General features: G+C 59.8%; 64 protein-coding genes (2 of these 64 running past the window's edge). 9 read left to right on the forward strand and 55 right to left on the reverse strand.

Translation table 11 applies throughout. The annotated features are described in order from the left end of the window. The 5 genes from RF819_RS06125 to RF819_RS06145 form a co-directional block, all read right to left on the reverse strand. Window positions 1-1,298 carry the 5' portion of a cytochrome b gene (locus RF819_RS06125; protein ID WP_078364157.1) on the reverse strand. Its footprint begins 103 nt before the window's first position, so 1,298 of the gene's 1,401 nt are visible here — the first part of the coding sequence; its start codon is at window positions 1,296-1,298; the stop codon falls past the left edge of the window. Window positions 1,299-1,309: 11 nt separating this feature from the next. Next, on the reverse strand, window positions 1,310-1,924 hold the full coding sequence (gene petA / locus RF819_RS06130) for a ubiquinol-cytochrome c reductase iron-sulfur subunit (protein WP_078364158.1): 615 nt from the start codon (window positions 1,922-1,924) through the stop codon (window positions 1,310-1,312). A gap of 96 nt (window positions 1,925-2,020) precedes the next feature. Continuing rightward, the gene (gene pdxA / locus RF819_RS06135) at window positions 2,021-3,097 is read right to left on the reverse strand and encodes a 4-hydroxythreonine-4-phosphate dehydrogenase PdxA (protein ID WP_242472898.1); all 1,077 of its coding nucleotides are present in this window, start codon (window positions 3,095-3,097) and stop codon (window positions 2,021-2,023) included. A 9-nt stretch (window positions 3,098-3,106) separates the two neighbouring features. Continuing rightward, window positions 3,107-3,865: a Nif3-like dinuclear metal center hexameric protein gene (locus tag RF819_RS06140; RefSeq protein ID WP_078364159.1), complete on the reverse strand. Its 759-nt coding sequence runs from the start codon at window positions 3,863-3,865 to the stop codon at window positions 3,107-3,109. A gap of 51 nt (window positions 3,866-3,916) precedes the next feature. After that, a complete protein-coding gene (locus RF819_RS06145) occupies window positions 3,917-4,288 on the reverse strand; it encodes a hypothetical protein (RefSeq protein ID WP_078364160.1) in 372 nt (123 codons plus the stop codon). Between the two features lie 66 nt (window positions 4,289-4,354). Here RF819_RS06145 and RF819_RS06150 point away from each other — a divergent pair, with 66 nt between their 5' ends. Further along, complete coding sequence (locus RF819_RS06150; protein ID WP_078364161.1) at window positions 4,355-5,494, forward strand: S1C family serine protease; 1,140 nt, start codon at window positions 4,355-4,357, stop codon at window positions 5,492-5,494. Window positions 5,495-5,516: 22 nt separating this feature from the next. On the opposite strand, the gene tatC is transcribed toward RF819_RS06150, so the two are convergent. From tatC to RF819_RS21655, 14 genes are all read right to left on the reverse strand, one after another. Beyond that, window positions 5,517-6,314 (reverse strand): twin-arginine translocase subunit TatC, encoded by a 798-nt coding sequence (gene tatC, locus RF819_RS06155; protein ID WP_078364162.1) that lies wholly within the window; start codon window positions 6,312-6,314, stop codon window positions 5,517-5,519. Then, window positions 6,314-6,769: a Sec-independent protein translocase protein TatB gene (gene tatB / locus RF819_RS06160; protein ID WP_078364163.1), complete on the reverse strand. Its 456-nt coding sequence runs from the start codon at window positions 6,767-6,769 to the stop codon at window positions 6,314-6,316. The genes tatC and tatB overlap by 1 nt, the downstream gene beginning before the upstream one ends. A 30-nt stretch (window positions 6,770-6,799) precedes the next feature. Continuing rightward, window positions 6,800-7,033 (reverse strand): Sec-independent protein translocase subunit TatA, encoded by a 234-nt coding sequence (gene tatA / locus RF819_RS06165; RefSeq protein WP_078364164.1) that lies wholly within the window; start codon window positions 7,031-7,033, stop codon window positions 6,800-6,802. A 68-nt stretch (window positions 7,034-7,101) separates the two neighbouring features. Then, entirely contained in the window at window positions 7,102-7,476 is a 375-nt protein-coding gene (locus tag RF819_RS06170; protein ID WP_078364165.1) for a histidine triad nucleotide-binding protein, read from the reverse strand. Then, the gene (locus RF819_RS06175) at window positions 7,473-7,886 is read right to left on the reverse strand and encodes a DUF4870 family protein (RefSeq protein ID WP_078364166.1); all 414 of its coding nucleotides are present in this window, start codon (window positions 7,884-7,886) and stop codon (window positions 7,473-7,475) included. The genes RF819_RS06170 and RF819_RS06175 overlap by 4 nt, the downstream gene beginning before the upstream one ends. Continuing rightward, entirely contained in the window at window positions 7,883-8,275 is a 393-nt protein-coding gene (locus tag RF819_RS06180) for a phosphoribosyl-ATP diphosphatase (RefSeq protein WP_078366801.1), read from the reverse strand. The genes RF819_RS06175 and RF819_RS06180 overlap by 4 nt, the downstream gene beginning before the upstream one ends. 5 nt (window positions 8,276-8,280) lie before the next feature. Next, the gene (hisI, locus tag RF819_RS06185; RefSeq protein WP_078364167.1) at window positions 8,281-8,670 is read right to left on the reverse strand and encodes a phosphoribosyl-AMP cyclohydrolase; all 390 of its coding nucleotides are present in this window, start codon (window positions 8,668-8,670) and stop codon (window positions 8,281-8,283) included. 83 nt (window positions 8,671-8,753) lie between these two features. Beyond that, the gene (hisF, locus tag RF819_RS06190) at window positions 8,754-9,554 is read right to left on the reverse strand and encodes an imidazole glycerol phosphate synthase subunit HisF (RefSeq protein WP_078364168.1); all 801 of its coding nucleotides are present in this window, start codon (window positions 9,552-9,554) and stop codon (window positions 8,754-8,756) included. Next, on the reverse strand, window positions 9,554-10,294 hold the full coding sequence (gene hisA, locus RF819_RS06195) for a 1-(5-phosphoribosyl)-5-[(5-phosphoribosylamino)methylideneamino]imidazole-4-carboxamide isomerase (RefSeq protein WP_078364170.1): 741 nt from the start codon (window positions 10,292-10,294) through the stop codon (window positions 9,554-9,556). Before hisA ends, hisF begins: the two co-directional genes overlap by 1 nt. A 137-nt stretch (window positions 10,295-10,431) precedes the next feature. Continuing rightward, window positions 10,432-11,139, reverse strand: a complete 708-nt coding sequence (gene hisH / locus RF819_RS06200) for an imidazole glycerol phosphate synthase subunit HisH (RefSeq protein ID WP_078364171.1) — start codon at window positions 11,137-11,139, stop codon at window positions 10,432-10,434. Between the two features lie 50 nt (window positions 11,140-11,189). Continuing rightward, complete coding sequence (gene hisB, locus RF819_RS06205) at window positions 11,190-11,828, reverse strand: imidazoleglycerol-phosphate dehydratase HisB (protein ID WP_078364172.1); 639 nt, start codon at window positions 11,826-11,828, stop codon at window positions 11,190-11,192. Next, complete coding sequence (gene hisC, locus RF819_RS06210; protein ID WP_078364174.1) at window positions 11,825-12,958, reverse strand: histidinol-phosphate transaminase; 1,134 nt, start codon at window positions 12,956-12,958, stop codon at window positions 11,825-11,827. The genes hisB and hisC overlap by 4 nt, the downstream gene beginning before the upstream one ends. 22 nt (window positions 12,959-12,980) lie before the next feature. After that, window positions 12,981-13,445 carry a PIN domain-containing protein gene (locus RF819_RS06215; RefSeq protein WP_242472908.1) on the reverse strand — a complete coding sequence of 155 codons (465 nt, stop codon included), beginning with the start codon at window positions 13,443-13,445 and terminating at the stop codon, window positions 12,981-12,983. Beyond that, window positions 13,438-13,662 (reverse strand): CopG family transcriptional regulator, encoded by a 225-nt coding sequence (locus RF819_RS21655; RefSeq protein WP_227330555.1) that lies wholly within the window; start codon window positions 13,660-13,662, stop codon window positions 13,438-13,440. The genes RF819_RS06215 and RF819_RS21655 overlap by 8 nt, the downstream gene beginning before the upstream one ends. Before the next feature lie 363 nt (window positions 13,663-14,025). Between RF819_RS21655 and RF819_RS06220 the strand changes: the two genes are divergently transcribed. The 4 genes from RF819_RS06220 to RF819_RS06235 all read left to right on the forward strand — a co-directional run bounded on the left by RF819_RS06220 (window position 14,026) and on the right by RF819_RS06235 (window position 16,626). Beyond that, window positions 14,026-14,787 (forward strand): DUF1883 domain-containing protein, encoded by a 762-nt coding sequence (locus tag RF819_RS06220; RefSeq protein ID WP_078366802.1) that lies wholly within the window; start codon window positions 14,026-14,028, stop codon window positions 14,785-14,787. A gap of 79 nt (window positions 14,788-14,866) precedes the next feature. Then, entirely contained in the window at window positions 14,867-15,346 is a 480-nt protein-coding gene (locus RF819_RS06225) for a hypothetical protein (RefSeq protein ID WP_143541617.1), read from the forward strand. Next, window positions 15,343-15,969, forward strand: coding sequence for a hypothetical protein (locus RF819_RS06230; protein WP_078366803.1), 627 nt, complete (start codon window positions 15,343-15,345; stop codon window positions 15,967-15,969). Before RF819_RS06225 ends, RF819_RS06230 begins: the two co-directional genes overlap by 4 nt. Window positions 15,970-16,035: 66 nt before the next feature. Beyond that, on the forward strand, window positions 16,036-16,626 hold the full coding sequence (locus RF819_RS06235; RefSeq protein ID WP_078364176.1) for a hypothetical protein: 591 nt from the start codon (window positions 16,036-16,038) through the stop codon (window positions 16,624-16,626). A gap of 238 nt (window positions 16,627-16,864) precedes the next feature. Here the strand turns inward: RF819_RS06235 and hisD are convergent, their stop codons facing one another. The 30 genes from hisD to RF819_RS21660 all read right to left on the reverse strand — a co-directional run bounded on the left by hisD (window position 16,865) and on the right by RF819_RS21660 (window position 46,064). After that, a complete protein-coding gene (gene hisD / locus RF819_RS06240; protein ID WP_078364177.1) occupies window positions 16,865-18,190 on the reverse strand; it encodes a histidinol dehydrogenase in 1,326 nt (441 codons plus the stop codon). Window positions 18,191-18,386: 196 nt separating this feature from the next. Next, a complete protein-coding gene (locus RF819_RS06245) occupies window positions 18,387-18,866 on the reverse strand; it encodes a GNAT family N-acetyltransferase (RefSeq protein ID WP_158081238.1) in 480 nt (159 codons plus the stop codon). A 97-nt stretch (window positions 18,867-18,963) separates the two neighbouring features. Then, window positions 18,964-19,701: a metallophosphoesterase family protein gene (locus tag RF819_RS06250; RefSeq protein ID WP_078364179.1), complete on the reverse strand. Its 738-nt coding sequence runs from the start codon at window positions 19,699-19,701 to the stop codon at window positions 18,964-18,966. A gap of 41 nt (window positions 19,702-19,742) precedes the next feature. After that, window positions 19,743-20,189, reverse strand: coding sequence for an SRPBCC domain-containing protein (locus RF819_RS06255; RefSeq protein ID WP_078364180.1), 447 nt, complete (start codon window positions 20,187-20,189; stop codon window positions 19,743-19,745). 227 nt (window positions 20,190-20,416) lie between these two features. Next, window positions 20,417-21,052 (reverse strand): ATP phosphoribosyltransferase, encoded by a 636-nt coding sequence (hisG, locus tag RF819_RS06260; RefSeq protein ID WP_078364181.1) that lies wholly within the window; start codon window positions 21,050-21,052, stop codon window positions 20,417-20,419. Between the two features lie 62 nt (window positions 21,053-21,114). After that, a complete protein-coding gene (gene murA, locus RF819_RS06265; RefSeq protein WP_078364182.1) occupies window positions 21,115-22,389 on the reverse strand; it encodes a UDP-N-acetylglucosamine 1-carboxyvinyltransferase in 1,275 nt (424 codons plus the stop codon). A 13-nt stretch (window positions 22,390-22,402) separates the two neighbouring features. Continuing rightward, window positions 22,403-22,645: a BolA family protein gene (locus RF819_RS06270; protein ID WP_078366804.1), complete on the reverse strand. Its 243-nt coding sequence runs from the start codon at window positions 22,643-22,645 to the stop codon at window positions 22,403-22,405. A gap of 58 nt (window positions 22,646-22,703) precedes the next feature. Then, window positions 22,704-23,459, reverse strand: coding sequence for an ABC transporter permease (locus RF819_RS06275; protein ID WP_078364183.1), 756 nt, complete (start codon window positions 23,457-23,459; stop codon window positions 22,704-22,706). Next, window positions 23,456-24,406 carry an ABC transporter ATP-binding protein gene (locus RF819_RS06280; RefSeq protein ID WP_078364185.1) on the reverse strand — a complete coding sequence of 317 codons (951 nt, stop codon included), beginning with the start codon at window positions 24,404-24,406 and terminating at the stop codon, window positions 23,456-23,458. The genes RF819_RS06275 and RF819_RS06280 overlap by 4 nt, the downstream gene beginning before the upstream one ends. Before the next feature lie 12 nt (window positions 24,407-24,418). Further along, entirely contained in the window at window positions 24,419-24,700 is a 282-nt protein-coding gene (locus RF819_RS06285; protein WP_078364186.1) for an STAS domain-containing protein, read from the reverse strand. A 2-nt stretch (window positions 24,701-24,702) separates the two neighbouring features. Beyond that, the gene (locus RF819_RS06290; protein WP_078364187.1) at window positions 24,703-25,359 is read right to left on the reverse strand and encodes an MlaC/ttg2D family ABC transporter substrate-binding protein; all 657 of its coding nucleotides are present in this window, start codon (window positions 25,357-25,359) and stop codon (window positions 24,703-24,705) included. 18 nt (window positions 25,360-25,377) lie between these two features. Beyond that, on the reverse strand, window positions 25,378-26,136 hold the full coding sequence (locus tag RF819_RS06295) for an MlaA family lipoprotein (RefSeq protein ID WP_078364188.1): 759 nt from the start codon (window positions 26,134-26,136) through the stop codon (window positions 25,378-25,380). Between the two features lie 20 nt (window positions 26,137-26,156). Further along, a complete protein-coding gene (gene mlaD / locus RF819_RS06300; protein WP_078364189.1) occupies window positions 26,157-26,636 on the reverse strand; it encodes an outer membrane lipid asymmetry maintenance protein MlaD in 480 nt (159 codons plus the stop codon). An 84-nt stretch (window positions 26,637-26,720) separates the two neighbouring features. Next, entirely contained in the window at window positions 26,721-27,503 is a 783-nt protein-coding gene (gene mlaE, locus RF819_RS06305) for a lipid asymmetry maintenance ABC transporter permease subunit MlaE (RefSeq protein ID WP_078364190.1), read from the reverse strand. Continuing rightward, window positions 27,500-28,318 carry an ABC transporter ATP-binding protein gene (locus RF819_RS06310; protein WP_078364191.1) on the reverse strand — a complete coding sequence of 273 codons (819 nt, stop codon included), beginning with the start codon at window positions 28,316-28,318 and terminating at the stop codon, window positions 27,500-27,502. Before RF819_RS06310 ends, mlaE begins: the two co-directional genes overlap by 4 nt. An 88-nt stretch (window positions 28,319-28,406) precedes the next feature. Then, entirely contained in the window at window positions 28,407-29,873 is a 1,467-nt protein-coding gene (locus RF819_RS06315) for a glutamate synthase subunit beta (RefSeq protein ID WP_078364192.1), read from the reverse strand. A gap of 27 nt (window positions 29,874-29,900) precedes the next feature. Next, entirely contained in the window at window positions 29,901-34,631 is a 4,731-nt protein-coding gene (locus RF819_RS06320) for a glutamate synthase-related protein (RefSeq protein WP_078364193.1), read from the reverse strand. Between the two features lie 176 nt (window positions 34,632-34,807). Further along, the gene (locus RF819_RS06325; protein WP_078364194.1) at window positions 34,808-35,512 is read right to left on the reverse strand and encodes a transposase; all 705 of its coding nucleotides are present in this window, start codon (window positions 35,510-35,512) and stop codon (window positions 34,808-34,810) included. 25 nt (window positions 35,513-35,537) lie between these two features. Then, the gene (locus RF819_RS06330) at window positions 35,538-36,005 is read right to left on the reverse strand and encodes an outer membrane lipoprotein (protein WP_242472910.1); all 468 of its coding nucleotides are present in this window, start codon (window positions 36,003-36,005) and stop codon (window positions 35,538-35,540) included. Window positions 36,006-36,033: 28 nt separating this feature from the next. After that, window positions 36,034-37,041: a class I SAM-dependent methyltransferase gene (locus RF819_RS06335; protein ID WP_078364195.1), complete on the reverse strand. Its 1,008-nt coding sequence runs from the start codon at window positions 37,039-37,041 to the stop codon at window positions 36,034-36,036. Beyond that, a complete protein-coding gene (locus tag RF819_RS06340; RefSeq protein ID WP_078364196.1) occupies window positions 37,022-37,627 on the reverse strand; it encodes a DUF1415 domain-containing protein in 606 nt (201 codons plus the stop codon). Before RF819_RS06340 ends, RF819_RS06335 begins: the two co-directional genes overlap by 20 nt. 93 nt (window positions 37,628-37,720) lie before the next feature. Further along, window positions 37,721-38,929, reverse strand: a complete 1,209-nt coding sequence (locus RF819_RS06345; protein ID WP_242472912.1) for a deoxyguanosinetriphosphate triphosphohydrolase — start codon at window positions 38,927-38,929, stop codon at window positions 37,721-37,723. 49 nt (window positions 38,930-38,978) lie between these two features. Then, on the reverse strand, window positions 38,979-40,085 hold the full coding sequence (gene aroB / locus RF819_RS06350; protein ID WP_078364198.1) for a 3-dehydroquinate synthase: 1,107 nt from the start codon (window positions 40,083-40,085) through the stop codon (window positions 38,979-38,981). 20 nt (window positions 40,086-40,105) lie between these two features. Beyond that, the gene (locus tag RF819_RS06355; protein ID WP_078364199.1) at window positions 40,106-40,630 is read right to left on the reverse strand and encodes a shikimate kinase; all 525 of its coding nucleotides are present in this window, start codon (window positions 40,628-40,630) and stop codon (window positions 40,106-40,108) included. A 29-nt stretch (window positions 40,631-40,659) separates the two neighbouring features. Further along, window positions 40,660-42,711, reverse strand: a complete 2,052-nt coding sequence (locus tag RF819_RS06360; protein WP_078364200.1) for a type IV pilus secretin PilQ — start codon at window positions 42,709-42,711, stop codon at window positions 40,660-40,662. Further along, window positions 42,708-43,253, reverse strand: a complete 546-nt coding sequence (locus RF819_RS06365; protein WP_078364201.1) for a pilus assembly protein PilP — start codon at window positions 43,251-43,253, stop codon at window positions 42,708-42,710. The genes RF819_RS06360 and RF819_RS06365 overlap by 4 nt, the downstream gene beginning before the upstream one ends. Beyond that, window positions 43,250-43,918, reverse strand: coding sequence for a type IV pilus inner membrane component PilO (locus RF819_RS06370; protein ID WP_078364202.1), 669 nt, complete (start codon window positions 43,916-43,918; stop codon window positions 43,250-43,252). Before RF819_RS06370 ends, RF819_RS06365 begins: the two co-directional genes overlap by 4 nt. A gap of 11 nt (window positions 43,919-43,929) precedes the next feature. After that, window positions 43,930-44,565 (reverse strand): PilN domain-containing protein, encoded by a 636-nt coding sequence (locus tag RF819_RS06375; protein ID WP_078364203.1) that lies wholly within the window; start codon window positions 44,563-44,565, stop codon window positions 43,930-43,932. Next, a complete protein-coding gene (locus RF819_RS06380; protein ID WP_078364204.1) occupies window positions 44,562-45,641 on the reverse strand; it encodes a pilus assembly protein PilM in 1,080 nt (359 codons plus the stop codon). The genes RF819_RS06375 and RF819_RS06380 overlap by 4 nt, the downstream gene beginning before the upstream one ends. A gap of 9 nt (window positions 45,642-45,650) precedes the next feature. Next, the gene (locus tag RF819_RS21660; protein ID WP_244899950.1) at window positions 45,651-46,064 is read right to left on the reverse strand and encodes a hypothetical protein; all 414 of its coding nucleotides are present in this window, start codon (window positions 46,062-46,064) and stop codon (window positions 45,651-45,653) included. Here RF819_RS21660 and RF819_RS06390 point away from each other — a divergent pair. After that, the gene (locus RF819_RS06390; protein WP_242472716.1) at window positions 46,003-48,303 is read left to right on the forward strand and encodes a penicillin-binding protein 1A; all 2,301 of its coding nucleotides are present in this window, start codon (window positions 46,003-46,005) and stop codon (window positions 48,301-48,303) included. The genes RF819_RS21660 and RF819_RS06390 overlap by 62 nt on opposite strands. A 26-nt stretch (window positions 48,304-48,329) precedes the next feature. On the opposite strand, the gene cyaY is transcribed toward RF819_RS06390, so the two are convergent. Continuing rightward, window positions 48,330-48,662 (reverse strand): iron donor protein CyaY, encoded by a 333-nt coding sequence (cyaY, locus tag RF819_RS06395; protein WP_078364207.1) that lies wholly within the window; start codon window positions 48,660-48,662, stop codon window positions 48,330-48,332. Between the two features lie 14 nt (window positions 48,663-48,676). On the opposite strand from cyaY, the gene lptM reads away from it, so the two are divergent. After that, entirely contained in the window at window positions 48,677-48,913 is a 237-nt protein-coding gene (gene lptM, locus RF819_RS06400; protein WP_207160716.1) for an LPS translocon maturation chaperone LptM, read from the forward strand. Between the two features lie 65 nt (window positions 48,914-48,978). Here the strand turns inward: lptM and RF819_RS06405 are convergent, their stop codons facing one another. The 3 genes from RF819_RS06405 to RF819_RS06415 all read right to left on the reverse strand — a co-directional run bounded on the left by RF819_RS06405 (window position 48,979) and on the right by RF819_RS06415 (window position 51,472). Continuing rightward, window positions 48,979-49,638, reverse strand: coding sequence for a protein-methionine-sulfoxide reductase heme-binding subunit MsrQ (locus RF819_RS06405; RefSeq protein ID WP_078364209.1), 660 nt, complete (start codon window positions 49,636-49,638; stop codon window positions 48,979-48,981). Then, on the reverse strand, window positions 49,638-50,636 hold the full coding sequence (gene msrP, locus RF819_RS06410; protein WP_078364210.1) for a protein-methionine-sulfoxide reductase catalytic subunit MsrP: 999 nt from the start codon (window positions 50,634-50,636) through the stop codon (window positions 49,638-49,640). The genes RF819_RS06405 and msrP overlap by 1 nt, the downstream gene beginning before the upstream one ends. A gap of 209 nt (window positions 50,637-50,845) precedes the next feature. Beyond that, complete coding sequence (locus tag RF819_RS06415; RefSeq protein WP_078364211.1) at window positions 50,846-51,472, reverse strand: c-type cytochrome; 627 nt, start codon at window positions 51,470-51,472, stop codon at window positions 50,846-50,848. Between the two features lie 156 nt (window positions 51,473-51,628). Here RF819_RS06415 and yihA point away from each other — a divergent pair, with 156 nt between their 5' ends. Next, a complete protein-coding gene (yihA, locus tag RF819_RS06420; RefSeq protein WP_200224040.1) occupies window positions 51,629-52,279 on the forward strand; it encodes a ribosome biogenesis GTP-binding protein YihA/YsxC in 651 nt (216 codons plus the stop codon). Between the two features lie 50 nt (window positions 52,280-52,329). On the opposite strand, the gene RF819_RS06425 is transcribed toward yihA, so the two are convergent. Together RF819_RS06425 and RF819_RS06430 are read right to left on the reverse strand one after the other, a co-directional pair. Continuing rightward, on the reverse strand, window positions 52,330-53,199 hold the full coding sequence (locus RF819_RS06425; RefSeq protein WP_078364213.1) for an LpxL/LpxP family acyltransferase: 870 nt from the start codon (window positions 53,197-53,199) through the stop codon (window positions 52,330-52,332). A 55-nt stretch (window positions 53,200-53,254) separates the two neighbouring features. Continuing rightward, on the reverse strand, window positions 53,255-54,094 hold the full coding sequence (locus RF819_RS06430) for a lysophospholipid acyltransferase family protein (RefSeq protein WP_078364214.1): 840 nt from the start codon (window positions 54,092-54,094) through the stop codon (window positions 53,255-53,257). 195 nt (window positions 54,095-54,289) lie between these two features. Here RF819_RS06430 and metK point away from each other — a divergent pair, with 195 nt between their 5' ends. Continuing rightward, on the forward strand, window positions 54,290-54,466 hold the 5' portion of the coding sequence (metK, locus tag RF819_RS06435) for a methionine adenosyltransferase (protein ID WP_078364215.1). 1,005 nt of this gene lie beyond the right edge of the window; 177 of the gene's 1,182 nt are visible here — the first part of the coding sequence; it begins with the start codon at window positions 54,290-54,292; its stop codon lies off the right edge, out of view.

Here is a 54,466-nt window from a genome sequence, read left to right on the forward strand (position 1 = left end):
GCTTGTGACACACGGTTAGCGATGTCAGACGGCGGCTGGATACCCAGGTAGCCCAGCACCAGGAAGTCGATCACAAACACGGCGTACAGGTACTTGTGCCAAGTGGGGCGATAGCGAATGGACTTGACCTGACTGTTGTCCAACCAGGGCAGGAAGAACAGGATCACGACACCGCCACCCATGGCGACCACACCCCAGAACTTGGCTTCGATCAACAGCATCAAGGCCACGATCACCACGGCACCCACCGCAATCACGCCCTTGAACAGGGTCGGCATCTTGACCTTGACCACGGCCAATACAGCGGCCAACACGGTCACAGCCATCAGCACGTACATCAACTCGGATGTCACGGCGCGCAGCATCGAGTAAAACGGTGTGAAGTACCAGACTGGCGCAATGTGAGCCGGTGTCACATAAGGATTGGCCGGGATGAAGTTGTTGTACTCCAGGAAGTACCCACCCATTTCAGGCGCAAAGAAAATGATGGCCGAGAACACGAACAGGAACACACTGACACCAAAAATGTCATGCACCGTGTAGTACGGATGAAACGGGATGCCATCGCGCGGGATACCGTTTTCGTCTTTGTTGGCCTTGATTTCCACACCATCGGGGTTGTTCGAGCCGACTTCATGCAGCGCAATGATGTGCGCCACCACCAGGCCCAGCAGCACTAGGGGCACCGCGATGACGTGGAAACTGAAGAAGCGGTTCAGCGTGGCATCTCCCACCACAAAATCACCACGGATCAGCAACGCCAGATCAGGACCAATGAAGGGAATGGCAGAGAACAAGTTCACGATCACCTGCGCACCCCAGTAGCTCATCTGTCCCCAGGGCAGCAGGTAGCCCATGAAAGCTTCGGCCATCAGCGCCAGGAAAATGCCGCAGCCGAACAGCCAGACCAATTCACGCGGTTTGCGGTAACTGCCGTACAGCAAACCACGGAACATGTGCAAATAGACCATCAGGAAGAAGGCCGAAGCACCGGTGGAGTGCATGTAACGGATCAGCCAGCCCCAGGGCACATCACGCATGATGTACTCCACCGAGGCAAATGCCAGCGCAGCGTCCGGCTTGTAGTGCATCACCAGGAAAATGCCGGTGACGATCTGAATCACCAACACCAGCAGCGACAGGGAACCAAAGATGTACCAGACGTTGAAGTTCTTCGGCGCGTAGTACTCACTCATGTGCTCTTTGAAGAGCTTGGACAAGGGGAACCGGTTGTCCACCCAGTTCAGCGCCTTGGCGGACAAGGGCGCGTTCGGGGAAATTTCGTGGAATTCTGCCATGTCAATAGTCCTCAAGCTTTCTTGTCGTCACCGATCAGCAACTTGCTGTCTGACAGGTACATGTGGGGAGGAATCTCAAGATTGTCGGGTGCCGGCTTGTTCTTGAACACCCGCCCCGCCAAGTCAAAGGTTGAGCCATGGCACGGGCACAAGAAGCCACCTTGCCAGTCATCCGGCAAAGACGGCTGCGGGCCTGCCTGAAACTTGTCCGACGGTGAGCAGCCCAGATGGGTGCAAATGCCAATGGTCACCAGGTATTCGGGTTTGATCGAGCGGGTGGCGTTACGTGCATACGCAGGCGCCTGCTCATCGGGCTTGCGGGTGGATGCAGGATCAACCAGTTGATCGTCCAGTTTGGGCAAAGCAGCCAGCATCTCGGGTGTGCGACGCACAATCCAGACCGGCTTGCCACGCCATTCCACCGTCATTTTTTCGCCCGGCTTCAAGGCTGAAATATCAGCCTCTACCGCTGCGCCAGCGGCCTTGGCTCGCTCCGAGGGTTGAAACGACGCCACAAAAGGCGCCACAACGGCAGCTGTGCCAAGCGCGCCCACTGCGCTGGAAGCAATCAGCCACGTTCGTTTTTCGGCGTCGACCAAACCGTTTTTAACAACAGATTCACTCATGGGCATCCTCAATGATAAAAACCACACCAAATCAAAGGGTAGGATTGTAGCTGAGCCACCCTTTGCTCAGGCGCCGCCCGCAGGCGGCATTCAGCCTTATCCGCCGCTTTCACGCCGCAAACACCCCAGCAACTGCGCCATACGCACCGCCTCGATCAGGCTCGATGCATCGGCACGCCCAGTGCCCGCCAGGTCAAAAGCAGTGCCGTGGTCCGGGCTGGTGCGCACGAGTGGCAAACCCAGGGTCACATTGACGCCTTTGTCCACGCCCAGATATTTCACAGGAATCAGGCCCTGATCGTGGTACATCGCCAACACCACGTCGAATTCACCGTCCCGACCGGCCTGAGCGCGTGCACGCATGAAAATCGTGTCAGGGGCTTGTGGCTCGCTGGCGTTGACCCCTTGCCGGCGCGCCGCAGCCACGGCCGGGGCGATGATGGTCTGTTCTTCGGTGCCAAACAGCCCGCCCTCACCCGCATGCGGATTCAGAGCTGCCACACCAATCCGAGGGGCACGCCCCAAAATCGGCAGCAGCGCATGGTGGGTGATCAGCAGACTTTGCAACACGTTTTCAAACGTCACCGCCGCCAAGGCATCACGCAAGGACACATGGATGCTGACCAGCACCACGCGCAACTCATCGTTGGCCAGCATCATGCGCACCGGGCACTGGTCCACCGGCAGACCTTGGTGTTTGGCGGCCAGGGCCTGCAGCAATTCCGTGTGGCCGGGAAAGGCCGCATATGGCGCCCCCGCCAGCGACAGCGCCGCCTTGTTAAGCGGAGCCGTCACCAGGCCCGCCACCTCACCACGCAGTGCTGCATTGGCAGCCCAGACCACCGCGTCACCCGCCATCTGGCCAGCGCGGGCACTGAGCTGCCCAAAAGGTTCGGGTGGCAAGCTGCTGGCCTCTATCGGCAATACCGGCACACACCGGGGTGGGCAGGACAGCGCCTCCTGGGCATGCGACAACACCAGCACCGGCAGCACCACACCCTCACCGGCCACGCAGGACGCCGCACGGCGCATGGTGGCCACATCCCCCACCACAAAACAGCCACGGGTCTCCTGCGGCGCATCACGAAAGGCCTTGACGATGATTTCCGGGCCGATACCGGCCGGGTCACCCTGGGTGATGGCCAGAGGCAAGTGCATGCGGGGTTCGCTCATGGAAGATTCTCAGGCTGGGTTGTCAATGTCAATGAACTCGTGCGCCAGCCCCAACAGGCCTGCCACATGGGCCGCCACAGCGGGCGCGCCATATCGCTCGGTGGCGTGGTGGCCACAGGCCAGATAGGCCACGCCACATTCGCGGGCCAGATGCGCTTGTGGCTCGGACAACTCACCGGTGATGAAGGCATCCGCCCCCGCAGCAATGGCCGCCTCAAAATAACTCTGTGCCCCGCCAGAACACCATGCTATATTTTGAATAGCTTTTGACCCTTGACCAACAAGGGCTACAGGCCGATTTAATACAGAAGAGACGTGGTCTGCCAGCGCCTGTGCCGACGCAAAACTCTGCCCATCCACCGGCGCGCCGAGCCAACCCAAGTCCTGCTCACCAAAACGGGCCGTGCCCACCAGCCCGAGCTTGAGGCCCAGCTGGGCGTTGTTACCCAGCTCGGGATTCGCGTCCAGCGGCAGGTGGTAGGCCAGCAGGTTGATGTCGTGCGCCAACAGCAAGGCCAGACGTTGTTTCATCCAGCCGGTGACACAGCCGTTCTGGCCACGCCAGAACAAGCCGTGGTGCACCAGGATCGTGTCGGCCTGGGCGGCAATGGCGGCCTCGATCAGCGCCCGGCTGGCGGTCACGCCCGACACAATTTTGCGGACCTGGGCACCGCCTTCAACCTGCAAACCATTGGGGCCGTAGTCGCGAAACCGCTCAGGTTGGAGCAAGGCATCCAATGTGCCCAGAAGTTCGGTGCGGTGAATCATGACAAAAACCAGGGGAGATGATGCGCACAATGATAAGCCCGTGCGCCAGCGTTAATGCAGTTGTTCAGGAGGTGATTCGGGCTCCAGCTCTGCATCACAGTCACAACCAACCCCTGCAGCCACCCAGCGCTTGGCCACACGACCCAAGCCGACCGCCAGCAGCGAGGTGCTCGGCTTCAGCCAGGGTGGCAAGCGCGCTGCCAGCACCTCTTGCGGCGCGGTGATGGCACCACACCGGTACAGGCTAGCCTCGGCCTGCCAGCGCAGAGCGCGACATGGCCCCTGGCGGTGACCCGACAGCAACACCCCGAGTGGACAGGGCGCCAGCAGGCAACACACCCCACAGCCGTTGCAAGGCGCGCCCAGCGCGGGTTTGGCAGGGGCGTCGGCAAAAATAAGGACGTGTTGTGTCGGAACGGGCATTGAAATGGGAGGCTAAACCTACAATTTGATTCCATCACAAAAGTGGGCTGCGCCCCAGAAAATTCCATGAAACGTCTTTGGTTGTTGTTTTCACAAACGGTCACCGTCTTGTTGGCCGCTTATTTTGTGGTGGGCACCCTCAAGCCAGGGTGGCTGCCATCGCGCGGTGTGAGTTCGGCGGTGGCGGTGCTGGAAGCACCCGAACCCGGCACCGGGGTGGTACCTGCGGGCAGCTTCCGGCTGGCAGCGCAGAAAGCCTCCTCGGCGGTGGTGAGCATCAACATCAGCAAAAATGCCCGGCCCAACCCGCAGAACAACGACCCCTGGTTCAGATTCTTCTTTGGTGAACAACAAGACCAGGCGCAGATGGGCCTGGGCAGTGGCGTCATTGTCAGCGCCGACGGTTACATCCTGACCAACAACCATGTGGTCGAGGGTGCCGACGAGATCGAGGTGTTCCTCAACGACAGCCGCAAGGCGCGCGCCAAGGTGATTGGCACCGACCCGGACTCCGACCTGGCGGTGCTGAAGATCGACCTGGACCGGCTGCCAGTGATTGTGCTGGGCAATGCCAGCACCCTGCAGGTGGGTGACCAGGTGCTGGCCATCGGCAACCCGTTTGGTGTGGGTCAGACCGTGACCAGCGGCATTGTCAGTGCGCTGGGGCGCAACCAGCTGGGCATCAACACCTTTGAGAACTTCATCCAGACCGATGCCGCCATCAACCCCGGCAACTCGGGCGGCGCGCTGGTAGACACCAACGGCAACCTGCTGGGCATCAACACCGCCATTTATTCGCGCTCCGGCGGCAGCATGGGGATCGGTTTTGCCATTCCGGTATCCACCGCCAAGATGGTGCTCGAAGGCATTGTCAAAGACGGTCAGGTCACGCGTGGCTGGATTGGTGTGGAACCCAACGAACTCAATGCCGAGTTGGCGCAGACCTTTGGTGTCAAAGCCGACCATGGCGTGATCATCACCGGCGTGCTGCAAAACGGCCCAGCCGCCCAGGGTGGCATGAAACCGGGTGATGTGGTGACCCGCGTGGCCAACCAGGACGTGCACAACGTGGCCGAGATGTTGTCCCTGGTGGCGGCCTTAAAACCCGGCCAGACAGAGTCTTTTGAGGTTCAGCGCGCCGACGGCCGGGTCACCCTCAACATCGCACCAGGTGTTCGCCCCAGACCGCGCCAGCGTGTGCAGTGAGATCTGAGGGAAAAAGCCAGACTCAGGACGACGTCGTGGTTGGATTGGCCTCGTCGTCGGGCGCCTTGGTGTGTTTGATGAACACCTGCGCCGCGATGATGCCAATCTCGTAGAGCGCCACCATCGGGATTGCCAAGGCCAGTTGTGACACCACGTCGGGCGGTGTCACGATGGCGGCAATGATGAAGGCCAGCACCACAAAATAACCGCGGAATTCCTTGAGCTTCTCGATGCTGAAGATGCCCATGCGTGCCAGCACCACCACCACCACCGGCACCTCAAAGGCCAGGCCAAAGGCCAGGAACATCGACAACACAAAACTCAGATAAGCCTCGATGTCAGGCGACGCGGTGATGCTTTTGGGCGCAAAACTCTGGATGAACGCAAACACCCGGCCAAAAACAAAGAAGTAGCAGAACGCCACCCCCAGGAAAAACAACAGGGTGCTCGACACCACCAGTGGCAGCACCAGCTTTTTCTCGTGGGAATACAGTCCGGGTGCCACAAAGGCCCAGATCTGGTAGAGCACCACCGGCAGCGCAATCAGGAGTGCGGCCATCATCAGCACCTTGAGCGGCACCATGAAAGGCGAAATCACCGAGGTGGCGATCAGCGTGGAACCGGCGGGCAAATGGGACACCAGCGGCGCGGCCAGCAGGTCATACAGGGCACTGGGGCCGGGGTACAGCGCCAGCGCCACAGCTACCACCACAATCGCAATGGTGGCCTTGACCAGGCGGTCACGCAGCTCAATCAGATGCTGCACAAACGGTTGTTCGCTGCCAGCCAGCTCGTCGTCTTTTTTGGAGGGATCGGACATTACTTGAAGGAAGTCGGCCGGTAACGCGCGACACGCGCGGCACCTGACAAGGCCTTGGTGCGCACACCATTGCGGGCTTTGTACCAGTTGGGCACAGCACCTTGTTTGAGGCGCCAGTGTTTCTTGGGATGGCGGTACTCGGGTACCGGCGAGAAGTCGACGGCAGCGGAGCTGTCGCCGGAAGATTCGGCCCAGGACTTTTCGAAGTCTGCGGCGTTGTCGCGCAGGGTCTGGTTGACATCCTTGGCGGCGTCTTCCACCGTTTCTTTCATGCGTTTGAGTTCGTCGAGGGCCATCGATCGGTTGACCTCGGCCTTGACGTCGCTGATGTAGCGCTGCGCCTTACCCAGCAAGGTGCCCACGGTGCGCGCAACCCGGGGCAGTTTCTCCGGTCCGATCACCACCAAAGCCACGGCGCCAATCAGCGCCAGCTTGGAAATACCCAGATCAATCATGCGAACCTAACACCGAACCGAACCAGCACATCAAGACTTTTGCTTGGCTTCCACGTCAATCGTGGTTTTGTCAGCAGCTGCGCTGTTGGCAACTTGGGCTGCGGCTTTTTCCTCTTCGGTGGTGCCGCCGTCTTTCATACCGTCCTTGAAGCCTTTGACGGCGCCACCCAGATCACTGCCGATGTTCTTGAGCTTCTTGGTGCCAAACACCATGACCACAATCAACAAAACAATCAACCAGTGCCAAATTGAAAACGAACCCATCTTGATGCTCCTAACGAATGCCGAAATTTTAGACGGGCAAGTGCGACGTCTGCGGCCAAAGCTGGGGATTATCCCCGTAACCATGGGCGCGGACCGCCCATGACATGAATATGCAGGTGGTGTACCTCCTGCCCGCCTTCTGCACCAGTGTTGCAGAGCAGGCGAAAGCCACCGGCCGGGTAAGGGTTACAGCCCTCTTGCCGCGCCAGCTTGGGCGCCAGCACCATCAAACGCCCCATCAAGGCCGCGTGTTCATCGGTGAGCTGGGCCATGGACGGGATGTGTAACTTGGGGATGATCAAAAAATGCACCGGCGCCGACGGATGGATGTCGTGAAAGGCGTAGAAGTCCTCGTCCTGGTACACCGGCTTGGACGGAATCTGGCCTGCCACAATTTTGCAGAACAGGCAGTTCGGGTCATGGTCAACAATCTTCTCACTCATGCGGGGATCTCCATGGGCAAACCTTTGTTCAACGCCATCCAACCGCTGACGATGCGATATAGGAACCAGATCGACACCGCCAGCCAAGCCAGCCAACCCGGCAGGATGAACAGCAACCACAGGGGCGCGGTCACCGCGTACAACAGCCCGGCGATGATCACCGTGCGGATGCGCCAGCGAAAGTGCGATGCATGCCAAGTACCCACCGCGTCGCCCCGTTTGACCAAGTCAATCACCAGCGCAATCACCAGCAACAGCGGCCCCATTTGTGCGCCAGGGATCAGCGCCGCCACCGCCACCACCAGGTGCAGGATGTAGCTGACCGTGCCCCAGGCGTTCAAGCCATTGAGGGTTTGCACGTCGAGTTCACGCGACTCGCCGCTTGGGCCGTTTGAAAAATCCTGGGTCATGAGCTTGCTCCTTGTGGCGTCTGGTCAGGCGTTTTGGCCTGGCGCTGCGCCTTTTCTGCGAGGCCACTGGTGCCCTCACGGCGTTCCAGCTCAGCAAGCACATCGGCCGGGCTCAGGCCGTAATGCGCCAGCGCCACCATGCTGTGAAACCACAGGTCAGCCACCTCGTAGACGATCTTGGCCGGATCACCGCCGTGGTCCGCGTCCTTGGCGGCCATCACCACCTCGGTGGCTTCTTCACCAATTTTTTTCAAAAAGGCGTCCGGCCCCTTGTGCAACAGACGCGCCACATAACTGGCTTCGGGGTCACCACCGCGTGCGGGCAGGCGGGACTCGATCACGGCGGCCAGCGCGGCCAGGGTATCAGCGCAAGAGGGGGTAGACGACATGGCACTCATTTGTAGATGGTTTCGGGATCTTTCAAGACCGGGTCGGTCACTTTCCAGGCCCCGTTCTCATACACGCTGAAAAAACAGCTGTGCCGACCGGTGTGGCAGGCAATACCGGGCGTGTGGCCCGTCTGGGTGACCTTGAGCAACACCACGTCGGCATCACAGTCGATGCGGATTTCATGCACGGTCTGCACATGGCCGGACTCTTCGCCCTTGAACCACAGCTTGTTGCGTGAGCGGCTGAAATACACCGCACGGCCGAGTTCGGCGGTTTTTTGCAGGGCCTCGCGGTTCATCCAGGCAAACATCAGCACGTCGCCCGTGCCCTGCTCCTGTGCAATGACCGGCACCAGGCCTTGTGCGTCCCATTGGATGGTGTCGAGATAGTTCATGGAAGAATTGTCCATGATCAGGATGACTTATAAAAAAGATAGCTATCAGCCCTTATTGCATAAGGGCTAGAGGCCTATTTGACTCAGATCCGAACAGGAATACCACGCTCGGCCATACGCGCCTTGGCCTGCGCCACGGTGAACTCGCCGTAGTGGAAGATGCTCGCCGCCAGCACCGCGTCGGCACCACCGAGCTGGATGCCGTCGGCCAGATGGTCCAGCGTACCGACACCACCCGAGGCAATCACCGGCACATTCACCGCGTCGCTCACCGCGCGGGTCAGTGCCAAATCGAAGCCAGACTTGGTGCCATCACGGTCCATGCTGGTGAGCAGAATTTCGCCCGCGCCAAACTCGGCCATCTGGGTCGCCCAGGCCACCGCGTCGAGCCCGGTGTTCTTGCGCCCGCCGTGGCTGTACACGTCCCAGCCCTCACCCAACGGCAAACCGTTGGCGCCAAGCCGCAAAGCGTCTTCAGCGCTGCGGCGTTTGGCGTCAATCGCCACCACAATGCACTGGGCACCGTATTTGCGCGAGGCATCGCGAATGACCTGCGGGTTAGCAATCGCTGCCGAGTTGAAGCTGGTTTTGTCGGCGCCGGCATTGAGCAGGCGGCGCACATCTTCCACGGTGCGCACACCGCCACCGACGGTCAGCGGGATGAACACTTGGGAGGCCACCGCCTCGATGATGTGCAGGATCAGGTCGCGCCCGTCGCTGGTGGCGGTGATGTCCAGGAAAGTGAGTTCGTCGGCGCCCTGCTCGTTGTAACGTGCGGCGATCTCGACCGGGTCACCGGCATCACGCAGCTCGACAAAATTGACACCTTTGACAACCCGGCCGCCCGTGACATCCAGGCAGGGAATGATGCGTTTGGCCAGCATCAGCCGTTCAACTCGTCAGCGCGTTCTTGCGCTTTTTCAAAGTCCAGGTCACCGCTGTAGATGGCGCGGCCGCAAATGACACCTTCCACACCCTCGTCTTCCACCGCGCACAGGGCTTCGATGTCGGTCAGGTTGGACAGGCCACCGGAGGCGATCACGGGGATGGTGAGCGCCTGCGCCAGGCGCACGGTGGCTTCGATGTTGATGCCGCTGAGCATGCCGTCGCGGCCGATGTCGGTGTAGATGATCGATTCGACGCCAAAGTCTTCAAACTTTTTGCCCATGTCGATCACGTCGTGGCGGGTGAGTTTGCTCCAGCCGTCGGTGGCGACCTTGCCGTCCTTGGCGTCCAGACCCACGATGATGTGGCCACCAAAGGCGGTGCAGGCGTCTTGCAGGAAACCGGGGTTGCGCACCGCAGCCGTGCCAATGATGACGTAACGCAGGCCCGCGTCCAGATAACGCTCGATGGTGTCGAGGTCGCGGATGCCGCCGCCCAGCTGCACATCCACCTCGCTGCCCACCGCTTTGAGGATCTTGCGGATGGCGGCCTCGTTTTTCGGGTGCCCGGCAAACGCCCCGTTCAGATCGACCAGATGCAGGCGCCGTGCACCCTTGTCCACCCAGCTGCGGGCCATCACCGATGGCTCCTCGCTGAAGGTGGTGGCAAGTGCCATATCGCCCTGTTGCAGGCGCACACAATGGCCGTCTTTGAGATCAATCGCAGGAATTAAAAGCATGATGCTTCGTAGGTGAGAGTGGGAGAAAAACGAGAAGAAACCGATAAGCTGAACGGGAGGTGCGCTGATTCATGCCCGGCGCAGGGCGATTGCCAAACAGTGGTTCGCAGACATGACAGACGTCAGATGAAGCTCGTTCAGGGATGCCAGTGGAGAAAGTTGCGGTACAGGGCCAGGCCGTGGTCAGCACTTTTTTCAGGATGGAACTGTGTCGCAAAAATATTATCACGTGCAATGGCCGAACTGAAGCGCTGGCCGTAGTCTGTCTCGCCCACGCTGTGGCGTGTATCTGACGGTTTGGCGTAAAAACTGTGCACAAAGTAGAAATAGCTGCCATCAGGCACACCGTCCCAGATCGGATGCGGCGCGGCGCCGTCATGGCGCGTCTGGTAGACCTGGTTCCAGCCCATCTGCGGCACTTTGTAGCGGCTGCCGTCGGGCTGCTGCTGCCCGGCCAGGTCAAACTTGATGACCTCACCATGGATCTGGCCCAGGCAAGGCGTGCCCTGCCCGCCGTCTGTGTCATCACCTTCCTGGCTGTGGTCCAGCAGCATCTGCATGCCGACACAGACCCCCATCACCGGCTTGTTGGCAAGTGCATGCATCACGGCAGGGTACATGCCGGAGTCGTGCAACTCGCGCATGCAGTCGCGGATGGCGCCCTGGCCGGGCAAGACCACACGCTCGGCCGCCATGACTTCTTCGGGGCGCTGCGTCCAGATCACATCAACCTGCGCGCCACGAGCGGCGGCCAGCACCGCGTTGGTGACGGATCGCAAATTGCCCATGCCGTAGTCGACCACGGCCACGGTTTTTCTGAGACTGTTCTTTACTATTACATCCATAGCTACCTAGGCAACATCAACAAGGGCCAGAGGTCGATTATGCATACTATTTACAAAGAACCTTTGGTGGACGGGATGCTGCCCAGGGCGCGGGCATCGAGCTCGATAGCCGCACGCAAGGCGCGACCAAAGGCTTTGAAGATGGTCTCGACCTGGTGGTGCGCGTTGACCCCCTTGAGGTTGTCAATGTGCAGCGTGACAAAAGCGTGGTTCACAAAACCCTGAAAAAACTCGTGCACCAGCTGTGAATCAAAGGTGCCGATCATGCCGCTGGAGAACTTCACATCCATCACCAGCCCGGGGCGGCCCGAGAAATCGATCACCACCCGTGACAACGCCTCGTCCAACGGCACATAAGCATGGCCGTAACGGCGGATGCCTTTTTTGTCGCCAATCGCTTTGTGCACCGCCTGCCCCAGTGTGATGCCCACGTCTTCCACCGTGTGGTGGCCGTCGATGTGCAAATCACCCTCGGCGTCAATGTCCAGGTCAATCAGGCCATGGCGGGCGATCTGGTCGAGCATGTGGTCAAAAAAACCGATGCCGGTGTGTAAGCGGGACTCACCGGTGCCGTCCAGGTTGACACGCACCGACACCTGGGTCTCTGCGGTGTTGCGCGCCAGCTCGGCGATGCGCGGCACACTCGTGGCCGGGGTTTCAGGAAGTTCAGTCAATGGGTAGTTGGTCATAGTGAGGCTTCCAGGGCGGCCAGCATCTGGTGGTTTTCGGGCGAGGTGCCTACCGTCAGGCGCAGGCAGTTGTTCAACAGTGAATGCATTTTAGAAACGTTCTTGACCAGCACACCCCGGGCTTTCATGCCCTCAAAGGTTTTCTGGGCGTCAGGCAAGCGGATCAGGATCATGTTGGCCTGGCTCGGGAACACGGTCACACCGGGAAATTCGGCCAGCACGGTGAGCAACTGCTCTCGCTGGCGGCAGATGTCCTGCGCCTGCTGTTCAAACACGGCCTGGTGTTCCAGCGCAAACAACGCGGCCTCGCAGTTGAGCACACTCACGTTGTAAGGCGGGCGCACCTTGTCGAGCTGGCTGATCAGGGTTTGCGGGCCGATCAGGTAACCCAGGCGCACACCGGCCAGGCCAAACTTGCTGAGCGTGCGCAACAGCAGCACATGCGGGTGGCGGGTCAGGCGGTCGGCGTAACTCTTGGTCGCAAAGGGCTGGTAAGCCTCGTCAATCACCACCAGACCGCCCTGCTCTCCGGCGGTGGTAATGATGGCCTCCAGCGCCTCGTCGTCCCACAAATTGGCCGTGGGGTTGTTGGGATAGGCCAGGAAGGTGATGGCGGGCTGGTGTTGATCGATGGCGGCCAGCATTGCGGGCAGATCCAGCTCGAAATCGGCCGTCAAGGGCACACCCACATAGTCCAGCCCCTGCAGCTGCGCACTCATGGCGTACATGACAAAACCCGGCTCGGGCGCCAGCACCACGGCCTTTTTCTGGCTATTGGCAGCCGACGGTGGCACAGCACAAGCCAGTGCCAGCAGGCTGATGAGTTCGTCCGAGCCATTGCCCAGCATCAGGGCGTACCCTTCGGGCAAGGCAGCGTGCTGCTGCAGCGCAACCATCAGGTCGGTGATGCGGGGGCCGGGGTAACGGTTCAGCGCCACCGCGCCCAGGCGCTGGCCCAATTCGGCCTGCAACTCGGGCGAGAGCCGGTGCGGGTTCTCCATGGCGTCGAGCTTGACCAGGCCGGTGGCGTTTTGCACCGTGTAGGCGTGCATGGCTTGAACGTCGGGGCGGATGCGGCGCTGGATCAACGTGTCCAGCGCGGGGTTTGTGATGGGGTCGTTCGCAGACATCAGGTAATCACTTCTCAAAAAATCAGTCAGCCAGCGCCAGCTCACCTGGGGTGGCCAGCAGCGGACTCAGAATGCTCACGCCGTCGATCTGCTGGCCGTGTATCAAATCGAGCGACAACACATGGCTGGCGCCACTTTGTGCGGCAGCGGCGACGATCAGCGCATCCCAATAAGGCAGGCCAAAACGGGCTTCCACACCCCAGGCGGTTTCCACCGTCTGGTGGTCAATCTGCCAGGGCTGCCAGAGTTGGTAACGGCGCAACTTGGCGCGGGCGTCACCCAGCGGCATGCCAAAGTGCTGCGTGGCGCTGACGTAATACGCGCTCAGCACCTGCGTGCTGACACGCCCGGCGCGGCGCTGCCACAGTGCCTGCAACCAGTCACGCACACGGGCCTGGCGGGTGGTGTCAAACGCATCGTCGGCCATCAACAACACGTTGGTGTCCACAAAAACGATGGCGCCGGTGGTATCCAGCGGGCTAGCCATGCTGCCCCCCGCGCACCGGGTACGCCTTGCCACCCGCGTTGAAGCTGGAGGTGTCGGCCTCCCAGTCGCGCTGCGCACGGGTGTAGGCATCGTCAAACTGCATCTTCTCGGTGAGCATCTCACCCACCAGCCGCGACACACTGGTGTTGCGCCGCGCCGCCTCGATGCGCACCCACTCCAAGGTGCTGTCTTCGACGGTGATTGTGACGTTTTTCATGGCGAATTCAGTTTACACGAAATTCGTGGTGCACGAAATTCGTGTTTATTTTCGTGATTGCGACGCTGGGAATGTGGTTGGCGGCGGCTGTATTGTTGTTTTCTTCACCCACCGCACGCGGCTGCAAGCTAGATGAAAGTACCGGCGCCTACAACCAGGCCCCCAACGGGAGGGAATTCACATGACGACCTTGGCAACCACTCCACACAACCGGCATCTGCCGGGTTGGTCACTCTTTTTTTCAGAGCATATCCAGCATATTCCACGAGGGCTAACGGGTGTTATCTCCTGCCAAAACGCCAGAACATCCGGCGGGATTTCGCAGTCTACATTGCGTTATGCCTCATCAATGGGAGCGCAATCTTGAGCTTTTTGCAGTTCGATCTTGGCAGCCGACAGCGCGGCGAGATTGTTGAGATAACCCTCACGAGTGGTGCCAACGTACGCCTAATGACGAGTTCGGAGTTCTCAAACTACAAGAGTGGTCGCCGGCACCAATACATTGGAGGGCTGGCCAAGCAGTCTCCTATCCGCCTACAGGTCCCAAGTTCCGGGCACTGGTATGTGGCCGTTGATATGCAAGGACTTCGTGGAAGTACCCGGGCCTCCGTTCGCACGTTGCCGGGAATGCTGCCCGAGATACGGGAGGCACCGCTGTCATCTGTTCCAAGCTTGGTGCGGGAACAACCGCCACAAGTTGAACCGGGGGTTGAAGTCTTCGACGTGTTTATCTCCCATGCGTCCGAAGACAAGGACACTATTGTGAGGTCACTTGCTGTCGAGTTGGTGGGTAAGGGGCTCAAGGTTTGGTACGACGAATTCACCCTCCGCATCGGCGATAGCCTGAGACAAAAGATCGACAAGGGCTTGGCAAAAAGCCGGGTTGGGCTGGTCGTCCTCTCGCCGTCGTTTGTATCGAAGGGCTGGACTAACTACGAGCTCGACGGGATCGTTACTCGCACTGTGTCCGGCGAGCAGATTCTTCTGCCTATCTGGCACAACATCACAAAGCAAGAAGTTATCGACTTCAGTCCGTCGCTTGCAGACAAGGTTGCCCGCAGTACGGCAACCCACACCGTGCAAGAAATCGCAAACGAAATCGCCGAATTGCTGAGAGGGCGCTAAGCATGAGGCATAACCCTGCGGCCCACTGGATGCTGCGCGACAAAGCCGCGCAGCGCCGGTGACCTCCACGTCAGGCATCATGAAGCAACTTATTCTCGCGCTCGGCGCCCTTATCAGCTGCACCAGCGGTTCGGCCGCCGCGCCAGAACAGTCCGCTCGCGCGGCGGAGCTCATTGCCGCCGGGGCACCAGGCGTCAGGTGGGACAGAGGCACGCTCGTCGAAGGCGATTTCAATGGTGATGGCAAGCCTGACTTTGCAGTCGTCGGCTACAAAGGCGACGGGCTGGTCTTGGCAATACGCGCATCTTCAGCCAAGGGTGGCCGCTACCGCACGGACTACCAGCACTTCGGCATCAGCCCTTCGATCCAAGCAGCGATTTGCGAAGCACCCGCCAAATTGGGCGTCGGTGAACAGGTTTGCCGTCCTATGGATGAGCAGTTGCCCGGTTGTCGCCCATCCAACACCACAAAGTCGCTCCACCTCAGCGGCGGCGACTGTGACGCCATCCATCTGTTCTGGAATCACAAGACCAATCTCATGGAGTGGTGGCGCCTATGACGCCTACTGACTGGTTCCGCAACTCAGACTGGAGTTCCGACATTCAGGAGCGCTTCCTTGCGAAGCTGGCGCGCTCACGCACTCAGAGGGACCAATACCTCGTGATCCAAGCACTCACGCTTTCCCGATCACACCCCCAAGCAGCACTTCAATTGGTTGATCTTTACTTCGCCACACAGAAGGGGCAATTTGAAGATGTCCGTGCATTGAGCGCTCGGGCCGCCGCTTATCAGTCAATAAGAAACAATGCACTGGCAGTCGCTGCAATGAAGGAGATATTGGCAATCGAGCGACAGAGGCCTCAGCAAAAGACCACAACGTATGTTGAGTACCCATACTTCGTTGCGTCTATCGGCATGGACAGCGAGTTTTCATCGGCATTCTCTGTACTCGAGGAACGAGCGGGTGACCTCAAGTTTCCTGTCGACGAGTTCAAGTGGCATGCCGCGTACAGCATCATTAGCTATGCGTTGCGAGACATTGAGGCAGCACGCACTCATGCTGGTATGGCTCTTGATGCGGCCAAAATCAAGAAGTCCGGCTTTCGCTTTCATCAATCGCTTGGCCTAGTCGGCAAAGAGCATCAAGCAACGGTTTCTACCCTGAGGCAAATCTATGCATAACCCTGAAGTCGAGCGAACATACGCGAACAACCGTGCAGGCCGCTTACTTCCACATGAAAGGTCACCATGGGCTACTCACTTTCCTGGCTCGCGTTTAAGGGCGCCGCTGTCGAAACTGGCCTTGAAACTCTCGGGCTTTCGAAAACCGGCAGTAGGGCTGAATGGGGACGCAAATCGGTCACCGGCCATGCGCTGCGTGACGGGTGGCATCTGGTCATCGCGCCGCGTTTCGACCATCCATTGATTTTGGAATCAAGCCTTGCAGCACTATCGAAGACAGCCCAAGTGATTGCATGTCGTGTCGAGGAGCACGTGATGTTCTCTTCCGCTGAGTTCTGGGTACACGGTGAAAAGGTGTGGAGCGTTGAACACGATGCGCAGCAGGACATGCGGCATCTCAAAACCGAAGGGACGCTTCCTGCCACATACAACATCGCTGCAGCGGAAGCCGCAGAACAGCAGGACGCGGAGGATCTGGGCGCAAAAGAAGTTGACTTCTATTTTGAAGTTCCTCTACAGATTGCCAACGAAGTTGTCGGCTTCAAACACGATGAAGAAAACGCAGCTTTAGACCACAACCATTTTGAGGTCTATGCATCTTTGTCAAAGCCACTGAGCGACGGGGCAGTCCGCAAATGGTGGCAGGTTTGGAAATGATTTTTAACATGTCGGCCCAACGGGTTGCGCCCACGTACCGCCCTCACGTCAAACGTTCACCTCGGACACGGCACTTTCTGAACACTTCCAGCCAAATCAGCCCCTAGCCCTCGTTTAACAAGGGCATACCACTACAAACTGCATAGCAGCTGACTGCTGCACGCTGACCACAGCCATGTTGGCCACCCATCCGGAGAGCCAACTTAGCGTGGCAGCCCCAGCCAACGAGGAACAGGTATCAGGCTTGGCTGTGCAGCCGCATCTCCGCCGCCCGCGCATGGGCTTGCAGGCCTTCACCGTGGGCCAGTACCGAGGCGATTTGGCCCAGAGTCTGGGCACCGGCTTCACTGACTTCGATCAGGCTGCTGCGTTTCTGGAAGTCGTAGACCCCCAGCGGTGACGAGAAGCGTGCGGTGCCGCTGGTGGGCAACACGTGGTTCGGCCCGGCGCAGTAGTCGCCCAGGCTTTCGGAGGTGAATGCGCCCAAAAAGATGGCGCCTGCGTGTTTGAGCAGCGGCTCCCAGCGGTGAGGGTCGCGGCTGGAGACTTCCAGATGCTCCGGCGCAATGCGGTTGCTGATGGCGCAGGCTTCTTCCATGCTGCGGGTGAGGATCAGCGCGCCGCGGTCGTTGAGTGACTTGGCAATGATCTCGCGGCGGGGCATCTCGGGCAGCAGCTTGGTGATGCTGGCCTGCACCTGCGCGATGTACGCCGCATCGGGGCACAACAAAATGCTTTGCGCCAGCTCGTCGTGTTCGGCCTGGCTGAAGAGATCCATCGCCACCCAGTCGGGCGGCGTGGTGCCATCGGCCAGCACCAGGATTTCGCTGGGGCCGGCGATCATGTCGATGCCGACCACACCAAACACACGTTTTTTGGCGCTGGCCACGTAGGCGTTGCCGGGGCCGGTGATCTTGTCCACCTTGGGCACAGTGGCCGTGCCGTAGGCCAGCGCGGCCACGGCTTGTGCGCCGCCAATGGTGAAGGCGCGTGTGACACCGGCCACATAGGCGGCAGCCAGCACCAGGGCATTTTTTTCGCCCTTGGGCGTGGGCACCACCATGATGATTTCACCGACACCGGCCACATGCGCGGGGATGGCGTTCATCAGCACACTGCTGGGGTAGGCAGCCTTGCCGCCGGGCACATAGATGCCCACGCGGTCCAGCGGGGTGACTTTTTGGCCCAAGAGTGTGCCGTCGTCGTCGCGGTAGCTCCAGCTCTCGCCGCTGGCCTTTTTCTGGGCCTCGTGGTAGCTGCGCACGCGTTTGGCGGCAGATTCGAGTGCGCTGCGTTGCACCTCGGGCAAGGTCTCAAAGGCGGCCTTGAGTTCGGCCTGGGTCAGCTCCAGCTCGGCCATCGTGGCGGCTTGTAAACCGTCAAAACGGGTGGTGTAGTCCAGCACGGCGGCATCACCGCGCGCCTGCACGTCGGCCAGGATGTCGGCCACACGCTGCTCGATGCCAGCGTCGGTCTCAGCGGACCAGTGCAGGCGGGCCTTGAAATCAGCCTCAAAAGAGCTGTCAGCGGTGGATAAACGGGCGGGGGTGGCTGTTGAGTTCATGGTGGCAGGCTTCGGGTTGGCCCAAGTTTAGCGGGGCGCTCGTTCCGGTCCGCGGCGGCCAGAGTCATCCACGGGGCAACAGCCATCAAAACGCTACCAAAGATAGAGCATATCGCCTTTATTCAACGAGGGCTAGCGCCTCAAAACACCAAAATTTCCGAACCTGCCAGCTGGCCGGTGATGCCACCACAGCGGGTCAACTGGCCACAGCGGTGGGGGTAAGGGGTTTGCGGTAGAAGATTTGGCGCCCGTTCCAGCGCTTGGACACCGCGTTGAAGCCCAACTGGGTGTAGATGGCGTTGGAGGCGACGTTGAACTCGTTGGTATCCAGGCAGACCGACAAACAGCCCTGGTCTGTGGCGGCCTGCAGAGCTGCCTGAATGAGTGCGCGGCCCACACCGTTTTTGCGATGGGTCGGGTCCACAAACAGGTCTTCGATGGTGGCCTCGGCACCACCCACCCACATGGAGTACCTGAAGCGAAGCAGCACATACCCGATGGGGCCGTCGTCACTGGCAGCGATCAAAAACCGCGCATCCGGCGAGTTGAGCAGCACCGTGATGCTTTGCTCAAACTGGGCCTGTGTGGGGGTGGTTCTTTCAAGGTGGTTGCGAAAGGTGAGCGCCATACCCACCAGCGCAGCAGCATCCGCCATCGTGGCTGTTTGAATGTTCATCGGCATGTTTGAAGTCAGAAGTCAGCGGCCATCCAACTGGCCCGGTGAAAAATGCTGGCAGCAGGCCAGCGCATAACTTGTGTGATCCACAACGCTCTCAGGGCATGTAGCCGGTGAGCAAAGCGTGTTCCCACTCGGAGCGGCCACGCAATCGGGCCAACTGGGCCATGGACTGGTGGTCATAGGGCACCGACAGCAGGGACACACACCAGCCGTCCTTGTGCTGCTCAACAATGGCGTAACGCGCGTCAGGCGAGCCGGTCTCCACCACATGGGGCACCGGGTGGGTGTCGTCATACGCTGGCTGACCCACACTGCCCGGATTCATCAGCCGTTGCCCACGCCGGGTATGCAGCACCCGCGCCACATGGGTGTGGCCGCAGGCCACCAGGGGCGCGAGTTCGTCGCTCAGGCGGGTTTCGACCTCAGCCGCGGTGGCTTGGCGGACCACACCCGCATCCAGGGTTTCCAGAAAGTACTCGACATCACTGCGCGGTGAGCCGTGGCATAAAAACACATCGGGGCTGAGACGCACGCTGGGTGGCAAAGACCTGATCCAGTCGAACTCCTGGGTGCTCAGTTGGGAGTGGGCGTAAGCGTCAGAGAGCCCCATCTGATCCGCGTTTTGTGTGAGCAACTGACGCTCGTGGTTACCCGCCAGGCTCAGCCAGCCCTGAGCCATCAGGAACTGGGCGGTTTCTCGCGGCAACAGCGGGCCGGACAGGCTGTCACCCAGGTTCACCACCTGATCCACACCCCGGCGGCGCAGGTCGGTGGTGACGGCTTCTAGGGCGGCAAGGTTGCCGTGAATATCGGAGAGAAGGGCTAGGCGCATGGTGTGGGCAATGCTGGCGTCATGGCCTCCTCAGCCCGGCGTCACGGACGCGCAGCCAACAGCGCCGCATGCAGGCGATTGAGGTTCTGCTCGTTGGCGGGAGCAATGATGTGCGCCACACTGGCAGCCACCCGTGGATCATCAAAAGCCTGATGCCAAAGGACATGCGTTTGCCCATCGGTTTCTGTCAAGGTGATGGTGAGCGTGAAGTTGGGCGCCGACAGGTGACGGACCACAATCCTCTGCGGCGAGGCTTCGAGAAACACGCTGTCATTGGGGTAGTTCTTGCCATCCGGACCATGCATGACAAAGGTCCAGCGCCCTTGGGGCCTGAACTCACATCGCTCGAAGGTGTTGGTGAAACCGTCTGGCCCCCACCAGATCGCCAGCAGATTGGCATCAGCAAACGCGGCATAAATCTGCGCGGCTGTGAACGGGAGCAGTCGGCTGGTTGCGCAAACACCGTCCGCGCTGGGTGGAGTGGTCATGGCAGCTTCCTTGGTTCGTCGCGAAGTAAGCCGCTGGGCGACTGGGGCGACGACGCCCAGTTCGACGTAGGCCTGCGGATGTTCTGGCCAACCAGTTTATCTGACCTGGCCTGGATGTCACGCTGCAGAGGTGACTGAATGGGCTCCATTACCCCCAAGCCACTTTTCCACGATCTCTGAGCCGCGCGGTGTGCCAGCTTGGCGCATCACGTTCAGAGCTTAGCCCCTCACACCACCGCCGACTCAAACGCGTCAATGATGTGGCGCATGGGCGCCTGTTTGAGCTTGAGTGCGGCCTGGTTGACGACCAGGCGTGAGCTGATGTCCATGATGTGTTCGACTTCAACCAGGTGGTTGGCCTTGAGCGTGTTGCCGGTGGACACCAGGTCCACAATCGCGTCGGCCATACCGACCAGCGGGGCGAGTTCCATGCTGCCGTAGAGCTTGATCAGGTCAACGTGCACACCTTTGCTGGCAAAGAAGTCGCGCGCAATCGCCACGTATTTGGTGGCTACCGTGAGGCGCGAGCCTTTTTTGACCGCGCTTTTGTAGTCGAAGTCGGAGCGCACCGCCACGCTGATGCGGCATTTGGCGATCTGCAAATCGAGCGGCTGGTATAGGCCCTGGCTGCCGTGTTCCAGCAGCGTGTCCTTGCCGGTGATGCCCATGTCGGCACCGCCGTACTGCACATAAGTGGGCACATCGGTGGCGCGCACCACCAGCACCCGCACATCGGGCTGGTTGGTGGTCAGGATGAGTTTGCGCGAGGTGTCCGGGTCTTCCAGCACCTCGATGCCTGCGGCTTTGAGGAGAGGAATGGTTTCTTCAAAAATCCGGCCCTTGGACAGTGCAATAGTGATCATTTTGGCCTCTAGCCCTTATTCAAAAAGGGCGGGTAGCTATAAAAACAGGAATACTCAAACGCTTACTTCACACGCTCGATGTCGGCACCCAGCGCACGCAGCTTGTTTTCCATCTGGTCGTAACCGCGGTCCAGATGGTAGATGCGGTCCACGCAGGTTTCGCCCTTGGCCACCAGGCCGGCAATCACCAGGCTGGCCGAGGCGCGCAGGTCGGTCGCCATCACGGTGGCGCCCGACAGCTGGGGCACACCTTCGACCAGGGCAATCTTGCCGTCGATCTGGATCTTGGCACCCAGGCGCACGAGTTCGTTGACGTGCATGTAGCGGTTCTCAAAAATCGTCTCGGTGACCTTGGCCGTGCCTTGCGCCACGCTGTTGAGCGCCATGAATTGCGCCTGCATGTCGGTCGGAAAACCCGGGTACTCGGTGGTGCGAAAGCTTTGCGCCTTGAGCTGGGCCGCGCCGCTGGACTGGACGCGGATGCCGTCTTCTACAGCAGTGATCGTCACACCCGCTTCGCGCAGTTTTTCGACCACGGCCTCCAGGTGGTCGATGCGGGCGTGGCGCGCCAGCACATCACCGCCGGCAGCAGCCACCGCGCACAAAAAGGTGCCAGCTTCGATGCGGTCCGACACCACTTGGTGGGTGCAGCCGTGCAACGTCTCCACGCCCTGGATGCGGATGCGGCTTGTGCCATGGCCTTCAATCTTCGCGCCCATCTTGATCAGCATCTCGGCCAGATCAGGGATCTCGGGCTCTTGCGCGGCGTTTTCCAGGATGGTTTCGCCCTCGGCCAGGCAAGCGGCCATCAGGAAGTTTTCGGTGCCGGTCACCGTCACCATGTCGGTGGTGATGCGTGCGCCTTTGAGGCGGGTGCGGCCTGCGGGCAGCTTGGCGACCATGTAGCCGTGTTCGACCACAATCTCGGCACCCATCGCGGTCAGGCCCTTGATGTGCTGGTCCACCGGGCGCGAGCCAATCGCGCAGCCACCGGGCAAGGACACCTTGGCCTGGCCAAACCGCGCCAGCAGCGGGCCGAGTGCCAGCACCGAGGCGCGCATGGTTTTCACGAGTTCATAAGGGGCTTCGGGGCGGATCGGGTCAGCCGCATGGAAACCCATGCCACCGCGCTCCCCAAAGGTCTCGGTCTTGACACCCATGTGCTCGAGCAGGGTGCGCATGGTGGCCACGTCTTTGAGGCGCGGCACGTTGTGCAGGATGACCGGCTCGTTGGTGAGCAGCGCGGCGCACAGTTCGGGCAGGGCGGCGTTTTTGGCGCCGGAGATGGTGACCTCACCCAACAAGGGGCGGCCACCACGAATCAGAAGTTTGTCCATGGCTTAGGGGGATTTAGCGGGGTTGGGCGGCCCATTCGGCCGGTGTGAATGCTTTGATCGACAGGGCGTGCACCTCGTCGGTCTTCACCTTGTCGCCCAGCGTGGCGTAGACACGCTGGTGGCGGGCAATAGCACGTTTGCCTTCAAATTCGGTTGACACCACCACCGCATACCAGTGGCGGCCGTCGCCATCGACCTCAAGATGCTCACAAGGCAGGTGGGCGGCAATCAGGGCTTTGAGTTGGTCAGCGGTCATGGGGATGGAGGTGTTGGCCAGGCCGTGCATACACACGGCCTGTGGCGGTTAAAGAAGCTCAGGAACGGATACGGTAACCGATACGCAGCAGGTACAACGCAGTCAGGCTGACCACCACCAGGGTGGCACTGACCACGCCCAGGCTGAGCCAGGGGGACACATCGCTCACCCCAAAAAAGCCGTAGCGAAAGCCGTCGATCATGTAGAAAAACGGGTTGACGTGGCTGACCTTCTGCCAGAACGGAGGCAAGGAATGGATCGAGTAAAACACCCCGCTCAAAAAGGTCATGGGCATGACGATGAAGTTCTGGAAGGCCGCGAGTTGCTCGAACTTCTCCGAATGCAGACCGGCAATCAGACCCAGCGCGCCCATCAGCGCCGCACCCATCAGCGCAAACACGGCCACCCAGAGCGGCGCCACCAGGTTCAGGTCGGTGAAAAACACCGACACCCCAAACACCCCCAGCGCCACCACCAGGCCACGCACGATGGACGCGCCCACGTAGGCCACAAACCAGTGCCAGTAGGACAGCGGTGTGAGCAACAAAAACACCAGGTTGCCCATGACCTTGCTGGCGATCAGCGAGGAGGAACTGTTGGCAAAGGCGTTTTGCAACAAGCTCATCATGGCCAAGCCGGGCACCAGGAACGCGGTGTAACTGACCTGACCGTAGACCTTGACGTGGGATTCAAGCGCGTGGCCAAAAATCAGCAGATACAACATCGCGGTCAACACCGGGCCGCCCACGGTCTGGCCGACCACACGCCAGAAGCGCATGACTTCTTTGTAAAAGAGCATTTGCCAGCCGGTCATGCGTTCACCTCGGCGGTGGGCGACTCGGCCGGTGCGTGACGTTTCATCACTTCGAGGAACACGTCCTCCAGGTCGGCGCGGCGGATCTCGATGTCCTGCAGCATCAGCCCGGCCTCACGCGCGGCGGCCAGGTAGCGTTCAATCGCCAGCGCGTCGGTGGCCGGGTATTGCACAACCCGACCCGTGATACGGGCTCCGACCTTCAAAGACGGGGGGAGTTCGCTATCAATCTTGAATTGCAGCACATTGCCGGAGGCGGCCTTGAGCAGCGCACTGGTGGTGTCGAGCGCCACCACCCGCCCCTGCTTGAGCATGGCGATGCGCCCACACAGGGCCTCGGCCTCTTCCAGGTAATGGGTGGTCAGCAGCACGGTGCTGCCCTGCTGGTTGAGTTTGGCAATAAACGCCCACAGGGTTTGGCGCAGTTCCACGTCGACCCCGGCGGTGGGCTCATCCAGCACAATCACTGGTGGTTTGTGCACCAGCGCCAGGCCCACCAGCACGCGGCGTTTCATGCCGCCTGAGAGGGCCCGCATGTTGACGTGGGCCTTGTCGGTCAGGCCCAGGCTCTCCAGCAGCTCGTCGATCCAGGCGTCGTTGTGTTTGACACCGAAATAACCTGACTGGAAGCGCAATGCTTCACGCACGTTGAAAAACGGGTCAAACACCAGCTCTTGCGGCACCACGCCGAGCTTGCGACGTGCGGCGGCGTAGTCGGTTTGGACATCACTGCCCAGCACCGAGACGCGCCCCGAAGTGGCCCGGGCCAGACCAGCCAGGATGGTGATCAGGGTGGTTTTGCCCGCGCCATTGGGGCCGAGCAGGCCGAAAAACTCGCCGGGCTCAATGTCCAGACTGACCCGGTCAAGCGCCAGAAAGGTGTCGCTCTGAGAACCACGGGGAGAAGGGTAGGCTTTGGAGACAGACTGGAAGGAGATGGCGGACATGGGGCCGCTATTTTACCGGGGGGTCTGCCGCCTGTCGGGCAGCAGCTCCTCAATGCCATACAAACGCGCCAGATCGGTCAAGCGCTGTGGCAGCTTGGTCACCGAAAAGGTTTTGCCCAGTGCCAGCGCATCGCGGCGCAAGGACAGCAGCACCGCCAGCGCTGCCGAGTCAAAACGCCCCAGCTTGGTCGCACTGACCACCACCTCGGCAGACTGATTGGGCACAGCTGCCGCCAGCTCAAGCAGACAGGCGCTGGCGCTGGTGTGGGTCAGTTGGGCAGGCAGCTCAAGCACATTTACCCCTTGCTGGCCTTGGTGTCGCCAGCGGCATTGGATTTGTTGCGCTCACTCAGGGTGGCGATCAGGCCGTCAATGCCTTTGGCATTGATTTCCTGCGAAAACTGGCTGCGGTAGGTGTCCACCAGCCAGACACCCAGCACGTTGAGGTTAAAAATCTTCCAGCCAGCGCCCTCACCCGGGGTTTTTTCCAGGCGGTAGTCCAGTTGCACCGGGTCACCACGGCCATGGATCAGGGTGCGCACAATCACTTCCTTGTCGTCTGGCGCATAGCGCATCGGTTTGATGCTGAATGTCAGGTTTTTGGCCTGGCTCATGGCGCCGGAATAGGTACGCACCAGCAGGGTCTTGAACTCGGCCTGCAACCGTGCGCGCTGCTCAGGTGTGGCCTGGCGCCAGGCGGGGCCCACGGCGGAGGCAGTCATGCGCTGAAAGTTCAGGTTGGGCATGATCTTCTGGTCCAGCAACTGCATGATGCGCGCCACATCACCGGACTGCACCGCTTTGTCTGACTGGATCAGGTCAATGGCCTCTTTGGTCAGCCGCTGGATCAGCGCGTCAGGGGCTTCGTCAGCCGCCCAGGCCGAGCCAACATGCCAACCCAGAAGGGTGGTACCGATCAAAGGCAGGCTACTCAGCAAAAAACGTCGTTTCATCGTGATTCCATCCAAAATTTATTGACCAGTCGCATCGTTGGCAGGCACATAAGCGTCTTCATCCGGCGGGTTGCCGTCATACACCTGGTTGCGCCTGCGTTGCAAATACGCATCGCGGGTAAAAGCATAGGGGTCCAGGGCCACTTCGTCGAGCATGCGCGAAGCATCCAGCAACTGCGAGCGCCGGTCCACCAGGTTCAGGACCGTGGCTGAATTGCGCGTGGGCACATGGTCCACATGCGACACCACATTGCCCGTCATGTCCACCGGCAAGGCGGCAGTGTCACGCACCGTGGAGGGCCCTACAAAAGGCAAAACCATGTAGGGGCCGGCACCCACACCCCAGCGCCCCAGGGTCTGGCCAAAGTCTTCGGTGTGGCGCTCGATACGCATCTCGCTGGCGATGTCGATCAGACCACCCAGACCAAACACGGTGTTCACCCCAAAACGCACGATGCTGTTGCCAGCACCCTCACCCTTGAGCTGCAGCGTGTTGTTCACAAACGACCACAGGTCTTGCAAGTTGTAGAAAAAATTGCTGACGCCGGTGCGCACGGGTGATGGCAAGACGTCGCGGTAAGCGGTCGCCACCGGTTTGATCACCGCACGGTCAACCGCATCGTTGAAACCGTAGACACCGCGATTGAATGGCTCCATCGGGTCGCGCGGGTTGGCATTGGGGCCGGTGGCGCAAGCGCTGAGCAACAACACCGCCGCCACCAGCATCAAGCGGGTGGTGAAACGCGGGGTTCCCTGAGTGATTTTTTTTGTATTCATGCTTGGAGCTGTCCCTTCAACTATTTGCTGGTTTCAGGCGCCGCAGGTTCTGCTGCTTTGCTGTACAGAAACTGGCTGATCAGATTCTCCAGCACCACGGCCGATTGGGTGCTGGAGATGACGTCTCCTTTTGCCAAGTTTTTATCATCTGCACCGGCTTCGATGCCCAGATACTGGTCACCCAGCAGGCCACTGGTCAGGATCTTGAGCGAACTGTCCTTGGGAAACACATACCGGTCTTCCAATGCCAGGGTGACACGGGCCTGGAACGACTTGTCGTCAAACGCGATGTCTTCCACCCGGCCCACCACCACACCGGCACTTTTGACCGCCGCCTTGGGCTTGAGGCCACCAATGTTGTCAAACTTGGCGGTCACCATGTAAGTCTTCTGGAAATTGAGGCTCAGCAAATTGGCCGACTGCAGTGCCAGAAACAGAATTGCGACCGCACCCAGCAGCACAAACATCCCCACCCAGACATCATTCTTTGAACGTTGCATTCAAACCCCTTCTTTCTTATTGGTTAACACTCGGTGTCGTGTGCTGCGATCGTGCTGCAGCCCCACACACCTGTTGTGCATTTGTCATACCGTGAACATCATCGCGGTCAGGATGAAGTCCAGGCCCAGTACCGTCAGCGACGCCATCACCACCGTGCGGGTGGTGGCCTTGGCCACACCTTCGGGCGTGGCCTGCGCGTTGTAACCCTGCAGCAGCGCAATAAAGGTCACCGCCACCCCAAACACAATACTCTTGATGACGCCGTTGCCCAGGTCCTGGAACACATCCACACCACCCTGGATCTGGCTCCAGAAGGCGCCACCATCCACCCCGATCATCAACACCCCCACCACCCAGCCACCAATGACACCGGTGGCGCTGAACATGGCCGCCAGCAGCGGCATGGTGATCACACCGGCCCAGAAACGTGGCGCCAGCACCCGCTCAATCGGGTCGACCGCCATCATTTCCATCACACTGATCTGCTCACCGGCTTTCATCAAGCCGATTTCAGCGGTCAGCGAGGTACCGGCACGCCCGGCAAACAGCAGGGCTGACACCACCGGCCCGAGTTCACGCAACAGGCTCAGGGTCACCATCAAGCCTAACGACTCGGCGGAGCCATAACGTTTCAAAACGTAATAACCCTGCAGCCCGAACACAAATCCGACAAACAGCCCGGCCACCGTGATGATCGGCAGGGAATAGTTGCCCAAAAAATGGATCTGGTCACGCACCAGCACATTGCGTTTGAACGCGTAACCCACCGTTGCCAGCAGCCGGCCAAACAGGCGTGCCGCATAACCCATGGCATCCAGATGCCTGCGCACAGCAAAACCAATGTCTTTGGGCTGGTACCAACTCATGCCTGCACCTCGCCACCAAAATCCTGTTTCACACTGGGCCCCGGGTAATGGAAATGCACCGGCCCTTCTGGCAAGGCGTGGACATATTGGTGCACCAGCGGGTCGGTGCTGTGGCGCACCTCATCGGGCGTGCCCTGGGTCGCGATTTTGCCGTTGGCCAAAATGATCACCTGATCCGCAATCGCAAAGGTCTGCTCCAGATCGTGCGAGACAAAAATGCTGGTCAGGCCCATGGCGTCGTTGAGCTCCCGGATCAGCGTCGCGGCTGTGCCCAACGAGATCGGATCCAAACCGGCAAAGGGTTCGTCGTACATCACCAGCTCCGGGTCAAGCGCAATGGCACGCGCCATGGCAACACGCCGCGCCATACCACCCGACAGGTCACTGGGCATCAAATCGCGTGCGCCACGCAAGCCCACGGCATTGAGTTTCATCAGCACGATGTCTCGGATCAGGGCATCCGACAGATCGGTGTGTTCACGCAGCGGAAAGGCCACGTTTTCAAACACACTGAGGTCGGCAAACAGGGCGCCAAACTGGAACAACATACCCATGCGCCGCCGCGCCGTGTACAACTCGGCCTGGGTCATGTGGGTCACATCCTGCCCGTCAAACAGGGCCTGGCCTTGTTGCGCACAGATCTGGCCACCAATCAGGCGCAGGATGGTGGTTTTGCCACCGCCCGAGGCGCCCATCAAGGCCGTGACCTTGCCACGCGGGATGTCCAGCGAAATATCGTCCAGGATCACACGTTCACCGTAGCCGAAGCTCAGGTGACGTATTTCAACCAGTGAATGTGAAGAAGTGGCGGTCATGGGTCTTGGGGTCGGGGTAAACCCGAACCCTTGATCATAAAGGAAAGCCCCTGGGGCCGCCTGGCCACACCTGGTCGCGGTCTGCCACTCAACGTGGCAGGTCGCTGAAACCCATCAAAAACTCGTCGATGGCGCGGGCTGCCTGGCGGCCTTCGCGGATGGCCCACACCACCAGGCTCTGCCCCCGGCGCACATCGCCAGCGGCAAACACCTTGGGCACATTGGTGGCGTAACCGCCCACAAAGTCGGTGCTGGCCTTGGCGTTGCCACGGGCGTCCTTCTCGATACCAAAGGCATCCAGCACGGTGGCAACCGGGTTGACAAAACCCATGGCCAGCAGCACCAGATCGGCCTGGTAGGTCTTTTCGGTGCCGGGAATTTCGACCATCTTGCCGTCTTTGAGTTCGATGTGAACCGTCTTCAAGCCGGTGAGTTTGCCTTTTTCACCGATGAATTCCTTGGTGGAGATGGCGAACTCGCGGGTGCAACCCTCGTCGTGGCTGGAGCTGGTACGCATCTTCATCGGCCAGTAGGGCCAGGTCATCGGGCGGTTTTCTTGCGCCGGGGGCTGTGGCATCACCTCAAACTGGGTGACACTGACCGCACCATGGCGGTTGCTGGTGCCCACACAGTCTGAGCCGGTGTCACCGCCACCAATCACGATCACATGTTTGCCGTCGGCGCGTAACTGGTTTTTTAACTTGTCGCCCGCATTGACCTTGTTTTGCTGCGGCAGGAATTCCATCGCAAAGTGGACCCCGTCGAGATCGCGCCCAGGCACTGGCAAATCACGCGACTGTTCCGAACCACCGGACAGCAGCACCGCATCAAACTCGGCCTGCAGCTGCGCGGATGAAACGGTTTCCTTGGCCCAGTTGGTGACCTTGCTGCCCTTGGGCAGTGCGCCCACCAGCACACCGGTGCGGATCGTCACACCTTCAAGCTTGAGTTGCTCGACCCGGCGGTCAATGTGTGACTTCTCCATCTTGAAGTCCGGAATGCCATAACGCAGCAGACCACCGACGCGGTCGTTTTTCTCGAACAGGGTCACATCGTGGCCCACGCGTGCGAGCTGCTGCGCCGCCGCCATGCCAGCCGGGCCGGAGCCCACCACCGCGACTTTTTTGCCGGTCTTGTGTTTGGCAGGTTGGGGTTTGACCCAGCCCTCGGCCCAAGCCCGGTCAATGATGGCGTGTTCAATCGACTTGATGCCGACCGCGTCATCGTTGACATTGAGCACACAGGCCGCTTCACACGGCGCCGGGCAGATGCGCCCGGTGAACTCGGGGAAGTTGTTGGTGCTGTGCAACACGTCGATGGCGTTTTGCCAGTCGGCTTGGTACACCAGATCGTTGAAGTCCGGGATGATGTTGTTGACCGGGCAGCCGTTGTTGCAGAACGGCGTGCCGCAATCCATACAACGGGCGGCCTGGGTTTTGGCCTGGGTGTCGTCCAGACCAATCACAAACTCTTTGTAATTCTTCAAGCGCTCGGGCACCGGCTTGTAGCCCTCTTCGATGCGCTCGTATTCCATGAAACCAGTGACTTTTCCCATGATGTGTTCCTGATACGTTGGTCTGCTTCAGACTTTGGACGCTTCTTTTTTCGTAGCTGTATGCGCAAGCTCAGAAAGGGCTAAAGCCGCTTTTCTTGCATGAATCTCACCCAGGGCGCGTTTGTATTCGAGCGGGAACACTTTGACGAACTTCTGGCGGCTGACGTCCCAGTTGTCGAGCAACTCGCGTGCGCGCTTGCTGCCGGTCCAGCGGTTGTGTTCTTCGAGCAGCTTCTTGAGCTGGGTTTCATCGGCCAGACCACGGTGCCAGTGTTTTTCATTGATGGTGAGCTTTTGCTCGTCCACACCGAGCACCTTCTCCAGCGACACCATCGCGGTGTTGCAGCGTTTGGCGAACTGGCCGTCTTCGTCATAGACGTAGGCGATACCGCCGCTCATGCCCGCGGCAAAGTTGCGCCCGGTCTTGCCCAACACCACCACGGTACCGCCAGTCATGTATTCACAACCGTGGTCACCTGTGCCCTCCACCACCGCCGTGGCGCCAGACAGGCGAACCGCAAAACGCTCGCCAGCGACGCCGCTGAAGAAGGCCTCACCACTGGTGGCACCAAACATCACGGTGTTGCCAACGATGGTGTTTTTGGTGGATTCACCGCGGAAGTCGATGCTTGGGCGCACCACAACACGGCCGCCAGAGAGGCCCTTGCCGGTGTAGTCGTTGGCATCCCCAATCAGGTACAAGGTGATGCCCTTTGCCAGGAACGCACCAAAGGACTGGCCACCGGTGCCCTCCAACTGGATACGGATGGTGTCGTCGGGCAGACCTTCGGGGTGCACCTTGGTCACCGCGCCCGAGAGCATGGCGCCCACGGAACGGTTCACATTGCGTGCCACCTCGATGAACTGGACGCGCTCACCCTTGTCAATCGCTGGGCGGGATTTGGCGATCAGCACGTTGTCGAGCGCCTTCTCCAGACCGTGTTCCTGGTTTTCGATGTGGAACTTTGGCACATCGGCTGCGACGTTGGGCATCGCAAACAGGCGGCTGAAATCCAGGCCACTGGCCTTCCAGTGCTCGATGCCGGAGCGGGTGTCGAGCAGGTCGGCGCGGCCGATCATGTCGTCAAACTTGCGGATACCCAACTGGGCCATGATCTGGCGCACTTCTTCGGCGATGAAGAAGAAATAGTTGACCACATGCTCGGGCTTGCCAGAGAACTTCTGGCGCAGTACCGGATCTTGCGTCGCCACGCCCACCGGGCAGGTGTTGAGGTGGCACTTGCGCATCATGATGCAGCCTTCGACCACCAGCGGCGCGGTGGCAAAACCAAACTCGTCGGCACCCAGCAGGGCGCCAATGACGACATCACGGCCGGTTTTCATCTGACCGTCGGTCTGCACACGGATGCGGCTGCGCAGGCGGTTGAGCACCAGGATTTGCTGGGTCTCGGCCAGGCCGATTTCCCAGGGGCTGCCGCAGTGTTTGATGGACGACCAGGGCGAGGCACCGGTACCACCGTCGTGCCCGGCAATCACCACATGGTCAGCCTTGCACTTGGCCACACCGGCGGCGATGGTGCCCACACCGATCTCGGACACCAGCTTGACACTGATGGAGCTGTGCGGCGCCACGTTTTTCAGGTCGTGGATCAGCTGTGCCAGATCTTCAATCGAGTAAATGTCATGGTGCGGCGGCGGCGAAATCAGGCCGACACCGGGCACCGAGTAGCGCAGTTTGCCGATGTACTCGGACACCTTGCCACCTGGCAGTTGACCGCCCTCGCCCGGCTTGGCGCCCTGCGCCATCTTGATCTGGATCTGGTCCGCGCTGCTGAGGTATTCAGCGGTGACACCAAAACGCCCGGACGCCACCTGCTTGATGCGCGAACGCAGCGAGTCACCGTCTTGCAGTGGCATGTCGACCTCGACCACATCGGCACCAATCACACTCTTCAGGCTGTCGCCCTTCTTGATCGGGATGCCTTTGAGTTCGTTGCGGTAACGTGCGGGGTCTTCACCACCTTCGCCGGTGTTGCTCTTGCCGCCAATGCGGTTCATGGCCACGGCCAGCGTGGCATGGGCCTCGGTGGAGATGGAGCCCAGCGACATGGCGCCGGTGGCAAACCGTTTGACGATCTCTGCAGCGGACTCGACCTCATCGACGGAAATGGCCTTGGCCGGGTCGATCTTGAACTCAAACAGGCCACGCAGTGTCATGTGGCGCTTGCTCTGGTCATTGACGATCTGGGCGTATTCCTTGTAGGTGTTCCAGTTGTTGGCGCGGGTGCTGTGTTGCAACTTGGCAATCGCGTCCGGCGTCCACATGTGTTCTTCACCGCGGGCACGCCAGGCGTATTCACCACCGGCATCCAGCCGGGTGGCCAGCACCGGATCGGGACCAAACGCTTCCTTGTGACGGCGAATGGCTTCCTCGGCAATCTCGAACACGCTGATGCCTTCAACCCGACTCGGTGTGCCGGTGAAGTATTTCTCGACCGTGGCGGTCGACAGACCGATGGCCTCAAACAACTGCGCGCCGCAGTAGCTCATGTAGGTGGAGACACCCATCTTGGACATGATCTTGGACAGGCCCTTGCCCACCGCCTTGACGTAGTTGTAGATGGCTTTGTCCGCACTCAGGTCACCCGGCAGGTCTTTGCAGATGCTGGCCAGCGTTTCCATGGCCAGGTAGGGGTGAACCGCCTCGGCACCGTAACCGGCCAGCACACCAAAGTGGTGGACCTCACGCGCCGAGCCAGTCTCCACGACCAGACCGGCAGTGGTGCGCAGACCTTCACGCACCAGATGCTGGTGGATCGCGGAGAGCGCCAGCACCGCCGGAATCGCCACCTGGGTGGCGTTCATGGCGCGGTCACTGATGATCAGGATGTTGTGGCCGCCCTTGATGGCGTCCACCGCTTCGGCACACAACGATGCAAGCTTGGCCTCGACCCCTTCACGGCCCCAGGCCAGCGGGTAGGTGATGTCCAGGGTGTAACTGCGGAACTTGCCTTGGGTGTGTGTGGCGATGTCGCGCAGCTTGGCCATGTCGGCAAAGTCCAGCACCGGCTGGCTGACTTCCAGGCGCAGCGGCGGGTTGACCTGGTTGATGTCGAGCAGGTTGGGCTTGGGACCAATGAAGGACACCAGGCTCATCACAATTGCTTCGCGGATCGGGTCGATCGGCGGGTTGGTCACTTGGGCAAACAGCTGCTTGAAGTAGTTGTAGAGCGGCTTGTTCTTGTCGCTCAGAACGGCCAGCGGGCTGTCGTTGCCCATGGAGCCAATCGCTTCTTCGCCGTTGGCGGCCATCGGGGCGATCAGGAACTTGATGTCTTCCTGCGTGAAGCCAAAGGCCTGCTGGCGGTCCAGCAAGGTGCTGCCGGACTCGTAGGCACTGGCCGGCTCGCTGCCACCAGGGACATCCCCCAGGCGGATGCGCAAGTTCTGGATCCACTGTTTGTAGGGTTTGCTGTTGGCCAGGCTGGACTTGAGTTCCTCGTCCTCGACCATACGACCCTGCTCCAGGTCGATCATGAACATCTTGCCGGGCTGCAGGCGCCATTTGCGCACGATCTTGTTCTCGGGGAAGGGCAACACACCCGACTCGGAGGCCATCACCACCAGGTCGTCGTCGGTGATGCAATACCGCGAGGGGCGCAGGCCATTACGGTCCAGCGTGGCACCGATCTGGCGGCCATCGGTGAACACGATGCTGGCCGGGCCATCCCAGGGCTCGAGCATGGCGGCGTGGTACTCATAAAAGGCGCGGCGGCGCTCGTCCATGCCGGTGTTTTGTTCCCACGGTTCGGGAATCATCATCATCACCGCCTGGCTGATCGGGTAACCGGCCATGGTCAGCAACTCCAGGCAGTTATCGAAGGTGGCGGTGTCGCTCTGGCTGGCAAAACTGATCGGGTAGAGCTTTTTGAGGTCGTCACCGAGCACCGGTGAGCTCATCACACCTTCGCGGGCTTTCATCCAGTTGTAGTTGCCCTTGACGGTGTTGATTTCACCGTTGTGCGCCACATAGCGGTAGGGGTGGGCCAGCGGCCACTCGGGGAAGGTGTTGGTGGAGAAACGTTGGTGCACCAGACCCAGGGCCGAGACACAGCGCGGGTCCTGCAGGTCCAGGTAATAGGTACCCACTTGATCGGCCAGCAGCAAGCCCTTGTAGATGACCGTGCGGCTGGACATGCTGGGCACGTAATACTCTTTGCTGTGTTTGAGCTTGAGCGCCTGGATGTGGGCGCTGGCGGTCTTGCGGATCACGTACAGCTTGCGCTCGAGCGCATCCTGCACGATCACATCGGTGCCACGGCCAATGAAGATCTGGCGCAGGATGGGTTCTTTTTTGCGCACATTGGGCGACATCGGCATGTCGCGGTTGACCGGCACATCGCGCCAGCCGAGCAAGACCTGACCTTCGGCCTTGACCGCACGTTCCAGCTCCTGCTCACAGGCCAGACGCGAGGCGTGTTCCTTGGGCAAAAACACCATGCCCACACCGTACTCACCGGGTGGCGGCAGGGTCACCCCTTGGGCCGCCATTTCTTCGCGGTACAGGGCATCGGGCAGCTGGATCAGGATACCGGCACCGTCACCCATGAGTTTGTCGGCACCAACCGCACCCCGGTGGTCGAGGTTTTCGAGGATCTTGAGCGCATTCTTGACGATGTCATGTGACTTGACACCTTTGATATGGGCCACAAAACCCACACCGCAGGCGTCGTGCTCCTGGGCGGAAGAATACAAACCATGGTCCTGGAGATGCTGGATCTCGGCTGCCGTCGTCATGGGGCGCGCTCCTAAAAGTATCGAAAAGGGCTTGACTGTACCGCATTGCAACAAGGATGCCAAAGCAATTAATAGGGGTCAGATCCCAATTACAAATTATCCTACTTTCAGAAAATTAAATTAGGGACACATTAATAAACATAGCAATAATCTCTTTTAATTTAAGGGCCAGAGCCCTATTTGATGATTATTTTGGGGGCGGAAACGGGTCGCCCGGCGGCTTTTTTGACCACACGACGCTCGGTGTGTTTTTGTAAATTAGCCACAAAATCCGGCTCACCCAGGGCCCAACCGGCCAAGGTGGACTCAGTCAGCGCCGCCTGTTGCACCGAGTTGATGCCTGAGCGCACCAACTCGGCGTAAGCGGATTCACGGGCAAACGGGGTGTTGCCCAGCTGCCAGAACAAGGCGTGCGGCGTGATCAGCCGATCCACCCGCTGCCCCAGGCAATGCCCATGGCTGGACCAGGGGTAGTCCTGGGCCTGCGCCACCAGACCGGCGCGCACCGGGTTGAGGTCCATGTAGACCATACAGGCCAGCAGATAACGCTCAGGCTGGATCACGGTTGAGCGGTAACGCCCTTCCCACAAGGTGCCGCTACGTTGCTGGTTTTGGTTGAAGTACCGCACATAACTGCGCCCCACGGCCTGCATCAGTTTGGGCAGACCGTCGGCGGTCTTGGGGGTGGCCAGCAGATGGAAGTGGTTGTCCATCAGCACATAGGCGTGGATCAACACCTCATAACGGGGTGCCTGTTGCGCCAGCAGGTCCAGCCAGAAACGGTAATCCGCCGCGCTGGCAAAAATGGCCTGGCGGTTGTTGCCACGCTGGATGATGTGGTGTGGCCAGCCCGGCAGGGTCAGGCGCGGCAGTCGGGCCATGGCTCTGACAAAAACCGACCCGCGTTTACTTGGGGGCCTTGGTCACACGCACCTTGCCGCCAGTGGTGACAATGATCACCGAGTCACCCGGCACCAGGGTTTCACTGCCCTTGGCCTGCACAATGGCGCGGCGTTCACCCCCTTTGAGCTGGATCAGCAGTTCATTGGCTTCTTCACGGGTGGCCATACGTTCGATGGTGTTGCCGGCCACGGCACCAGCCACGCCCACCAGCAGGCCGATCACTTGGCTCTCACCGCCGCCAGCACCCCGGCTGGCGCCCGCCACCGCGCCGGTGACGCCACCCACGGCCGCACCAATACCGCTCTGGCTGCCATCCACGGTGACAGTGCGAATCGACAACAGCACCCCATCTTGCACTTGCGACATGCGCTGGGCATCACCGCGCTGGATCACGTCCGGGCTGCTGGTGGCGCAGGCGCCCAGGGCCAGCACCAAGGCGGTGGACAAACCCATTTTCATGAGTGTTTTCATGCTTCTCTCCAAAAAAACGCTTTCCCATTCAAACCACTTCGCCCAACAAAGGCGGCACGGCATTGTCCGGCAAGGATGTAAAGCGTGTATGAAGCAGGGACAGCAGGCCAAACTCGGCCAGCAGGCTGCGCAGCCGTTCGGCGCTGGCGCGTTTTCTGGCGCCGGTGTAACGCGCGATGATCAGCTCGTTTTTCATGCTGTGCTCCCAGCCCACCAGTTCGGTCACCGTGACCTGGTAACCACAGGCCTCCAGGTACAGGCAGCGCAGCACATTGGTGATCTGGCTGCCCATTTCGCGTGTGTGCAAGGGGTGGCGCCACAACTCGGCCAGCGGAGTGCGTGACAAAGACAGCGCCTTATGCTGGCTCAGCACCCGCGCCACCTCGGCCTGGCAGCAAGGCACCAGCACCATCACCCGCGCCCGTTTTTGCAGACCAAAAGCGATGGCATCGTCGGTGGCGCTGTCGCAGGCATGCAAAGCGGTGACCACGTCGATGCGCTCGGGCAAACGGCTTGACTCAGTCGACTCGGCCACCGTCAGGTTCAAAAAGGACATGCGCTCAAAACCCAGGCGGCTGGCCAGCGCCTGCGACTTCTCCACCAGCTCGGCGCGTGTCTCGATGCCGTAGATGTGGCCCAGGCCTTGCTGCCTGAAAAACAGGTCGTACAGGATGAAGCCCAGGTAGGACTTGCCCGCGCCGTGGTCAGCCAGGGTGAGCCCGGCGGGGCTGGTGTAAGCGCGGATGTCGTCCGTTGGGTTGGGCGCCCTCACCTGCTGCGCCAGCTCCAGCAACAGCTTTTCAATGAACTGGTAGAGGTGGTAGACCTGTTTAAGTTTGCGCCGCGAGTCCTGGTTGAGTTTGCCCTCGCGCGTGAGGATGTGTAACTCCTTAAGCAACTCGATCGACTGACCCGGGCGCAGTTCGTCGGCCAGGGGATGGGGACTGGGCGGCGTCGCGCCAGAACGGCCTGCGGCTCGCGCAGAAGGACGATCGCCCGGCTTTGGGCGGTGGGTGTCAGGGTGTTTGGAGGTCATCCGGCGATGATGCCACGTCCTGCGTCGCCGCTGACGCCGGGCTGGCGTCCACCTGCAAGGCTTGCCAGCCTGCCAGACCGAGGTTCTCCATGGTCTGCATATTGGTCTCAAAAATCGTCTGCGGGTCGGGAAAAGCCGCCACCGCGCGGTCAATGCTTTCCTCGCGCAGCAAATGCAGGCTGGGGTAAGGTGATCGGTTGGTGAAGTTGGTGATGTCGTCCAGCTTGGTGCCGGCAAACTGGTACTGCGGGTGCAGGGAGGCGATCTGCAACACCCCGTCCAGATCCAGATCGACCAGCGCCTGATCAGCCAGGTCGAGGAAATCGTTGTAGTCCAGAAAGTCCTGCAAACATTCTGGCGCTATCAACAACGTAGTATCTCGCTCTTTGGCATCCAGGGCTTGAAGCTGTTTGAGCTCGTGAATCAGATCCACCAACAACGCCTCGGGTGTGGTGGCGTGGCTGACGGCGTAATGAACCTGGCGCTTGACATGCACACTCTTGGCAAACGGGCACAGGTTCAGGCCAATCACCGCGCGCTCCAGCCAGGCCACGGTATCGGCCACCACGGTTTGGTCATCCAACATGTGTGTTCTCCTGAAGGCTTAGGCTGGCTGCGACCTGGCGCTCAAAAAACTGCGGCCTGCTGCGCGGCCGCGCTGGTTGTGCAGTGGCAGGCATCATGACAGCAGCCGCTTTCCGGTCAGGCGCTCATGCTCACGCAGGGCAAAACGGTCGGTCATGCCGGCGATGTAGTCGGCCACCACCCGCGCGGTCAGGCGCGGGCCATCTGCCGACACATCGGTTACCGCCTGATGGGCTTGTTGGATGTGGTGCTGGTACGACTCGGGCAACTCATCGGGCGAACAGGTGTAAGCAGCAAACAGCTCGGTCACCACCACCCGCGCCTGGCCGGTGGTGTGGGCCACCTGCGGATGTCGGTACAGCTGTTCCAACAAAAAGGCCTTGAGGGCTTTGGATTGCGCGCGCATCTCCGGGCCAAATTGCACCAGCGGTGGCAAGGCCCGCACGGCTTGCACATCGGCAGGTTGAGCTGCGTCCAACGCGGCCTGGGTGGCGGCAATCACGTCATAAATCTGGCTGCTGAGCATGCGCCGGATCGACTCGTACAACAGGCGCCGTCCCTGGTGCCGCTGACCCAGCTGGGGATGCTCTTTGAGCGCCTGCAGCCGGAATTGCTCAAACAGCGTCAGCGCCTGCAGCTGCTCCAGCGTGATCAGGCCCGAGCGCACACCATCGTCGATGTCATGGGCGTTGTAGGCAATCTCGTCGGCCAGGTTGCACAGCTGGGCTTCCAGGCTGGGCTGCTGGTGTACCAGAAAACGGTGGCCCACACCGCCGGGCTCGGCGCGCTCCAGGACTTCGGCATCCCGCCGCGAGCAGTGTTTGAGAATGCCTTCGCGGGTCTCGAACGTGAGGTTCAGCCCGTCAAATTCAGGGTAGCGCTCTTCAAGCAGGTCGACGATGCGCAGGCTTTGCAGGTTGTGCTCGAAACCACCAAACTCGGCCATGCAGGCGTTGAGCGCGTCCTGCCCCGCGTGGCCAAACGGGGTGTGCCCGACGTCATGCACCAGCGCAATGGTTTCCACCAGGTCCTCGTTGAGGCCCAGCGTGCGCGCCACCGAGCGCCCGAGCTGCGCCACTTCCAGCGAATGCGTCAAGCGGGTGCGAAACAGGTCCCCTTCGTGGTTCAGGAACACCTGGGTTTTGTAGACCAGCCGCCGAAACGCGGTGCTGTGCACAATGCGGTCGCGGTCACGCTGGTACTCGGTGCGCGTGGGCGCGGGCGGCTGCGCAAAGCGCCGACCACGTGACTTGGCCGGGTCACAGGCGTACGGTGCCAGCACCATGTTTGTATGAGAAATCATGCTCTAGCCCTTGTAAATAAAGGGCACATTGCTATCGTTTCAGGGACTGTCACGCGCAACAGGCATCAATCACCTGGCGCACCACAGCGTCCGGCGCACTACGCACACAGGCGCTGCCGGGTTTGTCGATCAACACAAACTTGATCTCGCCAGCTTCCGACTTCTTGTCCACACGCATCAGTTCCAGATAACGCCCGGCGTTGTCGGTCTCCGACAGTCGCGGCGCCCTGACTGGTAGTCCGGCTTTGGTTATCAAGGTGCTGAGACGGTGAACAAAAAAGGCGTCCACCAAACCCAGTCGTGCCGACAACTGCGCGGCCATCACCATGCCACAGCCCACCGCCTCACCGTGTAACCAGGCCCCAAAACCCAGACCGGCTTCGATGGCATGGCCAAAGGTGTGGCCAAAATTCAGGATGGCACGCAGGCCAGACTCGCGTTCGTCCTGCCCCACCACCCAGGCCTTGATCTCACAACTGCGTTTGACGATATGCGCCAAAGCCACCGGCTCACGCGCCAGCACCGCCTCCAGGTTACCCTCCAGCCAGGCCAGGAAATCCATGTCGGCAATCGGCCCGTATTTGATGACCTCGGCCAGACCGGCGCTGAGTTCACGCTGCGGCAAGCTCTTGAGGGTGTCCAGATCACACACCACCTTGAGCGGCTGGTAAAACGCGCCAATCATGTTCTTGCCCAGCGGGTGGTTGATCGCGGTTTTGCCGCCCACCGACGAGTCCACCTGCGCCAGCAGCGTGGTGGGTACCTGCACAAATGGCACACCGCGCATGTAACTGGCCGCGGCAAAACCGGTCATATCCCCCACCACGCCACCCCCCAGGGCAAACAGTGTGGTTTTGCGGTCGCAGCCGTGCCTCAGCAAGGCATCAAAAATCAGGTTCAAACTCTCCCAGGTCTTGAAGGCCTCACCGTCCGGCAACACCACGGTGAACACCTTGCCGTAGTGCGCGGCCAGTGCCTTTTCCAACTGCGGCGCGTACAGTGGCCCCACGGTGGTATTGGTCACAATCAGCGCGGCCGCCGACTTGGGCAACTGGGCGTAACTCAAGGGGTTATCTAAGAGCGAGCCACGGATAGCAATGTGGTAACTGCGATCGGCCAGCTCAATGGCCACGGTTTGAAGATCTGAAGCTGTCATGCCTCAGAGTTTAGAGGGTTTCAGACCGTACCCACGCTGCCGTCGAGCTCGAGTTGCATCAGGATCATGTTGACCAAGCTGGCCACCGAGGGCCGCCCAGTATCCACCTGGAAATGGGCAGTTTCCTTGTACAAAGGGTGGCGTTGGCTATAGAGATCACGCAACCGTCCCAGAGGGTCTGCTACTTGCAGGAGCGGGCGATTTTTGTCATGACGCAAGCGTCTAAACAGGTCGTCTGGCGAAGAATTCAGGTAGACCACCTTGGTGCGCGAATGCAGATTGACCCGGTTCGCCGGTCTAAGCACCGCACCGCCCCCCGTGGACAACACCCCCTCGGGCACTTGCGTCAACGTATCGATGACGTCGGCTTCGATGTCGCGAAACCGCGCCTCACCCTCGCGCTCGAAGAACTCACGAATCGAGCAGCCCAACTGCTGCTCAATCACCGTGTCCGAGTCGAGGAACGGCAACCGCAGGCGCCGTGAAAGCAAACGGCCAACGGTGGTTTTACCCGAGCCCGGCAGGCCGATGAGACTGATGGTCAATTTGAAGGGACGTCCTCTACAACGATCCCTTAACGGGCGACTTTGTCCTTGAGCACCCGCGGGGTGATAAAGACCAGCATTTCGCGTTTTTCGGTCGAGTTCACAGTCCGTTTGAACAAGTTCCCCACGCCCGGCAAATCCCCCAGGAGCGGCACCTTGTCAATTGTGTTCGAGGTGTCTTCGGTAAAGATGCCCCCCACCACCACCGTGCCGCCGTTCTCCACCAGCACCTGGGTCTGGATGTGTTTGGTATCGATCGCATATCCGGCATCGGTGCTGATACCACGGGTGTCCTTGGTCACATCCAGCGCGAGAATAATGCCCCCCTCTGGTGTGATCTGGGGCGTGACTTCCAGCTTCAGGTTGGCCTTGCGAAACGCAATCGAGGTGGCGCCACTGGACGAGGCCACTTGGTACGGGAACTCGGTGCCCTGCTCGATCAAGGCCTTGATCTGGTCCGCCGTGATAAGGCGCGGGCTGGAGATCACCTTGCCCTTGCCGTCCGCTTCCAGAGCAGAGATTTCAAGGTTCAAGAACTTGGTGGCAGACGAGTTGAAAATCGAAAATGCCACAGCGGCTCCCCCCGCCACCGGGAAGTTGACAAAGCTGCCGGAAGTTGTGCCAGCCCGGCCACTGGTATAGTTTGAGCCAATCGATGCATTTGAGCTGCTGCTGCCGCCACCCAAACGCACACCCAGCGACTTGCTGAAGGTGTCCGAGGCTTCCACAATGCGCGCCTCAATCATCACTTGGCGCACCGGGATATCCAGTTTGTCGATCAACTGCTGAACCTGCTCCAACTTCGCAGGAATGTCTGTCACAAACAACTGATTGGTACGAGCCTCCGCAATCACACTGCCGCGTGCACTGAGCAAGCGAGACGACGCACCAGAACCACCAGTACCGGTGGCGGTTAACTGAGCCGCCACTTCTGCGGCCTTGGTGTAGTTCATCTGAAACGACTGGGTTCGCAGAGGCTCCAAGCTCTGCACAGCGGCTGCCGACTCCAGATCAAGCTTTTCCTTGGCATTGATTTCGTCTTTGGGCGCAATCCACAACACATTGCCGGTCTTGCGCATGCCCAGGCCCTTGGCCTGCAGGATGATGTCCAACGCCTGATCCCAGGGCACGTCCTGCAAACGCAGCGTCACAGCCCCATTGACGGAGTCAGAGGTGATCACGTTGAAATTCGTAAAGTCTGCAATCACCTGCAGCAAGGAGCGGACTTCAATGTTCTGGAAATTGAGCGACAGTTTTTGCCCACTGTAACCCGGGCCTTGGGTCAACTTCGAAGTATCCACCTTGACCGGCTTGACCTCAACGACAAACTCCGAGTTGCTCTGGTAGGCACTGTGCACCCAGTCGCCTTGGGGCTCAATCACCATGCGCACGCGGTCACCACTTTGGCTGGTGGTGATGGTTTTGACCGGTGTACCAAAATCAGTCACATCCAGACGCCTACGCAACCCCTCCGGCAAGGTGGTTTTCATGAACTCCACCACCAGCGTCTGACCCTGTTGACGGATGTCGACACCCACCTGGTCATTGGGCAAGGAAACAATGATGCGCCCGGATGCGTCAGCCCCACGACGAAAATCCAGGTCGCGCAACGGCGAAGCGTCGCGAACCACAGTTTGCGCAAATACCTTGGGCACTTCGGCCGCGGCAACATCCGCGACTGCGTCCAGTGACACATACAGGGACTTGCCCTGAATTTGGGTCTTGTAAGCCGTGTATTGTTTGAGATTCAACACCACACGGGTGCGATCCCCTGCCTGAACCACGCTGACGGATTTGAGATTGCCTTGGTTGATGTCCACAGAAGAGCGCCCCATGGCACTCACCACACCCGGAAAATCAAGCGCAATTCTGGCGGGAGACTGGATGGAAAACCCGGTTGGTACAGTCGGCAGGGCTTCACTCAAATCAATCTTGACAACTTCTGAGCCGCCTTGCATAGAACCCGTCACAGCCTCAATGGCGATCTGGGCCTGCGCCGTCGCCGTGGCCAACAACAAGCTGGCGACAAGCCAAACCCGGCTGCCAAACCGGCCAAATAAATAATGGTGTTGGGTTTTCATTTTGACCTCTCTTGCAGCTGCAATGACGCAGTGCGTTCAATCCACTCACCCGCTGCGTCCTGAACAATTTCACGCAGGGTGACTTCTGTCTCAACGATTTTTGTTATGCGGCCATAGTTCTGTCCCAAATGCTCCCCTACACGGACTTGATACAACAATTTGCCCACAGTTACCAACGCAACGGGTTTGCCGTCGCGAACCATGCTGCCCACCAAGGCGATCGTGTCCAGAGGGAACTCCTCAAGTGGCTCTTTACGTCGCATCAACTCCGGCTCAAGCAAAGCGGCGTTGGAAGAGGCTTGTGCTGAATCCTTCTTCAGCGCCAAGGTCAGCTTCTTGGCACTGAAGGGGTCAAACTCGGTTGTCTCGGTGTAATTTTCTGGCTTGAACTGCTTGGGTTCGGACAAGGGAACCACTTTGGGAAACGTCTGGCTTTTTTGCTGCGCCATCCATTCACGCAGTTCGTTCTCAGACGCACCGGTACACGCACTCAACACCGTCAGAGGCAACAACAGCGAAAAAATCAAACGACGGGCGCTCATTTTTTGGCTCCAGCCGTGGCTTTGCGCTGGGCGCTGACCTCTTGTGCATCCAGGTAACGAAAGGTCTTGGCAACAGCCTCCATCGCCAAGGCATTGTCCTTGACCGGCACAATCGACATGTTGTTGAGCGTCACAATCCGCGACAGGTTGGAAATATCGGCTGCAAATGAACCAATATCGTGGTAGCGCCCTGTCACTCTCACGGATATAGGCAGCTCTGCATAGTATTCACGCACCACGACTTGGCCCGGCCGGAACAAGTCAAACTGCAAACTTCGGCCAATACCCGCCTGGTTGATGTCCGATAACAAGGCATCCATCTCCGCTTTGCTGGGCAGCTGCTTCTCCAACTGCGTCACATACTGCTGAACCTGCTCACGCTGCTTCTTGAGGGCCTCAAGGTTCACGGCTTTGGCCAACTTGACTTGGTACTCATCTCGCAACTTGACCTCCTGCTCCTGTGCAGCGATCAGCTCATCCTTTGAGTCGGTCAACCAAATAAACCATAAAAAAACAACCACCGCCAGCGCCAGCACAGCAAACAGGGTTTGACGAGGCAAGTTGGGCCAGTTGGATGGGTCCTTGCTATCTAGGTTGCGGAACTGTTCAGCAGCAGCGTCCAGCCAAGGCTTGAAATCGACAGAAAAGTTAAGAGACTTTGCCATAGTTCAAGCCATCACTTTGCCAAAGGGGAAGAAGCTGCAGCCAGTTTGCCCGCAGCACTCACAGGCGGCACAACGTTGCCCGCTTCGCCTGCCCGCACCAGCTTCACATTGATTTTGAAATTGGCAACCCGACGCTGGTCACGCGGTGTCAGGCTGACAGACCCGGCCACAATTTCGATCAGCTCCGGGCGATTCAACCAAGCAGACTTGGTGCTCAGGTTACGCAACAACTCGGACACACGTTCATTCGACTGCGACACGCCCTGCAAAGCCACACTTTGCCCCTCCTGCCGCATGCTGGTGATGTAAACACCTTCAGGCAACTGCCCGACCAACTCAGTGAGCAAATGGACCGGCATGTTGCGATCCGCCTGCAAGTCTTCCACCGCCTGCTGGCGGGCACGCAAAGCGGCAATCTCGGCCTCCAAACCCGCAATGTCTTTGATTTGCCGGTCAAACTGGGCAATTTCAGAACTCAGTATCTGGTTCTTGTCCTGCTGATCAGAGATTTGTGCATGAAACCACAGATAAATACACCCCGCAAGCAATCCGCCTGCCAAGACGGACATCATCAATCCAACATTGAACACATCCTTGCGGCGTTTGCGAGCGGCTTCCCGGTGGGGAAGTAGATTGATCAGTATCACTGCAAAAATCTCCGCAAAGCCAAGCCACAAGAGGTGAGGTAAGACGGCGCCTCGCGCTCCATTTTGTTGAGCCGAATCGAAGGCGACATCTCCATACCTTCAAACGGATTCACAACACTGCAGGCAAACCCGGTTTGTTGGGTGACAGCCGCTGTCAACCCGGGCAGGGACGCCGACCCGCCAGCAAGCATCACCCTGTCCACCTTGTTGTGCGGACTGCTGGTGAAAAAGAACTGCAGCGCACGGCTGACTTCCTGCACCAGACTTTCGAGAAACGGCTGCAACACCAACGCCTTGTAATCATCAGGCAACTCACCGGTGCGCTTTTTGCTCTCAGCTTCTTCCAGTGAAAAACCGTACTGCCGAATGATCATCTGGGTGAGCTGCGCACCACCAAAAGCCTGATCGCGGTCATACAGTACTTCATCATTGCGAATGACCTGCATGCTGGTGGTCATGGCACCGACCTCAAACAAGGCCACGATGCTGCCAACACCTTGGTTGGGCATGTTGGCGATCAGTCGACTGGCCGCCAGCCGGGAAGCATAGGACTCCACATCCACAATCACGGGCTTCAAGCCTGCCGCCTCTGCCAAGCCTTGAATGTCTTGCACTTTTTCGCGCCGAGAAGCGGCAATCAGCACCTCGACATCCCCCGAAGAATTGGCACTCGGACCCACAATACAAAAGTCCAAGCTGACCTCATCCAAGGGAAACGGGATGTACTGGTTGGCCTCGGTCTCAACCTGAAGCTCCAGCTCTTGGTCAGACAAGCCCCCTGGTAGCACAATTTTTTTGGTGATCACCGCTGACGGGGGCAGCGCCATGGCGACATTTCTGGTTTTGGTGCCACTCTTTTTGACCAGTCGACGCACCGCATCGGCCACTTCGTCGAACTTTTCGATGTTGCCATCCGTGATCCAGCCCCGCTCCAGCGGAATGATCGCGCAGTTCTCCAAAATCAACTTTCCCGCCCGATCCTGACCCAGCTCAACCAGCTTGACGCTTGACGAACTGACATCCAAACCCAGCATGGCTGCAGGTTGACGACTGAATAACGAGCCCAAAGAAAGCAATATGGTCCCCTATTTGGCGTGGCAAAAATCGAGCTTGTCTTGAGAAATCACTTGAATGCTATCAGTAAGATCATTGTCCAGCAAAGATATTTCGACTTTTTTCAGACGATGAACGTTGCCAAAATGCAGATCATAAGTCCGACCAGCGCCCCAAAAGCACGCCAAGCCGTCAGAACCTGGTCTCTTGCCACGGATCGGAATGCGATACTTCAAGCCCTGATGCATTCCCGCTTTGATACCGGGTTGACGCCGGTAAGCACCTGTCATGCCTGAAACACCCCCACCCACTCCCCCCGTTGCCCCCCAGACGGTTCCTCCCAAAAAGCGCCGCCCGATGCACTGGGCTGTCAAGTTGCCTTTGATGGTCGGCGGCGTGTTGTTGGCCGGTTTGGCTTCGCTGTTGATGATTGTGGCGATTGCCATGGCCATGGCCTACCCCAATCTGCCCGATGTCTCGGAGTTGTCTGACTACCGCCCGAAGTTGCCGCTGCGCGTCTTTTCGGCCGAAGGCACCCTGATTGGGGAATTTGGTGAGGAGCGGCGCCATCTGACGCCCATCAAAGACATCCCCAAGGTCATGAAAGATGCGGTGCTGGCCATCGAAGATGCCCGGTTCTATCAGCATGGTGGGGTGGATTACATTGGTGTGGCACGCGCCGCGCTGGCGAATCTGGGCCAGATCAAGAGCCAGGGCGCATCGACCATCACCATGCAGGTGGCGCGCAATGTGTATCTGTCGTCTGAAAAAACCTACACGCGCAAGATTTACGAGATTTTGTTGACCTTCAAGATGGAGCACTTGCTGAGCAAGGACCAGATTCTTGAGATCTACATGAACCAGATTTTTCTCGGCAACCGCGCCTATGGTTTTGCTGCAGCCTCCGAGGCCTATTTTGGCAAGCAGCTGAAGGACATCAGCGTGGCAGAAGCCGCCATGCTGGCGGGTTTGCCCAAGGCCCCGTCGGCCTACAACCCCATCAGCAACCCCAAACGCGCCAAAACACGCCAGCTCTACATCATCCAGCGCATGCTCGAAAACGGCTTCATCACCCCCGAGCAGGCCGAACTCGCCACGCAAGAGGTGGTGAAGATCAGGTCCTCGGCCGACAGCGCCCAAGTACACGCCGAATACTTCACGGAAACCGTGCGCCAGCTGATTTACGCCCAGTATGGCGACTCGACCTACACCCGTGGTCTGAACGTCTACACCACGCTGCGGGCGGCCGACCAGATCGCCGCCTACCAGGCCCTGCGCCGGGGCATCATGAATTACGAACGTCGGCAGGTGTACCGGGGCCCGGAGAAGTTTGTCAGCATGCCCCAGGACGCCCAAGGCACCGAAGATGTGATTGACGAGGCCCTGCTGGAGCATCCTGACAACGGTGATGTGTTGTCCGCCGTGGTGCTGGAGGCCAACCCCAAGATGATCAAGGCGATCCGCCAAAACGGTGACATCGTCGAAATCACCGGAGAGGGCCTCAAACCTGCGCAATCAGGCTTGTCCGACAAAGCCCCCTCCAACATCAAGATCCGCCGGGGTGCGGTGATCCGTATTGTCCAGACGCCCAAGTCCACCTGGGAGATCACCCAGTTGCCTGAAGTCGAAGGCGCCTTTGTGGCGATTGACCCCCGGACCGGCGCGATCCGGGCGCTGGTCGGTGGTTTTGATTTCGAGAAAAACAAGTTCAACCACGTCACCCAGGCCTGGCGCCAGCCGGGCTCCAGCTTCAAGCCCTTCATTTATTCAGCCGCTCTTGAAAACGGGGTGACCCCAGCCACCATCGTCAACGATGGTCCGCTCTTTTTCAGCGCGGGCGTCACCGGCGGGCAGCCTTGGGAGCCCAAAAACTACGACGGCAAGTTTGAAGGCCCGATGAGCCTGCGACGTGGTTTGGCACTGTCCAAGAACATGGTCTCGATCCGGGTCTTGCAGGTTGTCGGGGCGCAACACGCTCAGGACTGGGTCACCCGTTTTGGTTTTGATGCAGAGAAACACCCGGCCTACCTGACGATGGCGCTGGGCGCGGGTTCGGTGACCCCGATGCAGATGGCCACCGCCTACTCGGTGTTTGCCAACGGTGGCTACCGCGTCAACCCCTGGATTGTGTCGAGTATCACCGACCAAAAAGGCAGGGTTCTGGCCCAAACCCCGGTGCCTGTGCTCGATGAGTCGGTGCGAGCCATTGATGCACGCAATGCCTTTGTCATGGACAGTCTGCTGCAGGAGGTGGCTCGTTCCGGCACGGCAGCCTCAGCACAAGCCAAGCTAAAGCGGCCTGACCTGTTCGGCAAAACCGGTACCACCAACGACTCCATGGATGCGTGGTTTGCCGGTTTTCAGCCCAGCCTGGCTGCAGTGACTTGGATTGGTTATGACACACCACGCAAACTGGGTAGCCGGGAAACGGGTGGCGGCTTGAGCTTGCCGGTGTGGATTGAGTTCATGGCACAAGCCCTCAAGAATGTGCCCGTGGCCGAGCTGCCGGTACCAGAAGGTGTGGTCAACATCGATGGGGAGTGGTTCTTCAACGAATACACCAAGTCGACGGGCATTGCCACGCTGGGGCTGGATGGCGGCGGCAAAGCAGTCGACAGCCAACAGGTGATTCCGATGCCGGTGGCGGACGAGAAAAAGAAAATCCTCGATCTGTTTAAAAACTAGGCGGCCGCGCGGCAACGGCCTGAAATCTAGCTCGCCGCAAACACAAGCGGGCTGCCTGACTGTTCGCTGGCAAAACGCGACAGTGAGGCAAAAAACTCGCCCTGCCCCTTGGTATCCATCCACTGTTTGCCATCAAATTTGTAGTGATACCCACCGCTTTTGGCGGCCAGCCAGATCTCCTGCAAGGGCTTTTGCAGGTTGATCACAATCTGGCTGTGGTTGGCAAACACCAGCGTCACCATGCCGCCGGTGCGCTGGTTGTCAATGTCTGCGTTGGTCGCGTCGTTGATATGGTCACAGCTGGCCTCCACGGCTTTGAGCACACGTTCCGCCTGGTCCATAAATTCAGCATCGTTCATTACAATTCCACATCATGTTGATCCAACAAATTCTAGTCCGGGCCCTGGCCCTGTCAGCCACGGTTTCGCTACTGTCTGCCTGTGGTCAAACAGGGGCCCTGTACCTGCCCACGCCCCCGGCTGGAACTCATCGGGCCACACTGCCCGAGTCCCTGGTACCCCAGGTCTTCTCTCGGCCCGCTGCCACACCGGCTGCGGATGTGGCAAGCACCCCAGCCAAGGCCAGCAGCCAGCCTGTCGCCGCGCCCTGACCGCTCAAGGCGACGGCGGAGCTGTCACCGAACGCTCTTTCACTGATAGCATCCAGCCCTTTTATCTAAAGGGCTAGAGGCCTTTTTCTCATATATTTGGCGGCACGCACCAGACGCCAGCCCAGCAAATAGCCAAGGATGGCGGTGTACACCCACACCTCGGCCACATCGTTTTTGCCAGCACGCATCCAAAAAAAATGCAACAGCGCCAAGCCAGCCACGGCGTACACCAGCTGGTGCAGGCGCCGCCAGTGTTTGCCGCCCATCATGCGTACCACCCGATGCGGGGAGGTGAGGGCCAGAGCACATAGCAGCACAAAAGCCGCAAAGCCCACCAGAATGAAGGGCCGCTTCGGGATGTCGCGTGCGATGTCGCCCAGCTCAAAACCCATGTCCAGCCAGCTGTAACACAGCAGGTGCAGGCTGGCGTAAAAAAACACAAACAGTCCCAGCATGCGCCGCCAGCGCGCCAAGGCTGGCAACTGCAAACCGACACGCAAGGGTGTCAACGCCAGCACCAGACACAGGGCACGCAGCGTCCAGTCGCCGGTGCTTCGCACCAAGGCCTGGGCCGGGTTCGCACCCAACTGGTCAAAGACTGCCGCGCCCACCAGCACACACAGTGGCAGCAACATCAGACCGAACAGCAGCGGTTTGCTCCAGGGGTGTAGACACAGCGCATTGACAGCTGCGGCCCAACGCTGGGTGGGCACCACAATCGCCATCAGAAGAACTTCTTGAGGTCCATGCCCGCGTACAGCTGTCCGACCTGGGCCTCGTAGCCATTAAAAAGCAGGGTTTTGCGCTTTTTGGCAAACAGCCCGTCCTCGCCGATCCGACGTTCTGTGGCCTGGCTCCAGCGCGGATGGTCCACCGCCGGATTCACGTTGGAGTAAAAGCCGTACTCGCTCGCGGCGGCCTTGTTCCAGGCGGTTTGTGGCTGCTTGTCGGTGAAGCGGATCTTGACAATGCTTTTGCCACTTTTGAAGCCATATTTCCAGGGCACCACCAGGCGCAGCGGTGCACCACTTTGTTTGGGCAAGACCTCGCCATACATGCCAAATGCCAGCAAGGTCAGCGGGTGCATGGCCTCGTCCAGGCGCAAACCTTCCACATAGGGCCAGTCCAGCACCCGCGAACGAACCCCCGGCATGGTTTTGGGGTCCGCCAGCGTCACAAACTCCACATATTTGGCGCTGCCCAGCGGCTCCACCTTGCGGATCAGCGCCGACAGCGAGTACCCCAACCACGGGATCACCATCGACCAGCCCTCGACACAGCGCAGGCGGTAGATGCGCTCCTCCTGCGCACTGAGCTTGAGCAAATCTTCCAGCGCATAACGGCCCGGCTTTTTCACCAGCCCCTCGATCTCCACCTGCCAAGGGCTGGTAGGCAAAGCCTGGGCGTACTGCGCCGGGTCCGCCTTGTCGGTCCCGAATTCGTAGAAGTTGTTGTAGCTGCTGGCATCTTTGTAGTCGGTGACCTTCTCCATCGTCAGTGCACCCGGCGTGGCGCTCTTGATGGCCGCCAGCGCAGTGTGTTTGCCAGGTGGTGCCCAGGCCTGCGCCAGCGCCTCGCGCCCGGCCCAGCTGGCCAGCGCGGCTCCTGCCGCCCCACTGGCCATGAGGCGGATCATGTTGCGCCGCGATTGGTAGGCCGCCAGCGGTGTGATCTCACTGGGGATGGGGTGCACAAAACCTTGTGAATTGCTTTTGATCAACATGCCGATGGTCCTTGGGGAAAGCGAAGGGGGTGTCTGTCAGAAAGATTTACGCACAAATAGTTTCACCCCTGTTGGTCAAGGGTTGGTAAAGACACTGTGTACGCAGAAACCAAGCCGCTCAATGGCGGACGAAAAAAAAGCAGCCCACCCGTTGGCGGCTGCTTTTCTTAGCGGGACGACCGGGCTTGTTCAAGCCCTAGGCCGCAGCCTCACTTGAGGCTGGCCACGTACTCGGCCACGGCCTTGATCTCACGGTCGTTGAGCTTGGCCGCCACACCGGTCATTTGCAGGTTGTTGTTGCGCTCACCACTGCGGAAGGTGGTGAGTTGTGTCACCACGTAATTGGCTTGTTGGCCTTTCAGACGCGGGTACTGGGCGGGGATACCGGCTGCAGCCGGGCCATGGCAGCCCGCACAGGCCGGGATGTTGCGGTCCAGCACACCACCGAGGTAGATGCGTTTGCCCTGTGCAATCAGGTCGGCATCGGCAGCGGTGCCCGGAGCGGCCTTGTTGGTGGTCACCCAATAGGCGATGTTTTTCATGTCCTCGTCACTCAACATCGCGGAAAAACCGAGCATGATGGCGTTTTGACGCTTGCCGGCTTTGAACTCCTGCAGCTGTTTGATCAGGTACTCGGGATGTTGCTGGGCCAGCTTGGGGTAATCGGGTACCAAGGAATTGCCATCCGGCCCATGGCAGGCGACACACACCGCGGTAAAGCTGGCTTGACCTTTGGCCAAATCCGGCTTGGCTGCAGCAGCAGCCTCTTGCGCAAAACCAGACACCGCCGACATAGCCAGCGATGCAGCGACCAACACAGAGGAGATGAGCTTCATAGAGATCCCGGACAAGTCGTGAGTTCAAAAACCACTTGATTCTACAATGCTCAATTGCTTTAGATTGCCCCCATGACCACTCAAACCAGCCCCGCCGACCCCAAAACACCGAGTGTCGCCGCACCTGTGGCCACAGGCATCACCGCTGCCGAGGCTATGGGCTGGATGCACACGGCCAAATTCCTGACCACCGCGCCGCAGCTGCATTTTCTGCCGCCGCTCAGTGTGCCCGAGATCGCTTTTGTGGGGCGTTCCAACGCTGGCAAGTCGACCTGCATCAACACCTTGACACAGCAGAAGCAGCTGGCATTTGCCTCCAAAAAACCAGGCCGCACACAACACATCAACCTGTTTTCTCTGGGCAAACAGGGTGTGACCGACGCGGTGCTGGCCGATTTGCCCGGTTATGGCTACGCGGCTGTGCCCAAGCAGGACAAGATCCGCTGGCAACAGGTGATGGCCAACTATTTGGTGACGCGTGAGAACCTGAAAGCCATCGTGCTGATGTGTGACCCGCGCCATGGCCTGACCGAACTCGACGAGATCCTGCTCGACGTGGTGCGCCCCCGGGTGGAAGAGGGCCTGAAGTTTCTGGTGGTACTGACCAAAGCCGACAAACTGACCCGCTCGGAGCAGACCAAGGCCCTGTCGATCATGAAATTGCAGGCAGGCGGTGGTGAGGTCCGGTTGTTTTCAGCCACCAAGCGCCAGGGCATTGAGGACGTGGCCACGCTGCTGTGGCAGTGGGCACACCCCGAGGCCACCAGCGCTGCGGCCGCCGCCGCATCAACCAGCCCATCCGACTGATACCAAATCAATAGCTACCAGCCCTTTTATCATAAGGGCTAGAGGCCAATTTACCGATAGAAGTCAGCCTCACCCGGCGGCCGATCCTTGAAGCGTTTGTGGACCCAGTAGTACTGCTCAGGCATGGTGTTGATGTAGTTTTGCAGCTCTGCGTTCATACGTGCCGTGTCGGCGGTGGCGTCATCACTGGGGAAGTCTGACCAGGCTGGCAACACCTCCACGCTGTAGCCCGCGCGGGTCAGCCGAGTGATCACCGGAACCACCTTGGCGCGCCCGAGTTTGGCAAAACGTGACAGGCTCGGCACCGTGGCCGCACTCACCCCGTAAAACGGGACAAACACCGACTCATTGAGGCCAAAATTCATGTCGGGCAGCAGGTACAGCGGGTCACCCGCACGCAGCGCCGCCACAATGCTCTTGACACCGTCAGCACGCCCAAACAAGTGGCTGTTGCCAAAACGCTGGCGCCCGGCCAGGATCCAGGCGTCCATCAGCTTGTTGGTCTGGTCGGTGTAAATCGTGGTGAAGTGGCGTGGCAACTGCTGGGTCAGCGCAGTCCAGCCCGCATCCAGCCCGACAAAATGCGGCGCAAAAATCACCACCGGCTCGTTGCCAGTCAAGGCTTGTACATCACCCGTGAGCTGCAAACGCTCGCGCACCCGCTGCGGCGCACCATGCCAGAGCCAGCTGCGGTCCAGCCAGGCCTGCGCAAAATAGACAAACATCCGCCGTGTGCGCTGGCGGCACTCTGCCTCGCTCAGCTGGGGAAAACACAGGCGCAAATTGGTTCTGACAATCCGTCGGCGCGGCGTCACAAGCAGATACAACAACACACCCAGCACCACACCGAGCGCGCGCACCCAGGCCAACGGCAAGGGTGACAGAGCACGCATCAGGCGCAAACTCAAACGACTCAGCATGGGGCCGACTCCCGACTGGGGCAACGACAACAGATCCACAACAGACAGCGTTTTTTCATGCGGTGTGCGCCGTCTCACGCGGCTGTTTGTAGCGCGCGTATCCCCACAGGTATTGGGCAGGGCACTGCACAATCAGGCGCTGCATGGCCTGGTTGACGACAGCGGCGGCCTGACTCAGATCCGACGGCAACGCTTCGTGCAAAGGCGCCACATGCACCCGGTAACCCTGCCCCCTGGCCAAGCGTTCACCCCAGGCCAGCAGCACCGTGGCACCGGTTTGTTGCACCAGCCGCACCGACAAGGTCATGGTGTACGCGTCACGTCCAAAAAATGGGGCCATCACCCCCATGCCCTGCGGCGGCACCTGGTCGGGCAACAGCCCGACCGCCTCACCTTTTTTCAAGGCCTTGATCAGTTGTTTGACACCTGAGAGCGTGGTGGGTGCGGTCAGCAAACCCGGGCGCTGGCGCGAGGCCATCACCACCACGCGCAGCCAGGCTTGACGCGGTGGGCGAAACAGCACCGTCATCGGCTTCGCTGTCTGGCCATAACGCTGCGCATAGGCTTGCGCGGTGATCTCAAAGCAGCCCAGGTGCGGTGTCAGGAAAACCACACCGCAGCCCCGGGCCAAGGCGGCCTCCACATGCTCGGCACCATCCCACAACACAGGGACCGGGCGCCCCAGCCACAAACGCGGCAACTCAGCCACCAGCTTGCCACTCTCCCCCACAGCGGCCAACCAGTCCGACCTGGCCATGCCGGCCTGCTCTGCATTGGCCAGAAAACGGCGCCGATAGATCCCTGATGCGACAAACACCAGCCAGCCGAGCAACCAGCCCAGGGCATGCAGCCAGGCCAGTGGCATTCTGGACAGCAATTTGAAAAAAATGGCCATGGTGTGAGCTAAACTTGACACTGTCGCTGAGTTACGGAACTACTTGCAGGGCGACACACACAAGCAGGCACCCCACACGGGTCGCCATTGTGCCTTGTCAACACGTTGACACATCTGCTAAAGCGTTCGCCGAAAGCTCCCAAGGCCAAAAGCAACGCAAAAAAGGTTGTTAATTTTTCTTAGGAGCTTTTTTTCATGGCAAACGACTTTCTCTTCACCTCCGAATCCGTTTCTGAAGGCCATCCCGACAAGGTGGCAGACCAGATCTCCGACGCGATTCTGGACGCCATCTTCACCCAAGACCCGCGCAGCCGTGTCGCTGCCGAAACCCTGACCAACACCGGTCTGGTGGTACTGGCTGGTGAAATCACT

This window comes from Rhodoferax fermentans (assembly GCF_002017865.1).
Taxonomy (GTDB): Bacteria; Pseudomonadota; Gammaproteobacteria; order Burkholderiales; family Burkholderiaceae_C; genus Rhodoferax; species Rhodoferax fermentans.

What these genes read in the sequence shown, in the direction of transcription:
- RF819_RS06250 (WP_078364179.1), bottom strand. Translation starts at nt 19,701, where the DNA reads ATGCGCCTAGCCCTTCTCTCCGATATTCACGGCAACCTTGCCGCCCTA.
- RF819_RS06275 (WP_078364183.1), bottom strand. Translation starts at nt 23,459, where the DNA reads ATGACCGGCTGGCAAATGCTCTTTTACAAAGAAGTCATGCGCTTCTGG.
- yihA (WP_200224040.1), top strand. Translation starts at nt 51,629, where the DNA reads ATGGGCTGGATGCACACGGCCAAATTCCTGACCACCGCGCCGCAGCTG.
- murA (WP_078364182.1), bottom strand. Translation starts at nt 22,389, where the DNA reads ATGGACAAACTTCTGATTCGTGGTGGCCGCCCCTTGTTGGGTGAGGTC.
- RF819_RS06390 (WP_242472716.1), top strand. Translation starts at nt 46,003, where the DNA reads ATGGTCGGCGGCGTGTTGTTGGCCGGTTTGGCTTCGCTGTTGATGATT.
- hisI (WP_078364167.1), bottom strand. Translation starts at nt 8,670, where the DNA reads ATGAACTATCTCGACACCATCCAATGGGACGCACAAGGCCTGGTGCCG.
- mlaE (WP_078364190.1), bottom strand. Translation starts at nt 27,503, where the DNA reads ATGAGTTGGTACCAGCCCAAAGACATTGGTTTTGCTGTGCGCAGGCAT.
- RF819_RS06340 (WP_078364196.1), bottom strand. Translation starts at nt 37,627, where the DNA reads ATGTTGGATGACCAAACCGTGGTGGCCGATACCGTGGCCTGGCTGGAG.
- hisA (WP_078364170.1), bottom strand. Translation starts at nt 10,294, where the DNA reads ATGCTTTTAATTCCTGCGATTGATCTCAAAGACGGCCATTGTGTGCGC.
- RF819_RS06245 (WP_158081238.1), bottom strand. Translation starts at nt 18,866, where the DNA reads ATGAACATTCAAACAGCCACGATGGCGGATGCTGCTGCGCTGGTGGGT.
- RF819_RS06315 (WP_078364192.1), bottom strand. Translation starts at nt 29,873, where the DNA reads ATGGGAAAAGTCACTGGTTTCATGGAATACGAGCGCATCGAAGAGGGC.
- RF819_RS06290 (WP_078364187.1), bottom strand. Translation starts at nt 25,359, where the DNA reads ATGAAACGACGTTTTTTGCTGAGTAGCCTGCCTTTGATCGGTACCACC.
- RF819_RS06320 (WP_078364193.1), bottom strand. Translation starts at nt 34,631, where the DNA reads ATGACGACGGCAGCCGAGATCCAGCATCTCCAGGACCATGGTTTGTAT.
- hisG (WP_078364181.1), bottom strand. Translation starts at nt 21,052, where the DNA reads ATGATCACTATTGCACTGTCCAAGGGCCGGATTTTTGAAGAAACCATT.
- hisD (WP_078364177.1), bottom strand. Translation starts at nt 18,190, where the DNA reads ATGAACTCAACAGCCACCCCCGCCCGTTTATCCACCGCTGACAGCTCT.
- RF819_RS06170 (WP_078364165.1), bottom strand. Translation starts at nt 7,476, where the DNA reads ATGAGTGAGAAGATTGTTGACCATGACCCGAACTGCCTGTTCTGCAAA.
- RF819_RS06255 (WP_078364180.1), bottom strand. Translation starts at nt 20,189, where the DNA reads ATGACCACTCCACCCAGCGCGGACGGTGTTTGCGCAACCAGCCGACTG.
- msrP (WP_078364210.1), bottom strand. Translation starts at nt 50,636, where the DNA reads ATGTTGATCAAAAGCAATTCACAAGGTTTTGTGCACCCCATCCCCAGT.
- RF819_RS06345 (WP_242472912.1), bottom strand. Translation starts at nt 38,929, where the DNA reads ATGATTTCTCATACAAACATGGTGCTGGCACCGTACGCCTGTGACCCG.
- RF819_RS06370 (WP_078364202.1), bottom strand. Translation starts at nt 43,918, where the DNA reads ATGGCAAAGTCTCTTAACTTTTCTGTCGATTTCAAGCCTTGGCTGGAC.
- RF819_RS06150 (WP_078364161.1), top strand. Translation starts at nt 4,355, where the DNA reads ATGAAACGTCTTTGGTTGTTGTTTTCACAAACGGTCACCGTCTTGTTG.
- petA (WP_078364158.1), bottom strand. Translation starts at nt 1,924, where the DNA reads ATGAGTGAATCTGTTGTTAAAAACGGTTTGGTCGACGCCGAAAAACGA.
- RF819_RS06365 (WP_078364201.1), bottom strand. Translation starts at nt 43,253, where the DNA reads ATGAGCGCCCGTCGTTTGATTTTTTCGCTGTTGTTGCCTCTGACGGTG.
- RF819_RS06270 (WP_078366804.1), bottom strand. Translation starts at nt 22,645, where the DNA reads ATGACCGCTGACCAACTCAAAGCCCTGATTGCCGCCCACCTGCCTTGT.
- hisB (WP_078364172.1), bottom strand. Translation starts at nt 11,828, where the DNA reads ATGACCAACTACCCATTGACTGAACTTCCTGAAACCCCGGCCACGAGT.
- RF819_RS06330 (WP_242472910.1), bottom strand. Translation starts at nt 36,005, where the DNA reads ATGAAAACACTCATGAAAATGGGTTTGTCCACCGCCTTGGTGCTGGCC.
- lptM (WP_207160716.1), top strand. Translation starts at nt 48,677, where the DNA reads ATGTTGATCCAACAAATTCTAGTCCGGGCCCTGGCCCTGTCAGCCACG.
- RF819_RS06280 (WP_078364185.1), bottom strand. Translation starts at nt 24,406, where the DNA reads ATGTCCGCCATCTCCTTCCAGTCTGTCTCCAAAGCCTACCCTTCTCCC.
- RF819_RS06295 (WP_078364188.1), bottom strand. Translation starts at nt 26,136, where the DNA reads ATGAATACAAAAAAAATCACTCAGGGAACCCCGCGTTTCACCACCCGC.
- RF819_RS21655 (WP_227330555.1), bottom strand. Translation starts at nt 13,662, where the DNA reads ATGAAAAACGTCACAATCACCGTCGAAGACAGCACCTTGGAGTGGGTG.
- tatC (WP_078364162.1), bottom strand. Translation starts at nt 6,314, where the DNA reads ATGTCCGATCCCTCCAAAAAAGACGACGAGCTGGCTGGCAGCGAACAA.
- RF819_RS06145 (WP_078364160.1), bottom strand. Translation starts at nt 4,288, where the DNA reads ATGCCCGTTCCGACACAACACGTCCTTATTTTTGCCGACGCCCCTGCC.
- RF819_RS06335 (WP_078364195.1), bottom strand. Translation starts at nt 37,041, where the DNA reads ATGACCTCCAAACACCCTGACACCCACCGCCCAAAGCCGGGCGATCGT.
- tatB (WP_078364163.1), bottom strand. Translation starts at nt 6,769, where the DNA reads ATGATTGATCTGGGTATTTCCAAGCTGGCGCTGATTGGCGCCGTGGCT.
- RF819_RS06405 (WP_078364209.1), bottom strand. Translation starts at nt 49,638, where the DNA reads ATGGCGATTGTGGTGCCCACCCAGCGTTGGGCCGCAGCTGTCAATGCG.
- RF819_RS06235 (WP_078364176.1), top strand. Translation starts at nt 16,036, where the DNA reads ATGGGCTACTCACTTTCCTGGCTCGCGTTTAAGGGCGCCGCTGTCGAA.
- RF819_RS21660 (WP_244899950.1), bottom strand. Translation starts at nt 46,064, where the DNA reads ATGGCAATCGCCACAATCATCAACAGCGAAGCCAAACCGGCCAACAAC.
- RF819_RS06360 (WP_078364200.1), bottom strand. Translation starts at nt 42,711, where the DNA reads ATGAAAACCCAACACCATTATTTATTTGGCCGGTTTGGCAGCCGGGTT.
- RF819_RS06175 (WP_078364166.1), bottom strand. Translation starts at nt 7,886, where the DNA reads ATGACCCAGGATTTTTCAAACGGCCCAAGCGGCGAGTCGCGTGAACTC.
- RF819_RS06140 (WP_078364159.1), bottom strand. Translation starts at nt 3,865, where the DNA reads ATGATTCACCGCACCGAACTTCTGGGCACATTGGATGCCTTGCTCCAA.
- RF819_RS06225 (WP_143541617.1), top strand. Translation starts at nt 14,867, where the DNA reads ATGAAGCAACTTATTCTCGCGCTCGGCGCCCTTATCAGCTGCACCAGC.
- cyaY (WP_078364207.1), bottom strand. Translation starts at nt 48,662, where the DNA reads ATGAACGATGCTGAATTTATGGACCAGGCGGAACGTGTGCTCAAAGCC.
- tatA (WP_078364164.1), bottom strand. Translation starts at nt 7,033, where the DNA reads ATGGGTTCGTTTTCAATTTGGCACTGGTTGATTGTTTTGTTGATTGTG.
- RF819_RS06430 (WP_078364214.1), bottom strand. Translation starts at nt 54,094, where the DNA reads ATGGCCATTTTTTTCAAATTGCTGTCCAGAATGCCACTGGCCTGGCTG.
- pdxA (WP_242472898.1), bottom strand. Translation starts at nt 3,097, where the DNA reads ATGAGCGAACCCCGCATGCACTTGCCTCTGGCCATCACCCAGGGTGAC.
- RF819_RS06230 (WP_078366803.1), top strand. Translation starts at nt 15,343, where the DNA reads ATGACGCCTACTGACTGGTTCCGCAACTCAGACTGGAGTTCCGACATT.
- hisH (WP_078364171.1), bottom strand. Translation starts at nt 11,139, where the DNA reads ATGGATGTAATAGTAAAGAACAGTCTCAGAAAAACCGTGGCCGTGGTC.
- hisF (WP_078364168.1), bottom strand. Translation starts at nt 9,554, where the DNA reads ATGCTGGCCAAACGCATCATTCCCTGCCTGGATGTCACGGGCGGCCGG.
- RF819_RS06215 (WP_242472908.1), bottom strand. Translation starts at nt 13,445, where the DNA reads ATGGCTAGCCCGCTGGATACCACCGGCGCCATCGTTTTTGTGGACACC.
- RF819_RS06425 (WP_078364213.1), bottom strand. Translation starts at nt 53,199, where the DNA reads ATGCTGAGTCGTTTGAGTTTGCGCCTGATGCGTGCTCTGTCACCCTTG.
- aroB (WP_078364198.1), bottom strand. Translation starts at nt 40,085, where the DNA reads ATGACAGCTTCAGATCTTCAAACCGTGGCCATTGAGCTGGCCGATCGC.
- RF819_RS06180 (WP_078366801.1), bottom strand. Translation starts at nt 8,275, where the DNA reads ATGTCGTCTACCCCCTCTTGCGCTGATACCCTGGCCGCGCTGGCCGCC.
- RF819_RS06325 (WP_078364194.1), bottom strand. Translation starts at nt 35,512, where the DNA reads ATGGCCCGACTGCCGCGCCTGACCCTGCCGGGCTGGCCACACCACATC.
- hisC (WP_078364174.1), bottom strand. Translation starts at nt 12,958, where the DNA reads ATGTCTGCGAACGACCCCATCACAAACCCCGCGCTGGACACGTTGATC.
- RF819_RS06310 (WP_078364191.1), bottom strand. Translation starts at nt 28,318, where the DNA reads ATGACCGCCACTTCTTCACATTCACTGGTTGAAATACGTCACCTGAGC.
- RF819_RS06415 (WP_078364211.1), bottom strand. Translation starts at nt 51,472, where the DNA reads ATGAAGCTCATCTCCTCTGTGTTGGTCGCTGCATCGCTGGCTATGTCG.
- mlaD (WP_078364189.1), bottom strand. Translation starts at nt 26,636, where the DNA reads ATGCAACGTTCAAAGAATGATGTCTGGGTGGGGATGTTTGTGCTGCTG.